This is a genomic window from Pseudocolwellia antarctica, assembly GCF_049933045.1.
In the GTDB taxonomy this organism is placed as follows: Bacteria; Pseudomonadota; Gammaproteobacteria; order Enterobacterales; family Alteromonadaceae; genus Pseudocolwellia.
The window spans coordinates 1441785-1499455 of record NZ_CP187926.1 but is presented as its reverse complement, the minus strand read 5'-3'; the positions used below and the strand labels follow the sequence as shown (position 1 = coordinate 1499455).

52 protein-coding genes and 1 riboswitch (2 of these 53 cut by a window edge) are annotated in these 57671 nt (G+C 35.5%); of the genes, 11 read left to right on the top strand and 41 right to left on the bottom strand.

All coding sequences use genetic code 11. The features are described 5' to 3' along the window. Positions 1-1218, bottom strand: the 5' portion of a protein-coding gene (gene lysC, locus ACPUVN_RS06570; protein WP_426357336.1) for a lysine-sensitive aspartokinase 3. The gene continues 141 nt to the left of window position 1, outside the view; only the first 1218 of its 1359 coding nucleotides appear in the window; the start codon lies at positions 1216-1218; the stop codon falls past the left edge of the window. 156 nt (positions 1219-1374) lie between these two features. Continuing rightward, positions 1375-1547, bottom strand: a riboswitch (Lysine riboswitch). Positions 1548-1856: 309 nt separating this feature from the next. Here lysC and ACPUVN_RS06565 point away from each other — a divergent pair. Then, positions 1857-2516, top strand: coding sequence for an ElyC/SanA/YdcF family protein (locus ACPUVN_RS06565; protein ID WP_426357335.1), 660 nt, complete (start codon positions 1857-1859; stop codon positions 2514-2516). Between the two features lie 14 nt (positions 2517-2530). On the opposite strand, the gene ACPUVN_RS06560 is transcribed toward ACPUVN_RS06565, so the two are convergent. Together ACPUVN_RS06560 and ACPUVN_RS06555 are read right to left on the bottom strand one after the other, a co-directional pair. Beyond that, positions 2531-3304 carry a Nif3-like dinuclear metal center hexameric protein gene (locus ACPUVN_RS06560; protein WP_426370248.1) on the bottom strand — a complete coding sequence of 258 codons (774 nt, stop codon included), beginning with the start codon at positions 3302-3304 and terminating at the stop codon, positions 2531-2533. Between the two features lie 97 nt (positions 3305-3401). Then, positions 3402-4187 (bottom strand): class I SAM-dependent methyltransferase, encoded by a 786-nt coding sequence (locus tag ACPUVN_RS06555; RefSeq protein WP_426370247.1) that lies wholly within the window; start codon positions 4185-4187, stop codon positions 3402-3404. A 305-nt stretch (positions 4188-4492) separates the two neighbouring features. Here ACPUVN_RS06555 and gloB point away from each other — a divergent pair, with 305 nt between their 5' ends. Then, positions 4493-5302, top strand: coding sequence for a hydroxyacylglutathione hydrolase (gene gloB, locus ACPUVN_RS06550; protein ID WP_426370246.1), 810 nt, complete (start codon positions 4493-4495; stop codon positions 5300-5302). 113 nt (positions 5303-5415) lie between these two features. Then, positions 5416-6990: a LysM peptidoglycan-binding domain-containing protein gene (locus ACPUVN_RS06545; protein ID WP_426357331.1), complete on the top strand. Its 1575-nt coding sequence runs from the start codon at positions 5416-5418 to the stop codon at positions 6988-6990. 115 nt (positions 6991-7105) lie between these two features. Here the strand turns inward: ACPUVN_RS06545 and ACPUVN_RS06540 are convergent, their stop codons facing one another. Then, entirely contained in the window at positions 7106-8263 is a 1158-nt protein-coding gene (locus tag ACPUVN_RS06540) for a hypothetical protein (protein WP_426370245.1), read from the bottom strand. Between the two features lie 255 nt (positions 8264-8518). Here ACPUVN_RS06540 and asnB point away from each other — a divergent pair, with 255 nt between their 5' ends. From asnB to ACPUVN_RS06525, 3 genes are all read left to right on the top strand, one after another. Beyond that, positions 8519-10189 carry an asparagine synthase B gene (asnB, locus tag ACPUVN_RS06535; RefSeq protein WP_426357328.1) on the top strand — a complete coding sequence of 557 codons (1671 nt, stop codon included), beginning with the start codon at positions 8519-8521 and terminating at the stop codon, positions 10187-10189. 170 nt (positions 10190-10359) lie between these two features. Beyond that, positions 10360-11247: a LysR family transcriptional regulator gene (locus ACPUVN_RS06530; RefSeq protein WP_426370244.1), complete on the top strand. Its 888-nt coding sequence runs from the start codon at positions 10360-10362 to the stop codon at positions 11245-11247. A 167-nt stretch (positions 11248-11414) separates the two neighbouring features. Next, entirely contained in the window at positions 11415-11771 is a 357-nt protein-coding gene (locus ACPUVN_RS06525) for a VOC family protein (protein ID WP_426370243.1), read from the top strand. Between the two features lie 154 nt (positions 11772-11925). Here ACPUVN_RS06525 and ACPUVN_RS06520 read toward each other — a convergent pair whose 3' ends face one another. The 6 genes from ACPUVN_RS06520 to recC all read right to left on the bottom strand — a co-directional run bounded on the left by ACPUVN_RS06520 (position 11926) and on the right by recC (position 22504). Continuing rightward, positions 11926-12102, bottom strand: a complete 177-nt coding sequence (locus ACPUVN_RS06520) for a DUF2986 domain-containing protein (RefSeq protein WP_426357324.1) — start codon at positions 12100-12102, stop codon at positions 11926-11928. Positions 12103-12117: 15 nt separating this feature from the next. Next, positions 12118-12378 carry a DUF5062 family protein gene (locus ACPUVN_RS06515; protein WP_426357323.1) on the bottom strand — a complete coding sequence of 87 codons (261 nt, stop codon included), beginning with the start codon at positions 12376-12378 and terminating at the stop codon, positions 12118-12120. A 42-nt stretch (positions 12379-12420) separates the two neighbouring features. After that, positions 12421-12972, bottom strand: a complete 552-nt coding sequence (locus ACPUVN_RS06510; RefSeq protein ID WP_426357322.1) for a DUF3087 family protein — start codon at positions 12970-12972, stop codon at positions 12421-12423. A 73-nt stretch (positions 12973-13045) separates the two neighbouring features. After that, the gene (gene recD, locus ACPUVN_RS06505; protein WP_426370242.1) at positions 13046-15040 is read right to left on the bottom strand and encodes an exodeoxyribonuclease V subunit alpha; all 1995 of its coding nucleotides are present in this window, start codon (positions 15038-15040) and stop codon (positions 13046-13048) included. Then, positions 15033-18893 carry a UvrD-helicase domain-containing protein gene (locus ACPUVN_RS06500; RefSeq protein WP_426370241.1) on the bottom strand — a complete coding sequence of 1287 codons (3861 nt, stop codon included), beginning with the start codon at positions 18891-18893 and terminating at the stop codon, positions 15033-15035. The genes recD and ACPUVN_RS06500 overlap by 8 nt, the downstream gene beginning before the upstream one ends. Next, positions 18890-22504 carry an exodeoxyribonuclease V subunit gamma gene (gene recC / locus ACPUVN_RS06495; RefSeq protein ID WP_426370240.1) on the bottom strand — a complete coding sequence of 1205 codons (3615 nt, stop codon included), beginning with the start codon at positions 22502-22504 and terminating at the stop codon, positions 18890-18892. Before recC ends, ACPUVN_RS06500 begins: the two co-directional genes overlap by 4 nt. Before the next feature lie 139 nt (positions 22505-22643). Between recC and ACPUVN_RS06490 the strand changes: the two genes are divergently transcribed. Continuing rightward, complete coding sequence (locus ACPUVN_RS06490) at positions 22644-22841, top strand: type II toxin-antitoxin system CcdA family antitoxin (protein WP_426357318.1); 198 nt, start codon at positions 22644-22646, stop codon at positions 22839-22841. A gap of 42 nt (positions 22842-22883) precedes the next feature. Here the strand turns inward: ACPUVN_RS06490 and ACPUVN_RS06485 are convergent, their stop codons facing one another. The 18 genes from ACPUVN_RS06485 to ACPUVN_RS06400 form a co-directional block, all read right to left on the bottom strand. After that, positions 22884-23984 (bottom strand): hypothetical protein, encoded by a 1101-nt coding sequence (locus tag ACPUVN_RS06485; RefSeq protein WP_426370239.1) that lies wholly within the window; start codon positions 23982-23984, stop codon positions 22884-22886. A 358-nt stretch (positions 23985-24342) separates the two neighbouring features. Then, positions 24343-24576, bottom strand: a complete 234-nt coding sequence (locus ACPUVN_RS06480) for a hypothetical protein (RefSeq protein WP_426357316.1) — start codon at positions 24574-24576, stop codon at positions 24343-24345. Further along, entirely contained in the window at positions 24573-26183 is a 1611-nt protein-coding gene (locus ACPUVN_RS06475; RefSeq protein WP_426370238.1) for a PepSY-associated TM helix domain-containing protein, read from the bottom strand. Before ACPUVN_RS06475 ends, ACPUVN_RS06480 begins: the two co-directional genes overlap by 4 nt. Beyond that, entirely contained in the window at positions 26180-26467 is a 288-nt protein-coding gene (locus ACPUVN_RS06470; protein WP_426357314.1) for a hypothetical protein, read from the bottom strand. Before ACPUVN_RS06470 ends, ACPUVN_RS06475 begins: the two co-directional genes overlap by 4 nt. 443 nt (positions 26468-26910) lie before the next feature. Beyond that, positions 26911-27330: a GNAT family N-acetyltransferase gene (locus ACPUVN_RS06465; RefSeq protein ID WP_426357313.1), complete on the bottom strand. Its 420-nt coding sequence runs from the start codon at positions 27328-27330 to the stop codon at positions 26911-26913. Positions 27331-27368: 38 nt separating this feature from the next. Then, on the bottom strand, positions 27369-29480 hold the full coding sequence (locus ACPUVN_RS06460; RefSeq protein WP_426370237.1) for a transglutaminaseTgpA domain-containing protein: 2112 nt from the start codon (positions 29478-29480) through the stop codon (positions 27369-27371). Further along, a complete protein-coding gene (locus ACPUVN_RS06455) occupies positions 29480-30493 on the bottom strand; it encodes a DUF58 domain-containing protein (RefSeq protein WP_426370236.1) in 1014 nt (337 codons plus the stop codon). The genes ACPUVN_RS06460 and ACPUVN_RS06455 overlap by 1 nt, the downstream gene beginning before the upstream one ends. Further along, positions 30490-31416, bottom strand: a complete 927-nt coding sequence (locus ACPUVN_RS06450; protein ID WP_426370235.1) for an AAA family ATPase — start codon at positions 31414-31416, stop codon at positions 30490-30492. Before ACPUVN_RS06450 ends, ACPUVN_RS06455 begins: the two co-directional genes overlap by 4 nt. Positions 31417-31708: 292 nt before the next feature. Further along, entirely contained in the window at positions 31709-32041 is a 333-nt protein-coding gene (locus ACPUVN_RS06445; RefSeq protein WP_426357309.1) for a YkgJ family cysteine cluster protein, read from the bottom strand. Between the two features lie 235 nt (positions 32042-32276). Next, positions 32277-32942, bottom strand: a complete 666-nt coding sequence (locus tag ACPUVN_RS06440) for a DUF642 domain-containing protein (RefSeq protein ID WP_426357308.1) — start codon at positions 32940-32942, stop codon at positions 32277-32279. Positions 32943-33195: 253 nt separating this feature from the next. Then, complete coding sequence (locus tag ACPUVN_RS06435; protein WP_426357307.1) at positions 33196-33597, bottom strand: MAPEG family protein; 402 nt, start codon at positions 33595-33597, stop codon at positions 33196-33198. 198 nt (positions 33598-33795) lie between these two features. Further along, positions 33796-34326, bottom strand: a complete 531-nt coding sequence (locus ACPUVN_RS06430; protein WP_426357306.1) for a M23 family metallopeptidase — start codon at positions 34324-34326, stop codon at positions 33796-33798. A 199-nt stretch (positions 34327-34525) separates the two neighbouring features. Further along, positions 34526-34834 carry a hypothetical protein gene (locus tag ACPUVN_RS06425; RefSeq protein ID WP_426357305.1) on the bottom strand — a complete coding sequence of 103 codons (309 nt, stop codon included), beginning with the start codon at positions 34832-34834 and terminating at the stop codon, positions 34526-34528. A 75-nt stretch (positions 34835-34909) separates the two neighbouring features. Continuing rightward, positions 34910-35125, bottom strand: coding sequence for a hypothetical protein (locus ACPUVN_RS06420; protein ID WP_426357304.1), 216 nt, complete (start codon positions 35123-35125; stop codon positions 34910-34912). A gap of 140 nt (positions 35126-35265) precedes the next feature. Further along, complete coding sequence (locus tag ACPUVN_RS06415; protein WP_426357303.1) at positions 35266-35742, bottom strand: hypothetical protein; 477 nt, start codon at positions 35740-35742, stop codon at positions 35266-35268. A gap of 68 nt (positions 35743-35810) precedes the next feature. Beyond that, positions 35811-36890, bottom strand: coding sequence for a YHYH protein (locus ACPUVN_RS06410; protein ID WP_426357302.1), 1080 nt, complete (start codon positions 36888-36890; stop codon positions 35811-35813). A 228-nt stretch (positions 36891-37118) separates the two neighbouring features. After that, complete coding sequence (locus ACPUVN_RS06405; protein WP_426357301.1) at positions 37119-37538, bottom strand: hypothetical protein; 420 nt, start codon at positions 37536-37538, stop codon at positions 37119-37121. Between the two features lie 68 nt (positions 37539-37606). Beyond that, positions 37607-37903, bottom strand: coding sequence for a YceK/YidQ family lipoprotein (locus ACPUVN_RS06400; RefSeq protein WP_426357300.1), 297 nt, complete (start codon positions 37901-37903; stop codon positions 37607-37609). 223 nt (positions 37904-38126) lie between these two features. Between ACPUVN_RS06400 and ACPUVN_RS06395 the strand changes: the two genes are divergently transcribed. Further along, the gene (locus ACPUVN_RS06395; RefSeq protein ID WP_426370234.1) at positions 38127-38303 is read left to right on the top strand and encodes a DUF6435 family protein; all 177 of its coding nucleotides are present in this window, start codon (positions 38127-38129) and stop codon (positions 38301-38303) included. Positions 38304-38476: 173 nt separating this feature from the next. On the opposite strand, the gene ACPUVN_RS06390 is transcribed toward ACPUVN_RS06395, so the two are convergent. Further along, the gene (locus ACPUVN_RS06390; RefSeq protein WP_426357298.1) at positions 38477-38962 is read right to left on the bottom strand and encodes a mechanosensitive ion channel family protein; all 486 of its coding nucleotides are present in this window, start codon (positions 38960-38962) and stop codon (positions 38477-38479) included. A 499-nt stretch (positions 38963-39461) separates the two neighbouring features. Between ACPUVN_RS06390 and ACPUVN_RS06385 the strand changes: the two genes are divergently transcribed. Then, entirely contained in the window at positions 39462-41513 is a 2052-nt protein-coding gene (locus tag ACPUVN_RS06385) for an alkaline phosphatase PhoX (RefSeq protein WP_426370233.1), read from the top strand. A gap of 81 nt (positions 41514-41594) precedes the next feature. After that, on the top strand, positions 41595-43307 hold the full coding sequence (locus tag ACPUVN_RS06380; protein ID WP_426370232.1) for a hypothetical protein: 1713 nt from the start codon (positions 41595-41597) through the stop codon (positions 43305-43307). A 100-nt stretch (positions 43308-43407) separates the two neighbouring features. Here the strand turns inward: ACPUVN_RS06380 and ACPUVN_RS06375 are convergent, their stop codons facing one another. Next, on the bottom strand, positions 43408-44340 hold the full coding sequence (locus ACPUVN_RS06375; protein WP_426370231.1) for a TIGR01777 family oxidoreductase: 933 nt from the start codon (positions 44338-44340) through the stop codon (positions 43408-43410). 60 nt (positions 44341-44400) lie between these two features. Next, on the bottom strand, positions 44401-44928 hold the full coding sequence (gene speG, locus ACPUVN_RS06370) for a spermidine N1-acetyltransferase (protein WP_426357293.1): 528 nt from the start codon (positions 44926-44928) through the stop codon (positions 44401-44403). Between the two features lie 666 nt (positions 44929-45594). Here speG and argJ point away from each other — a divergent pair. After that, positions 45595-46854 carry a bifunctional glutamate N-acetyltransferase/amino-acid acetyltransferase ArgJ gene (argJ, locus tag ACPUVN_RS06365; protein ID WP_426370230.1) on the top strand — a complete coding sequence of 420 codons (1260 nt, stop codon included), beginning with the start codon at positions 45595-45597 and terminating at the stop codon, positions 46852-46854. A gap of 123 nt (positions 46855-46977) precedes the next feature. On the opposite strand, the gene ACPUVN_RS06360 is transcribed toward argJ, so the two are convergent. The 10 genes from ACPUVN_RS06360 to ACPUVN_RS06315 form a co-directional block, all read right to left on the bottom strand. Then, positions 46978-47427: an SMI1/KNR4 family protein gene (locus tag ACPUVN_RS06360; RefSeq protein ID WP_426357291.1), complete on the bottom strand. Its 450-nt coding sequence runs from the start codon at positions 47425-47427 to the stop codon at positions 46978-46980. 54 nt (positions 47428-47481) lie between these two features. Next, positions 47482-48729, bottom strand: a complete 1248-nt coding sequence (locus ACPUVN_RS06355) for an MFS transporter (protein WP_426370229.1) — start codon at positions 48727-48729, stop codon at positions 47482-47484. 350 nt (positions 48730-49079) lie between these two features. Next, positions 49080-49655: a hypothetical protein gene (locus tag ACPUVN_RS06350; RefSeq protein ID WP_426357289.1), complete on the bottom strand. Its 576-nt coding sequence runs from the start codon at positions 49653-49655 to the stop codon at positions 49080-49082. A gap of 123 nt (positions 49656-49778) precedes the next feature. After that, positions 49779-50585: a sterol desaturase family protein gene (locus tag ACPUVN_RS06345; protein WP_426370228.1), complete on the bottom strand. Its 807-nt coding sequence runs from the start codon at positions 50583-50585 to the stop codon at positions 49779-49781. After that, entirely contained in the window at positions 50578-51282 is a 705-nt protein-coding gene (locus ACPUVN_RS06340) for a CDP-alcohol phosphatidyltransferase family protein (protein WP_426370227.1), read from the bottom strand. The genes ACPUVN_RS06345 and ACPUVN_RS06340 overlap by 8 nt, the downstream gene beginning before the upstream one ends. 63 nt (positions 51283-51345) lie before the next feature. Further along, positions 51346-51984: an ATP-binding cassette domain-containing protein gene (locus tag ACPUVN_RS06335; protein ID WP_426370226.1), complete on the bottom strand. Its 639-nt coding sequence runs from the start codon at positions 51982-51984 to the stop codon at positions 51346-51348. Positions 51985-51993: 9 nt separating this feature from the next. After that, positions 51994-53682, bottom strand: coding sequence for an ABC transporter permease (locus ACPUVN_RS06330; RefSeq protein WP_426370553.1), 1689 nt, complete (start codon positions 53680-53682; stop codon positions 51994-51996). Positions 53683-53759: 77 nt separating this feature from the next. Continuing rightward, a complete protein-coding gene (locus ACPUVN_RS06325; protein WP_426370225.1) occupies positions 53760-55088 on the bottom strand; it encodes an ABC transporter substrate-binding protein in 1329 nt (442 codons plus the stop codon). Then, positions 55075-55959: a DUF547 domain-containing protein gene (locus tag ACPUVN_RS06320; RefSeq protein WP_426370224.1), complete on the bottom strand. Its 885-nt coding sequence runs from the start codon at positions 55957-55959 to the stop codon at positions 55075-55077. Before ACPUVN_RS06320 ends, ACPUVN_RS06325 begins: the two co-directional genes overlap by 14 nt. 1 nt (position 55960) lies before the next feature. Further along, a protein-coding gene (locus ACPUVN_RS06315; protein ID WP_426370223.1) for an FAD-dependent oxidoreductase crosses the window boundary here: on the bottom strand, positions 55961-57671 show its 3' portion. The gene runs 455 nt beyond the window's last position; the window shows 1711 of its 2166 coding nt (coding positions 456-2166); the start codon falls outside the window, past its right edge; it ends in the stop codon at positions 55961-55963.

Here is a 57671-nt window from a genome sequence, read left to right as displayed (position 1 = left end):
ATTACCAATACCACTGCTTGAATGCATATTATTGCCAATTACAGCAACTAAAGATAAACCATCTTCCACTTTTACATCACATAGGTTTTCTAAATCTTGAACAACAGCCTTAGTAATTACGGCTTGAGTTGAACCTACTGGATTATCGAAAGTAAGTGCTACACTAATTTCACTGGTTGTGATCAGATCAACACTGAGTTCGTGTTTAGCCAAAATAGCAAAAACTTTAGCTAAAAATCCGCTCGCATGTAACATTTCAGGACTTTTAACCGTCACTAAAGTTTGCTCACGTCTTAACGCAATTGATCTATAGGTTGGACAAGAATCGACAACTTTCTGAATACGTGTACCACCTTGCTCTGGTGCTTTACTACTACCAACAAATACTGGAATGTTTTGACGCATTGCTGGAATAAGAGTTGCTGGATGTAGAATTTTAGCGCCGAATGTTGCCATTTCTGCCGCTTCACCAAAACTAATTTCTTTAATTGCACGAGCTTTATCAGTAATACGAGGATCTGTTGTAAATATTCCTACAACGTCTGTCCAAATAGCTAAGTCATCAGCATTTAGTGCTTCAGCTAAAAGTGCAGCACTGTAATCAGAGCCACCTCGACCTAAAGTCGTTGTTTGTCCTGCTTCATTTTGACCAATAAAACCTTGTGTAACAATAATATGTTCTTCGAGTTCAGGTTTTAAAATAGCTAAAGCATTTTCTTTGAGTAATTCAAGATCAACAACCGCTTTACCGAATAAGCTGTTTGTTTTCATAATTTGACGAATATCAAACGCTTTACCATTAACACCAATAGTTTGTAAAACTTCAGCAAATATAATTGAGCTAAATTGTTCACCGTACGAAAGTATTGCATCGGCAGTACGTAAACTATGATTGAGAGATTGCTCTTTAGCGTACTGCGTTAATTCTGCTAATAGTTTCTCTACCGTTTCATTTAGTTCAGCTTGTTTGCTCAAATGTTGAGTAATATTTAATTGAATAGCTTTAATACTATTTATAATTTCTACTTGTTCATCTTCGCTAATTTGAGGTTGGCCTAAACGAACAAGATGATTTGTTACGCCTGAACTAGCAGACACAACAGCAACTTTATTTGATGGATCGTTTTGGATGATTTTTGCGCATCTAACCATTGCTTCATAATCGGCAACGCTAGTTCCACCAAATTTAGATATAGTTAAATTTTTAAGTGTAGACATTATAAACTCGCTCTTATTAATTGAGGCAATTGAACGGCATTTGTGTGTGTGATTTTTAACATTATACTTTCCTTTAAATTCGTTTTAGAACGATTAATACTTAAGGAAGAGCATGACTGATTGGATTAGTGTGCAGACGAACTTAAAACTAAACATTCAGCCAGAAGCTCTCCACCAACATGGTGACAGCCCTAAGGATTCAACCTTAGCGACCGAATATTATGTGCCATTAACAACAATATTCTCGGCGATAGTCCCCCTCAATAATAGTCATAGGAATATTGGCTTCCTCGTATTATTTACCTGGCTATCGCACCTCTTCTGGTATTAAAAATGGATAAAATATACAAGTTATTTTAGATAGATAAACCTATAAAATATTTACTTGTAGACAATTAAATTATTTTCAATGGCGCTTATTAAACACTAGTTAAAATTAAATTGCAATAGACTTTTAGACGGCTATTTACAAAAATTCCAATGAATAATATATTTGGAATCGTTATACTGAGGCAAGACTCTTATTAATTAATAATAAACTGATAAACATGCTTTTATTTTCTCTGAAAAAACTAATAGGTATATTATTAACACCATTAAATATAACGCTTTTACTTATACTCATTAGTATTATTCTTTTGAAATATAAGCCTAAGCTTGGGCAACGTTTCTTGGTTGCTGGTTTTTTTGTACTCTTATTAAGTTCGACTCCTATCGTTTCTAACCAATTAGTTAAATCGATTGATGAAGAAATTCCTATGTTTGAAAAGTTGCAAGAAAGTGTCGATTATATTGTTGTACTCGGTTGTAGCCATACTACCAATAATAGATTACCTGTTATTGCTCAACTCAAGACCTGCTCTTTAGAGCGCTTAATGGAAGCCCATCGTATTTTTGTGCTTCACCCTGAAGCAATATTAATTACATCTGGTCATGCGTTTACTGATGAAGTATCTAACGCCAAAAAGGTTAAAGAAGCTGCGATAAGTATTGGCATTCCCGCTGATAAAATTATTATAGAAGAGCGACCTAAAGACACTAAAGAAGAAGCTGAGCTACTGTCTCCTTTATTAAAGAATAAGAATTTTGTTTTAGTCACCAATGCCATACATATGCCAAGAGCTTATCGCTACTTTAAAATGCAAAACTTGTCACCACTTCTAGCACCTACAGATTTATTGTATAAAGGTGAGTCTTCAGAAATACTGTTAAATCTACCTAATGTGTCAACTCTGGAAAAAACAACACGTACTTTATATGAGTTACTCGGGCGTATTGCTCAATGGTTCACAAGCTAGTTTGCAATGGAGCGTTAAACTGGATTATCGATATCTATAAATATCACTTCAACACCTAATTCAGCTTGTAAATGTTCACCTAAAGCCTTTGCTCCATAACGCTCTGTTGCATGATGACCTGCAGCGAAAAAGTGAATATCCATTTCATTTACCATATGTGTAGTTTGCTCTGATACTTCACCTGAAATGAAGGCGTCAATGCCTTGTTCTGCGGCTAATTCAATATAGTTTTGTCCGCCACCTGTACACCAAGCAATGGTTTTAATTGGTTTGTTTGATGGTGGTTGTAGATGTAAGCATTCTCTATTTAAACGTGTTGATATTATTGATTTTAATTCATCACCTGTTTTATCCTGAGAAAACTCACCTTGTATAGCTACACTGTATTCATTACCTAGCTCTAAAGGTCCTGTCACGTTAATGTCTAATAATTTAGCAAGCTGTGCATTGTTTCCTAAAACAGGATGAATATCTAAAGGTAAATGATAAGCGAATAAGTTAATGTCGTTTACTAATAATGATTTTATTCGTTGATGTTTCATACCTTTAATTAAGTAAGATTCATTTTTCCAAAAATAACCGTGATGAACAAGAAGTGCATCAGCTTTTAAACGTATCGCTTCATTAATTAATGCCTGAGACGCCGTAACACCTGTCACTATTTTTTGTATGACTTCTGCACCTTGAACTTGTAAACCATTAGGACAAAAGTCTCTAATTTTAGAAGGCTTTAAAAGTGTAGTTAGGTGATTTTCTAGTTCTAAGTTTGTAATGGTTTTGAATGTCATAATATAGGTATCAAATATCTTATTTAGTTAATTTTTATGTTGTTAATGACTATGGGTATTAATTTTTGATCTTACGTGCGGATCTGACTGTTTAATATTATTTTCTACCCGTAGTGTTTGTATTGAGTACATTTCTTTTCGGAGATTTGTGGCTAGAGCTCATCCCTGCGACTTTAACAGGTGAAAACTTAGGGCTTAATTTCCATTTTGGCTTAATAGGCGTTAGCGGTAAAACGCGTTTTTTTGCCACTATAACGTAAACCGAAGCTAATTGAGGTAAAAAAGCTTTAGCAAACTTATTCCAATAGTCGATCAATTTACCTTGTCCGATCTCTCCAACGAGTGATGAATGTAATAAGTGTTCATCTGCAAGAATTTCATAGCCCATAAGGTGTAACCAATCTTTAACGCGCATAGCAGAGAAAAAACGTTCATTCCAAGGGAAATGTTGGCGTCTGTAAGGTATAAATCGATTAAGGCCAGCTAAACTAAAAGGATTAAAACCTGTTATGACTAAGTAGCCATTAGGAATAAGCACCCTATTGGCTTCTCTCACAACGTGATGGGGATCCCCTGTAAATTCTAATACATTACTCAATACACAAACATCTATGCTGTGTTCTAAAAAAGGTAAATCATCTATATCGGCAACCACTGAAGCATTTTCAACGTCTTCTGAAACGGTTATATGATGGTTAATTGGCGAGTCATCACAATTCACTTCTCCACTTAACGCACCAATTTTAAGTAGATGATAACCAAAAAACTTTGGACACCATTTAGCGACAACGTCATTAATTTCATTAAGAATAATATCGCCGTTAGGTATTTGTAGCCAACTTTTAGGATGACGTTGTTTTCTAAAAGCTAAAGCGGGTTTCATATACTTTATATTCCTAAGGTTTTATGATCTTTTAGGTTTCAATTTCATTCGATTTAAAACAGGTACAAAGCTAGCATAAACTCTATCTAATAGATTTTCTAAACGAACATGGGTTAGATGTTCGAGTAGCAAGCGGCACGTTATATATTTGCCTTATTAAATATTCAAAAGCTTACTGTGAAAATAATATCTTAGGCACAAACGACCTTAAGAAAAATCCAGAAACAAAAGGTTTATACCGAATTCTACACAGACAGTTTATAATAGCTACATCACACTAATTATATAGTAAATTTAAACTTCTTATGCAATCAATTCAATCTGATAACCCTCTCGTAATTAAAGCGATTAAAGCATTTAACGATAACTATATTTGGTGTATTCATTCAAAAATAAGTCAACATGTTGGATTAGTTGATCCTGGTGATGCAGACGTATGTATCCAATATATAGAAGAAAATAACCTACAACTTTCTACTATATATATTACCCATCGTCATAGTGATCATGTGGGCGGTGTAGAAAAGCTTGTAGCATTCTGTAACGAAAAATCTTGGCCTGTAACAACCTATGGTCCAACAAAAGAAGCACAAAAATACAGTAACATAAAAGTGAAAGATGGTGATGTCATTCATGACGAATCGTTAAATATTAGCTGTCAGGTTATCGATATACCTGGGCATACATTAGGGCATGTTGCATATTTGATGGAAGATAACTTATTTTGTGGTGATACATTATTTTCAGCCGGTTGTGGACGTGTTTTTGATGGCACCAGTGAAGAACTGTATCATTCATTAAATTCCTTATCGGCACTACCTGAAAAAACCCGTGTATATTGCGCCCATGAATATACTATGGCTAATTTAGCTTTTGCGTTAACGGTTGATCCAACAAATGAAGAGCTGGTTAACTATTATAACTATGTCAGCAAGTTACGAGAGAAAGGTCAAAGTAGCATCCCTACTTCTATTTGTATTGAAAAGAAAGTGAATCCTTTTTTAAGATGTTTCGACAATAATATAAAGCAAAGTGTAGAAGTGTTTAGTGACAAAAACTTAGCTTCGGATTTAGAAACATTTATTCAATTAAGATTATGGAAAAATGAGTTTTAATGGAGTTTAGTCTGTAATAGCAAAAAAGAGTTTACAGTAAGTTACAGACTCTTTATTGAATATATATTCTAAATAAGTAACACTGGCGCCACTTTTAACGAATCGAAATTTTCATGAAGTATATTTCTTTATCATTAGCATTATCTATCGCCTTAGCTGGGTGTCAAAGCACCGCTTTATATCAGCAAGACGAACAAGAAGATAATCAACAAATTAAGCCAGAAAATGCAGCTAAACCGTCAGACATACATCGTATGTTGGTTCAAGGTATTCAGCAAGAAACACCAAATACAACTTCAGCTGAAGTTATTAAAGTGGCTGAACTAGTCGAATATTCCAATGTTTGGGATCGTATAAAAAATAATTTAGTGTTAGATATTCCGATTAATGAAAGTGTTATAAAACACAGGAATAATTATTTAAAACATCCCACTGCATTGAATAACCTTCTTAAACGCTCAGAACCTTTCCTATTTTATATTATAGAAGAACTTGAAAAAAACAATATTCCTATTGAAATTGCCCTTTTACCTTTAGTGGAAAGTGCATTTAACCCTTACGCACGTTCAAGTGTCGACGCTTCAGGATTGTGGCAATTTATTCCAAGTACAGGTAAACACTTTGGTTTACAGCAAAACTGGTGGTATGACGGTAGACGTGATGTAGTTGCTTCAACCCAAAGTGCTATTCAATACTTAAATTACTTGAACAAGTTTTTCGATGGTGATTGGATGTTAGCTCTAGCTGCATACAACTCTGGTGAAGGTCGAGTTCAACGTGCTATGCGTAAGAATGCACGTAAAAAGAGACCTACTCATTACTGGGAATTAGAGCTTCCAAAAGAAACGAGAGATTATGTGCCTAAGTTACTGGCAATTATTGATATTATCGAACGTTCTCATGAATTTGATATTGAGCTCTACCCTATTGATAATAAAAAAGTTGTTGGCTCTGTTCCTGTTAATTCACAAATTGACTTAACGGTAGCTGCTTCTTTGGCTGAATTATCGTTAGAAGAGTTTCAAGACCTCAACCCTGGTTTTAACCAATGGGCAACAGATCCTAATCACAAAACTAGCTTTCTTTTACCTGAAGAAAATATCGTGAAATTTAATGAAAAAATCGCGTTACTCTCTAAAAAAGATAGAATGGTGTGGCAGCGTTATCAAATAAAGTCTGGTGACAGCTTAGGTAAAATAGCTCAGAAATTTCATATTGATATAGATTCAATTAAAACCATTAATAAAATATCAGGTACTAATATACGTGCAGGTAAACATCTATTGATACCTGTCGCGCCTAAAGATGGAAGCTATGTTTTGCCTGAACACTTAGCGCTTGCTTCTAGTAAGGTAGCCCCAAGTAAACCGAGTCAAACCAAGCAAACACATATTGTTAAATCAGGTGATACTTTGTGGGATATTAGTAAAGCTCATAATGTATCAACTAAAAACATTGTTAAGTGGAATAACATTTCTGCTAAATCAACATTAAAGTTAGGTCAAAAGCTCGTGATTTTTAAAGGATCACAATCTAATACGATAACTTATAGTGTGAAACGTGGAGATTCATTTGCGCGAATTGCGAATAAGTTTAAAGTGAAGATCAAAGATTTAGAGGTTTGGAATAACTTAACAAGGAATGAATATTTACAACCAGGTCAAAAACTTAAAATAGCGGTAATGTAATAATTAATAATTATTGTGAAGTTTTTTTAAAGACAGGATTAAATAAAAACGCCCTTTTGTAAATTACTAAAGGGCGTTTTTTTATGCGTTATATTTGTTAGTAATCATAAATGTATTAAAGGGTTTTTGATGCTTGGGTCAACATACCTTTTAATTGAGATAAAATTAACTTTATCTTACCTTCATCATATCCTTTAATACTTGGTGTGTGGATATGGCCAACAGGTAAAACTGGGTTATATAAATCTCGTAATAATAAGCTTCTATACGATAGTTCATTTGATATATAACCACCGCCAGTGCCTTCTACTGATATTTCATTTATTAATTCAGTTAAAGCGGTTATCCTCAATATTTCGTTCTTAGTACTTACTACTCGGTTATCTTTTATTGGATAAAAACCACTTGCTGTTTTCATCTCATCAACAGGTAAAGTGAATTCTAAAAATTCAGGTCCTTTTAATGGGATGTCATGTAACGTAGGGACAAGAGGGTTATTTCGACTAGCTCCTGTCATCACATTTGCATTATCAGGTAAAAGTGCACTTCGTCTTAATCCTGTAAAACGTTCTAATTCGAAGCTGCTTCTTCCCATTCCTGTTGTAATAATCATATCAACAGGGTTTTCTCTAAAATACGGTGTTAATAATTCTTCAACCATACCTTGATCAAAGTCTGCATATCGAACAGGCAAAATTAACGTTTCAATTTCTGCACTCTGACCTTCAACGCTAATAACCAAATTATCTAAAACAATAGCGGCAACGCCCGACGGATTACTTTGTTTTATGTTTCTATCTAATAAAAAAGGGTCAAAGCCTGTAACTAGAATTCTTTTAGTTGTGTATTGATCGAATTTAACGTCAGTTTGGCCACGAGAATATATTTCGAACTGCCAAAGTAACTTACTTTGTTGATCAGGTAATGATTCTTTAAAAGCTTTAGTCTGTTTTAAAGCTTTAGACATTTGAAGTCGAGCCCAATATAAAGGTCGATCATCATAATGATTAGTATTTTTAAAATATAATTTGGCATCTGTCCATATGCCCTTTCCATGTCTAATGGATAATTGACTCAACACAGTTAAATTATTTGCTTTGTTAATTTGTTCAATAAAGAGATTAACGCGATCAGAAAGCGCTGATGTAATAGCGGGTATTACTTTAGTGGCTTTATCTAGTCGTTGTTCTTCTATAGTGAACGATTGAGCGTTAATACTTAATGTAGAAAATGCTAAGGCGATACAGCACGCCAACTTCTTCGTAATTAACATGAATAAAACATACCTGTTTTGAATTGTTATCTTAATAAATCATAGTATACACAAAAGAAAATGAGATCATTAGCCATATTTATATTGATTTTTTCTGCAAAAATGGCAAAGTGGCAACTCTGACTACTTGTTCAATGTTTCTTTTCTTTTAAACCTGAAAAATACACCTCAAGACACTGTCAAAAAAATTGTTCAAACAATAAACGATTGTATAATCTAGCAATTATAATTTAACTATAAAGGAGTAGCGCTTCAATGTGTTCGATCTTTGGTATATTAGATATAAAAAACGGGGCTGAAGAATTACGCCCAAAAGCAATAGAACTTTCTCGCCTTTTACGTCATCGCGGACCAGATTGGTCAGGTGTTTACAGCAATGACAACGCCATCTTAGTTCATGAACGTCTTTCAATTGTAGATACTGAAAACGGCGCTCAACCACTATACAATCAAGACAAAACAAACGTTTTAGCGGTTAATGGTGAAATTTATAACCATAAAGAACTCGCTAAAAACTTAAACGTTGATTACACCTTTAAAACAGGTTCTGACTGTGAAGTTATTCTTCCTTTATATGAAGAGTTTGGTGTTGAGTTTGTTGATAAGCTTCAAGGTATGTTTGCATTTTGTTTATATAACGAAACAGACAACTCTTACCTAATCGCACGTGATCATATGGGTATTATTCCACTTTACACGGGCTACGATGCTGACGGTAACTTTTACGTTGCTTCAGAAATGAAAGCATTAATGCCGATTTGTAAAACAGTGAGCGAATTCCCTCCAGGACATATTTTAGATAGTCGTGTAGGTGAAGTACAAAAGTACTACAACCGTAACTGGCACAAATACGATGCGATTAAAGACAACACAACAAGCACTACCAAGATTCGCGAAGCATTAGAAGAATCGGTTAAAAGTCATTTAATGACTGATGTGCCTTATGGTGTATTACTTTCAGGTGGTTTAGATTCTTCACTTATTTCTGCTATCACGCAAAAATTTGCGGCTCGCCGTATTGAAGAAAATGACTTATCTGAAGCTTGGTGGCCTAAAGTTCACTCGTTCGCGTGTGGCTTAGAAGGTTCTCCAGATTTAATTGCAGCACAAACCGTTGCAGACAGTATTGGTACAATTCATCACTCAGTTATCTTTACTGAGCAAGAAGGTATCGATGCACTTAAGGAAGTTATCTATCATTTAGAAACTTACGATGTAACGACTATTCGTGCATCTACCCCTATGTATTTAATGGCACGTAAAATTAAAGCTATGGGTATTAAGATGGTTCTTTCTGGTGAAGGTGCTGATGAAATTTTCGGTGGTTACTTATACTTCCATAAAGCGCCAAACGCTAAAGAATTTCATGAAGAGCTTAACCGTAAGCTTGACCGTTTACATAAATTTGATTGTCTTCGTGCAAACAAATCTATGTCGGCTTGGGGAATTGAAGCACGCGTACCATTCCTAGACAAAAACTTTATGGATGTTGCAATGCGCATCAACCCAGAAGATAAGTTGTGTGGGAACGGTAAAATGGAAAAAGCCATTTTACGTGAATCTTTTGAAGGTTATTTACCAAAAGAAATTTTGTGGCGTCAAAAAGAGCAATTCTCTGATGGTGTAGGTTATTCTTGGATCGATAGCTTGAAAGAGTTTATTGAAACACAAGTAACTGACCATGAACTTGAAAGTGCTGAATACAGATTTCCTGTAAACACACCTGATAGCAAAGAAGGCTATTACTACCGTTGTATCTTTGAAGATAAATACCCACTACCATCTGCTGCAGACTGTATAATTGGTGGCAAGTCTGTTGCTTGTAGTACTGAAGAAGCATTAGCTTGGGATGAAAGCTTTCAAAACAACGCTGATCCATCGGGTCGTGCTGTTTTAAGTGTACATAACGAAAGTTACAAAAAATAAGATTTGAAGCTTTGCTTTAAACAAAAAAAACCAGTCAAATGACTGGTTTTTTTATGTCTACATTTTGTTTTTCCTCCTTTACATTTTTATAGTAGAAGTCGTTTCTTTATAAACTTGTTGCTAATATAGATACTTCTACAACACTAATATATATGGGATATACATATTTTATGGATAGACGCTCCATTAAGTTTGATTGGAATAGAGCTCGTGCATTTCTTGTTACTGCAGAGGAAGGTTCCCTATCCGCAGCTGCTCGATCACTAGGGATGACGCAACCAACCATTGGCAAACAAATTTCTGCATTAGAAAAAGAACTAGGTGTTTCATTGTTTGAAAGAACAAACTCAGGGCTAGTGCTTACACAAAGTGGAACTGACTTGATGGCACAAGTTAAAGTAATGAGAGATGCCGCTAATAATTTATCACTCATGGCGTCGGGTCATGCTGAAACAGTAGAAGGAAGTGTTTGTATAAGTGCTACAGAAATTATTTCGGCTTTTATTCTTCCACCTATAATAGAAAAATTACGGAATCAATGGCCAAAAATTGAGATAGAAATAATTGCTTCAACCGATACTAGCGATCTATCTCGCCGCGAGGCTGATATTGCTATCCGCAATTATCGACCAACCCAACAAGAACTTATTGCAAAGCGTGTTAAAAAAGTCAAAGGGCATTTATACGCTTCTAAAAGTTATGTACAAAATTTGAAACATAGAAAATCACCACAAGATTTAAAAGAATCTGTATTCCTAGGCGTTGATCATTCAAATAGTATTATTTCATACCTAAAAAAATTTGGTTTTGACTTAAGTTTAAATAACTTCCCTATCATTGTAGCTAATCACCTCGTTCAATGGGAAATGGTAAAACATGTTGCTGGTATTGGCTTCATGATGGAAAGTATTGGCGATGCCGAACATTTAGTTGAAAGAGTTTTACCATCATTTCCTGCTTTTGAAAAAGATACATGGCTCGTTAGCCATAGAGAATTAAAAACTAGCCGTAAGTTACGAGTTATATTTGATTATTTAGCCTCTGAACTTAGTAAATAAAGATACACCTGAGCTCTAAAATTCACAGTTCGTTCCATACAAATATGCATATCCATTATACAGTCACAGGTATTGTTCGTGAATATTTGCATGGGTATACTTTGGTTTGTAAAACCTGAACAACACAAACTTTACTAAAACCATATTAAACGATGAGATATTAAATTATGAAAATGGACTATTGCGTTCTTGGAACAAATAACCTGGATGCTGCGATTAAATTTTATGATTCACTTTTTGAAAAAACAGAAGTTAACCAAGTTTTATCAACTGACAGAATGACCTTTTGGCAGTGTGAATACTTCGCATTTGCTGTAGCCATCCCTTTTAATGAAGAACCAGCAAGTAATGGAAATGGGACAATGATTGGTTTTAATGTTGGTACTACTGAAGAAGTAAAGAGACTTTATAGTAAGGTTATTGAATTAGGCGGAACTTGTGAAGGAGAGCCGCAGCAACGAGGTCCTAAGTTTTCTGCATATGCGAGAGATTTAGATAAAAATAAAATAGTCTTTTCCGAGTAACCCACTAAATAGTAAACCTTATAGAACAGCGTTTTAAGTGGATTGTTCCGACCATAAGCATTATTAATTTAACATCATCCTATAGAGCATATGTCTATAGGATGTAATATTCGTCTAATTATATTGGTGTTAAACATATTGCCTGAACTATAACCTACTCTTCAGAAGTGACTTCGTTAGTACTATTATCATTCTGCGCTGCTTCTTCTAAAGCAATTCTTTCTCTTTCTGCTTTAGATACATACTTAGGCTTGTTAGTTTTTTGAAGCTTAGCATTCATCTTCTTAACTTTGCTTTTTAATACTTGGTTGATTTTCTTTTTACGATTCATTTAATAATGTCTTATTTATTGATTTAAAGGATGATCTGCAGGTAACTGCTTAGATATCCATAAAGCTAATTTATGTTTCATGTGTGGTTGATCTTCATCGCTAACGGCTAATGGTTGAACTAATTTGTCGCTCACTAATAAACGGTAAAGCGCTTCTATCTTATCTTTAGCTGAATTGGTAGCAGCAAAGCCTTTATAGCCACGGTTTTTAGCGTATTTCTCACCAACATCGATAGCTTTTTTTAATAGTTCTGCTTCATTTTTATGTTTTTTCATATTTATATTTTCCGTTTCTTACCACTAAAATTTATAAAAAGTTTAACGATACTCAATAAGTAAAACACGACTAAATTCATGTACAGATATATCTATATTTAACTCTGCCATTTTTTCTTCTAAGCTTACTAGGTCTTGCTTAACTGTTGAAATAGTCAATGTATTGTTATCTAACATATAAACTTGTATTAAACTTTTGTAGTAAAAACTTAATACAACAAAAGCATTGATATCTGGTTCTGTTTCATAATTCTTTACAGCTGCTTTAATATTTTTCAAACGTCTGTAAATAATATTTTGAATTTGCTTAAGTACCCAAACATAATGGATCTCTTTACAGAACGGATGATTTTTTAATTGTTGCAGAATGCTGATACACACTAAAAGTGCTAAAATCACACCAACAAAATTGAATCTAAAATTACTGAGGGCTTCACCTGTATCAGGATCTATTGCAGGTAATGCATCACCGAAGAGTTGAATAAGGATTGCGCCGAAACCAATAGATATAAGGGTTAAACAGGCGACAAATATTGCTATAACTATATTTAATCGTTTACGATAAATTGATTTATTGATGTCTACTAATTGCATTAAAAACTACTTTATTTTTCAGATTGTTATTATAAATATTATGATTTAACTTTGTTTATTATACGCATTTGTTTCATGCGTTGTTATTAGAATGACTCGAATAACGTTTGATTTGTGTCTCTACACCTTGCCTCCACACTCTGGCATTTGAAGCAATACTAATATGATCTTTTGCTCTAGTGATGCCAGTATATAACAATTCTCGCGATAATAGTCGATTGTCTTTTTGATTGGGTAAAATCATAGCAACGTGCGAAAACTCACTGCCTTGGGTTTTATGAATGGTCATGGCAAATACCGTTTCAAAATGTGGTAATTTACTTGTCATTATCCAACGAAAAACGCTCTCCTCATTATTATCTTCAAATACAGCCATTAAATGTCCCGCTTCATTTTTCCATAAAAAACCAATATCACCATTATATAAACCTTGGTGATAATTATTTTCTGAAATAATAATGGGACGACCATGATAAAGCTCTTGGTGCTCGCCTTTTTTTACTATTAAAGAAGTGATCAGTTCATTTAAATAATCAACACCTTGCTCACCTACTCGAGTAGCGCATAACACGCGAAACTTAGAAAATAACGTGAAAGCTTCAGCAATATTTTCACATGCAGATATAGGCAAATAATATTTTTTAATGAGAGGTAATAGCCAAGTGATTAAATCTCCTTTTAAATGGGTGATTTGATCGGAAGTATTACGTTCGCTTGATGCATTATTATTCAGTAAAGCCCAGCTTTGGTCGTAATTACCAGCAATGACGGCTTGTGCAATCAGACCAATCCCACCTTCTCCATCAAAACGTCGGCTTTTTGTTAAAAAAGTGACACTGTCGCGTGTATGATCAAGTGCATTATTATGCGAATTAGCCGAAGGACTATTTGATAACTGCTTTGCTTTAGCTGATTTGTTAATACTTGGTATTTCAAACCCTGTTAATTGTTTTAAATAAGCAGCATTATCTGTGCTATAACCTAAAAACGGTCTAGGAGCTAAATCACTCAATACGCTACCTGCAGCTACTGAAGGAAGTTGGTCAGCATCTCCGAGTAAAATAACTTTACACTGTTTTGGCAAAGCTCTAAAAACACGGGTCATTAAAGCTAAATCAACCATAGACACTTCATCAATCAGTAATACATCAATATTTAATTTGTTATTTTCATTAAATCTAAAGTTTGGGCTATTCGGTATAACTCTTAATAGTCTATGTATAGTGTGAGTATCATTAGGTATTTGATTAAGTATTTCATCACCTATAACTCTTCTAAAACCATTGACCGCATTAACGATCGACTCTGATAAACGCTGCGCCGCTTTACCTGTAGGTGCTACAAGTGCCATTTTTAATGGCAGCTGAGTATTATCTACAGATTGTTGCTGATGTAAATAAACTAACGCAGCAAGTAGCTTTGTTACTGTGTAGGTTTTACCCGTACCAGGACCACCAGCAATAACACTAAAGTTTTTATTTAAAGCGTTAGTTATTGCTACCTTTTGCCAATCAATATCTGTAGTGGTATTTGATTCATCAGGGAAAAGCATATCGATACAAGTTTGATAAAGCCTTGTCTGTATTGTTTCAGGTTCTGACACGTTAGCTTTTAGTTGTATTTCGTTAAACAAATCTTGTTCAAATTGAAAGTAACGACGTAAATATAAACGCTCATCATCAAATACAATAGGATGTTTGGCTTCAACAGAAACATTGATAGCCGTGAATAAATCATTAAGCTTGGTTAAATCAGAAAAAACAAAACCGTGATTCACAACAACGCCTGTTTCATCACTTAAATATCCGTATTGTGTATTGGCGATAACGTGAAGAGGTAAACACGTATGTCCTTCTCTTAAGCTTTGACTAAGAGCCATAAATAAGTGAAAAAGCTCAACACGTTGAGGTTGGCTTACGCTAAAAGCGGTAATTAAGTCTTGTGCGAAAAAATAATCTATAGGTTCTATGCTAGCGATTTCTTTACGTGCTAATGCGTAGTTTGGATAAACTCTTTCATTAATAATCTGGCTTGATGAGTTTAAGTTGCTCGAGTCTAGATTACTCATCACTTACTCCTGTAAAAATGCTATCGAGGGATTCTAACTCGCTCACCGTTATTGAACGCTGATAAACTCCTGCACCTGAATACGCGAGATCATTAGTTACACCACGTAAATACAGATAATAAATACCACCAAAATGCGTTTGTGGATCGTAATCAGGTAAAGCGAACGACAAATAACGATGTAAAGCTAGCGAGTATATTAAATACTGTAAATCGTAATGGTTGTGTTCAATATCAGCTCTCATAGCTTCTTTTGTATAAAAACTAAAATCTTCACCTAAAAAGGTAGATTTATAATCGCAAACATAAAACTTTCCATCTTGTTCAAATATCAAATCGATAAAACCGTGCATCATACCTTTTAATTTATGGTAATGAGGTAATTGTACTTCTTGAATTTGTGCAATGAGCTGTGCGTTCAACATACTGTTTTCAGGTGAGATCATTTGCTCTTTGCGATGCTGCGTTAACAAGGAGGTAAGATCACTGGTGTTTGATGCATTCATTGGGAAATAAAATTCACTTTCAACAATACAGCGATCTTTCGATAGATCTTGTAAGCTGAATTGTTGCTCTACATCATTCAAAGAAGACGCTTTCTCAATGTTTTCGGCACTTTCAATGCCTTCAACCTCTTGAGCTACTAATGAAGGTACAGATGAAGTTAAAGGTGCGGCTAACACTTGCTCAAACCAATGTTGTAAATCTAATTCAGAATAACCAGCGGGTAATTCACCGTATTTGCTTAATGGCCACTCAAAAGCTTCAGGCCAGTTGGGTTGATCAAATTCTAACTTTTCAAATATGTTATGTAATAAGTTACCCGTATGAGCGCCCTTTTCTATTACAAAGCGTAATTGACTGGATTGATTGAAATCTGCAGCTTGTTCAGTATCACTATTGACTAGATTTGAAAGAACAGACGACAGCAATAAATTGTCTTGTTCATCAAGCTCATTATCCCTATCAGGTCTTGAAATACCTTTATGTTTTAGGTTTCTACTTAAAGCAGTAAATGAGCTTAACCACCAATCGCGCTCAATTTTTCCTGAGAATTTCTCAGCTGATAAAGTTTCTATATTTGCAGCATTCGATGAGTCAGCTAAATAGCAATCAGCTACATCTTCATTATCATCGATTAAAGTTAAACCAATATCGTTAGGGTTATCATTAACGAGTTGTTGAAGACTTTGCTGTACATCTGTATCTTTTTGCCATTGTAAGGTTTGACCTAATGGAGAGTTTTCGCATTTATCAAACTCTACTGTTAATAAATAACAGCGTTGCTCTGCACGTGTAACTGCTACATATAAAAGTCTAACAGCTTCTGCGTAAGCTTCATCAGCCATGGCTTGTTTAGCTTTATCTGTACCGTCTAAACTAAGGGCTAAGTTACCTTGGTCGTCATGATATTCAATAAAAGTAACAGCTTTAGCACCAAATTTAAGAGGATCTTTAAAACGTGTTGAAAAAGGAACGAATACAATGGGATATTCTAAGCCTTTAGCGCCATGTTGCGTAACAATACGGATAAGGTCGTCATCACTTTCTAAACGCAGTTCGGCTTCAATATCAGGATTGTCTTGTTGAGCTTGTTGCTCAAACCAATAAAGTAATTCTTGTGGTTGTTTATGACGCTGACTTGCCGATTGCAGTAATTCAAACAAATGCAGCAAGTTAGTTAATACACGGTCTTTATCTTGGCTAAAGCCTATAAAGTGCTCATGCATTAACTTTAACGCCATACCAATAAAGCCTTTCGATTCCCACTCTTGTTTTAAAGATAAGAACGCGAGCTTCAAATTTTGCCATGCTAATTCATCGTGTTGTAACACATAAAGCTTATTAGCGTTAAAACCGAGTAAATCTGATGCTAACGCCGCTGAGAAGTAACGATCGTTTTCAACAAACAAAATCCCCTTAAGCACTTGAACGAGTTGTTTAGTTTGCTCACTCTTTAATAAGTTTGAGCGGTTACTCATAAATACTGACGCTAAACCTGCGTTATCTAAAGCTTCTTTAATCACTCTAGCTTCAGCACCGTCACGCACAAGAATGGCTATATTTTGAGGTCGAATAGTCGTATAAGTATTATGACTAGCAGATAAACTCAATAGGCGAACAATTTCATTTGCACACCATTTAGCCATAGTCGGTCTAAATGATTGTGGAACAGAACCGCGTGATTTCTCAGGAGTAAAATGAATGAATTGCAATGCGTTATAGCTAGCATCAGCTAATTGTTTTTCTTTTGCTTTTGGTGAGGCCTTAACGGGAGAGTAATCGATAGAATATTTAAATACATCACGAGCTGGTTCAGATAATTTATTACCATAAAAAAGGCGATTATAACCTTGGATCATCGCTTCACTAGAGCGCCAATTAGTATCCATAATCCATTGGTAATCACAGCCAGAACGCGCAGCTAAATAAGCAAATACATCACCGCCCCTAAAGCCATAGATAGCCTGTTTAGGATCACCTATCATGTAAAGTGCGGCGGTTGGTTGCTGGTAATAAATAGCCTGTAAAATAGTAAATTGCTGTGGATCGGTATCTTGAAATTCATCAACTAAAGCGACAGGGAATTGCTTAAACAATAACTCTGCTAGCAAATTATCTTTCTGTGATTCAGAAGATATAAGTAAGTCATCGCTTATATCGCCACTTAATTCACTCGGCTCATTTAATTCTTTTAAATCAGCGCCTTTATCGTAACCCGTAACTATTAATTGATTAGCCAGACGAGTAATTAAGTCATCGAAACTGACTAAATCTCGACTTAACTTTTTATCGTTCACATCTTTTCTGATGTTATAAATACCTTCACGTACAATCGTTAATGCGCGTGCTCTATTAATACTTTTACTGAGTTTTTTAGCTAAGGTTTTAACTTCTTTTACGGGTTCGAAAATCTCAAGTAACTCTGCTTTATATTGAGAACGGGAATAACGTTTTCCATCAATAAATGCATCAGCCATTTTGCCATTAGCTAACTCAAGTGCTGATGGCAAATCTGTTCTTAATAGGTTTTCTAATAAGGTTAGCCAATCAACTAATTGCTGAAGCTCTAGCTCGCGTAATTCTCTGTCTTTACCCTTTTTAACATCGACTAAATAAGTGACTAATTGTGCATGGTTATTTTCTATGGATGCTATTGATTGTTTAACTAAATCAACAAAGTTATTAATGACTGACGCTTCATCAATTAAATCTAAACTGTTGTTTCTACCAATCGCTTTTGCAAATTGATTTACAAATGCATGAGGTGTTGCCCAAAATTCAGATATAAGCAAAAACTCTGATGGTGATACTCGAGCTAATACCCGATACCAATCTTGAGTGCTTTCTAAAAGAACATCGTTACAGTCAGACTCCATAGCCAAATTGAATGATTGACCACTAGTAAAAGCATGTTGGGTAAGCACTCTTTTACAAAAACCATGAATGGTAAAAATAGACGCTTCATCTAAATATAATAGCGCTTGCTTTAAACGTATTTTGGCATCATCAGCATTTACATGTTGGGCTATGGCAATAAAGTATTCGTCTTCTACTGACAAAGTATCCCAATTGTTTAACGCGTCACGAATAAAAGCATCGATACGACCTCGCAATTCCTCGGTGGCATCTTTGGTAAAGGTCATTACCAGTATTTGTTCAACCGTTAGGTTTTTCTCTAATAACAAGCGTAAATAAATACGTGTTATGTTAAAAGTTTTACCCGTACCTGCACTAGCTTCAATTAAATGCTTACCTTGTAATGGAATGGTATGCGCAACAAGGTTATTCGCTGTAACTGTACTGGTTTGCTTAGAATTAGGAACACTTTGATCATCAATAGTATTGATCATTTTATTTGCTCCCTAGCGTTGAACATATCAAGGTATAGGTATTCAAGTTCAGGAAGTACCTCGTCAATTGATGGGCAAGTCGGCCAAAAGTAATGAACATAAGGATCATTACCAATCGACATCATAGCGTTAGGATCATCCCAAAACAGTTCAAATTGTTCTTGTTCAAACACTTTAGCGCTAAAAGCTTTTTCAGCTAATTCGCCATTCACTAAAACTGCTTGTTGTGAGCCTTTTGCAAAATAACAAATAAATTTAATTAATTGAGCTTTAGCATCAGCAATTTCAGCATACTTATACTGAATTACTTTCTGGCTTTTAGTATCAAAATAAAAGCCATGCGTCGCGTTAATAGTGTCTAAAGATAATTGATCAGGCGTTTGTTGCAGCTTGGCTAACGACAAAATACATTGATGAAAGTATAAAATGATAAAGTCTTTAAACTTAGGTGTACTACTACGATAAAAAGCCAGTTTGTTATCACTAATGGGCAGCCTAGTTGAAATATTTACATTAATATTTTTAGATATATTCGCTTCAGGCGATAATGTTTGAAGGTCTACTCCTAACTCTTCTGTAGTTAAGATTAATGAGATAGTACAATTTTCATGTGCTTGAACTAAAGCATTATGCTCTTGAATTATTTGGCTAAATTGCTCTGTGTCTTGCTTCCAATTTTCAAACGTTTTATCACGAATAATCGTTTCAGGAAACTTACCCGATAAAGCGGCTGCTTTTAATGTTTGCTCTACAACTAACTCTCTTTGCTCATCTGACAATATTTCATCTGTATTACTAATATCAGGTAAATAGCTCTTTATCAGTTGTTCTCGTAATAAATAACTTTGTAGGCGATCGAATTCAAACGGCTCAACATCGTCTAACTCTAAGGCACGAATATTAAGATCTAAATTAAGCTGACTTTGTGCAAAGCTTCTTGATGGATGTTGAAAGAAAGAAATCAGTTTGGAAAGCTCTAGATTAAGAACATAAGTACCGTCTGACTCTTGCTCTAACATTTCACTCAATGAGTTGGCTAACTTGTTCACCGACGTTTCAGTACTTAAATTGCCCGTAGCGTTATGGTCAAAAGTCTGGCTCAGCTTTAACCAGTGATTATCGAAGCTTTTGAGTGAGCCTCGGTAATTTTTCTCACTAAATGGCTGCATAGGTAAATGTCTTAACTTACCGTGTATTTCTGATTTTACGTATTCTTCTTCTATTTCAGAGCTATTCTCTTCATTTAAAAGTGACCAACCATATCCGAGTTCTAAATATTCCATTAACTCTTTCAAAACCAGCGAAGCCTGTTTAGGTGAGTTATTTTTGATATTTTTACCTTGATAGCTTAAGTATAAAGATCGACGAGCGGAAATTATCGCTTCTAAAAATAGGTATCTATCATCGCCTCGTCGCGATCTATCACCTAACATAGCAGGTGTAACCGACATTAAATCAAAGCTAAGCGGTTGGCGTTGACGCGGGAATAAACCGTCATTCAGCCCTAATATGGCTATCACTTTAAAAGGAATGCTACGCATAGGTAACATTGAGCAGAAAGTAACTTGACCAACAATAAATTGTCTACCAGGATCAGGTTCACTAAAATGTTGATTTAAAAAGTCTCGAACTATCAGTAAATCAATTTTCTCTTCAAATTTTGCGTGCATGCAGTATTCGATTAACGACTCTATGGCTTGGTCTACAATAATAAAACCATCGTCGTTAGTGGTATCGAATAACTCAACGATTAATTCGTTTAAGAATTTCTTCCATTGCTCTGCGGTACGCGCTTTACTCATACTTAATGAGTACATTTGTAACTGCTCTAAAATCAACATTAATTGACCAAGCAGCTCTCCGTCATTACCTTCTATACTTGGTAGTAACAACTGATCGTTATAAATAGTTTCATAATCACCATACGCAAAACCGCGTAATAAACGTGATAAACCTTGTTGCCATGTAAAACTATTAGTTACAGCATCAGATTTTAGCGTGTGTTGTTTATGTTGCTGATCGAGTCCCCAATGTATTGAGGCATGATCTAACCACACCGATATTTTATCAATGTCTTCAACACTTAAATCAAACTTGGTTTGCATCGCAGGAATACGCAAAAATGATAAAAGCTGCGACACTTGAAAGCGGCTATCGGGCAAAGTTAATAAATCAGAAAAAGCAGCAACTACAGGTTCAGAGTCTTTACTAACCCTATCCGCTATAGAACAAGGTAATGGTGGTACTTTATCGTCGAATTCTTGCCAACCTCTAGCGAATACCGCGTTTACGTAAGGAGCATATTCCTCAACTTGAGGGCACATCACTAAAATGTCTTTTGGTGTAAGAGTGCTATCGTTATTAAATTGGTGAAGCAACCAATCATGTAAACCTTGTACTTCTCTTAAAGCACTATGAGCACTGGTGAAAACGATTGAATCATCTAATTTTTTAACAGGTTCAATACGCGCATCTGACAAGGTTAAAATATCATGTTGAACTTGTTGTAAAACACTGATGTTATTTACTGAATTAGCACCGTTTGTATTACTTGGGTTATTGTCATCAAAGTTAGTAAGCTCACTGTCATGAATATCCTCAAATGCATCAATATTTATCGTACTGTAACCATGTAACAACGCCATAAACTCACGGCCTTGCTGACCTAAGTTTGCTAGCAATGGATTTCCCACCGATGCTGTAATATCGTTGTATCCGTCCACCCATTTTTGAATGGACTTAATAGCTTGTTTCTCAGTGATAACATCACCCCAATAGGAATAACATGGGTTTAGATGAAAGAAATGCACATCAACGTATTCGCTCAGTTCATTAACAAACGACAACCACATAGGTGCCATAATATTAATTCCAAAGAATGAAATGCGTTTAGGTAAACTGTTTTTAAGGTGTTGTTGGTCGAAGCGCCCTTCTTTTAATTGATTGATCGCCTGTTCAATTAAATTAATCGGATTGTAAGATTGTTCACGAGTTAATAAATACCATAGCTTACCTTGCCACTTGGCAATATCTGCGACGTCTGACTCTTCATCTTTTACAAAGCCCGCAGTAAAGTTGCCGTTTTCCCAGTTATCAATCCATATTGGTCTAAATATTAAATACTGCTCAAATAAATCCGCCATTTGGCAAGCTAACTGATAACGTTTTAAGTCTTCTTCACTAGCAAATTCGGTGTTGAAACTTCTATGAGAAAAGCTATCTGATTCACTCGATATTTGAGTGTTAGTTTGAGTATTCCAATAACGAGTTGCGGTAGTGAAATCGGCGTCATCCATCACCTCTTTATTAGCTAATAAAGTAAATATTCGCCATGCAAGTACTTCTCTTGAGAATGGAGACTGATCTGGTACATCTTCTTCGCTAGCTATTGTTCTAACTAACTTCCAAAGAAACTGAGAAGGTAACGCGTAATCAATATTCATACTGATACCACGTTGTTTAGCTAAAGACATGTTAAGCCAATGCTGCATGCCAGCATTTTGTACAATAACAACATCTTTTGAAAAAATAGGCAGTGGTGAAACCTGTTGGATTTTATCTAACAGAACTAATAAGTTTTCCATTTTATTAGCAGGATAAAGATAGATCACACATAGCCTTTTTTATCGATTTTAATTAGTTAAATTTAAACATAAGCATTTGTATAATACGAGTTAAATCATGTATTTTTATCGATTAAATTAACTGGATAAATAATACTAAAAAGGTATGTGATTAAACGTTCAATATATGATTGTATTTCACTCGATATTGCAAACGCTATACAATTTAGATTCAGATAACTCCAGTCAGTCCGAAGCTTCAAAACAAACTATTGAAGCTAAAGAATGGGTAACTGAAAATAAAAAAGCGATAAAATCATACAATGATTTTATCGCTGAACATGGATGTTTTTCTGCTGAATATAGAGAATACGATGATAATTAGATAACTTTGAACGTTAAGCTTGCCCCTAAATTACCAGTGAATTCAAACCCCATTACCGTTATCTAAAAAAATAGAACAAACATCAATCACACGTAACTTTTGATTTGTTACATAAGCAACTTTACAACCATCTGGAGATACTTCGGTGTGACGTACAGTTCCTCTAGTAATTTGATACGCTGTTCCATCATGAATAAGCCGAAGTCCATCAATACTACCTTTATTATTGACTGCACCAATAATACCTACTTTTGTTGGTTTCACATGTTGAAGTGCTGGACTAATATCAATTAACTCAAACTTTCCATTTACATGTAAAACTCTAACTGTTGCTGTAGTTTCTATGGTAGGGAATCTATTTTCTATCACATAAGCCTTTAACCAACTAATCCATTTGAAATCTGGAACGAATGCACTTGACGAAGTCATCAGTTCAAGAGCTTGACCATTAGCTTGATAATAAATCCACCTTTTATCTTTTCCATATTTTTTTGGAATTCGTACGCATCCATGTTCTGAGCTTAACCTCCATGCGTCATAGGCCTCACCGCTAGTGTTATCAGGAGGGCATTTATCTAAAGGAGGTAAGTATTGGAAAGGCTTTCTTTTAGCTTGATCATATTCTTCCTGAGTTTCCGAGCCTAAGTTACCATATAACAACTTAGGTTTAGACGTATGTAGGTTGTTTTTAGGATCATATCCACCCATGGCTGAACGGATAAGTATTTTACCATTTTTATGCCCTATCAACTGCCCTTTTTTATATAGAATAGTTTTTTGGGTTGTAATATCTAGAATATTTACTTGTTTTGACGATTCAAGATCAGAATATTCTACACCAGAAAAGCTATTCTTTGTTTTCGTGGAATTAACACCATAAATAACTTTATTAAAAGACAACCAGCTAACTACAGAGCCTCTTCCCATTCTGTCGACATAACCACTCCCTTCAACATATGCATATGGCTCAGATTGCGCAACAGAGAGTCTAAGCGCATCAGCGTATGCACGTTGCTCACCCAATGGAAGGTCTTCTATTCGATTCTTTTTATCAGGAGAGCACCCTTGTACTATTAGAATAAAAATTATTAGAAAAAAAGCATTTAGCCAGTTTTTTAGATCTAGTTTAGCAATGTCATTCATTTATAATTATCCATTTACTAGTTATCCATTTAGTGAACTCTAATTATGTAGATGTACCAGCAATAAAACCACTTTTCTATTTAATAATTTACCAAGCGTGAGATGAAACTCAGTTTGTTGCATTAAAAATACTATGTGATTTTTTAGGAACCCATGAACTCAATCTCGAAAAATTTATGTCGCTTGTTCATCTTCAATAAATGAACCTAAAGACGGTAACGTTATACAAGTTAATATCTATCTCTCTGATTTATAAATAAACCAACTTAAAAAGACATGGTTTTATCCTGTCGCTCTCAAAATTAAAGCAGTGGAGTTAAATTTAAGAAACGATGTTTTATCAAAGGATAAGTCAGAGTTAATCTCTTTGTTTACCAAGGAAGAAGGCAATAAGTAAACCACAAGCTAATGATGTTGGAATACCGATAAAAAACCCGCCAATAGTGCCATGAATTTTAATAAATAGAGCAATGGCTACACAATACAAAACGATAGCAATCCACCTATAAGCTTTATTCTTTGCACGAATTCTAAATAAACCGATACTGATCACAAAGGAAATGAGCGCTGCTAAAAGCATTATTATATTCATGCTACTTGTCCTTCAGCCATAATCACGTTTTTAGCTTTAAGTCTTCTATTAATACCTTTTGTTCCCCACCATAAGCTTGTAAAACCAAGGATAAGGAAAGTTAGGTCGACCAAAGTGATAAATAAATTGTTTGCCGCAAATGCATGGCTATCACTTAGCAATATATTTAAAGGTAATACCGAGATACAAGCAGCTGAAAAGGCAAGTACCATTAACTGTAGATATCTGTGATAGTTAATAGGAAATACCGCTAGAGCGAACCAAGCCAACCAGGTATAGAAAAACAGCGGTCCAAAATAGTTGTTATGTAAGTTCCCTGCTACCGCATAATTTAAAATGAGTTGTGCTGGAAATAAAATAGCACACGCTAAAACTAATCCGCCACAACTACCAATAATGACACGATTCCAGCGCTGATAAGCCACCATTGAAAGACTAGGGTTACTTCCACGAGTACGTTTACTTAACCACATCATCATGCCTGAAAGCGGTAATAATGCTGTTGCTAAACCTAGAAACGTCCAAAGTAACTTAACAAATATTCCACCAAAGTTACCAAAATGTAGAGGGAAAAGTAGATTAAGCACTTGTATAGAAACCCCAGGTATATCGCCTAAAGTACTCATCGACTTAACAAATTCACCATTGCCTTTAAATTGTATTAACTGTGTTTGAACCGCTTCACCGCCTAATATACTTAAATACACTTCTGCGTTGGCGTCGTTATGAGCCATAACCGTTATATTGCGAATTGTCGCTTTAGGGTAACGCTGCTCTGTTTCAACGATTATGGTATCAAGTGTAGTAGGTAAAAACTCATGACTGATTTCAGGCTCAGGTATTACTGTAAACGTTGCGACAAGCTTGTCTTGGTCACCACCAAAACTAACAAAAGCTGCGGCAGGTAATAAAATAACACTGGCTAAACCTAAAAATGCACCTGTAAAACCAATAACGCCATAGAATAAGCTACCCCAAATCCCCATAATTTTATGAGCATCACTTACAAGAACATCAAGGCCCTTTTTACGACGAAAGGTGAATAACTCTTTTAAATACTGACGATGAATAAACAAACCTGTAATAGTAGATACCAGTAAAGTTAATCCTAAAAATCCAGTTAAAATAAGTCCTATCGGTCGCCCTAAATGTAGATCTGCATGAAAATGACCTATAAATGAAGGCGCATCAGTTTTCCTATTGTCGTAATAAGCCTGAGCAAGACCATAGTATTCATTCACTAATTCAAAAGTGACTGGATCAAATTCGTACGCATAAGCGGCTTCATCTTCATAGTTTTCATCACCATCATGAGACTCGAACAATATGGTGAGTAGATGTGTTTGGTAACCGTTTGGCATATATATATGAATATTTTCGCCAAACTGTTCAGGAACTTTCTTATGGTATTGATTTACTAACTCTGTAACTTTAACGGCTGGAACACTTTGCAGTTGGTGAATCTCTGGGTTAGCCCATATCTTTAGTTCTGGTCGACAAAGCACAGCAATCGCACCTGTAAACGCAACAATAAATAATAAGATGGCCGTTACTATTCCAACCCAGCTGTGGATCATAAATAATTTTTTTAAATTGATAGGCTTCATGTTGAACTCCCTGTTAACGCAAAGTAGCTAAAAAGTGCGTGCGTTATGATCAGTAGCATCATTAGCGCAAATGGCTGCCATGCTTTATCAGCCATATAAGAGTAAATGAAGAATATTGGCCAAATGATTGGGAATAACATGATAGGTAAAACTATCTGTTCACTCTCCTGAAAAGGAATATAAGTCGTCATGCCGGGTATCATCACAACCGCAGTGATTAAAGCTAAAATACAGGCGTTAAAGTGACGCCATCGTGTTGATGTAAAGGTTTTCTTTATATTCATGATTCAAGGGGTCTTTTTATTTTTAATGTTAATTTTGAATAACTTTATTCAATAAGCAGCTGTTCATAGGCTTTAATTTACATAGCCCATAGCAATTATCGACATTTTAATAATGGTTATGAATGGCTTAAATAATAAATATTCAGCTCAACTTACATATAAGATCAACACAAGTACGTCAACGCTAATAAAAACGATTCGTATTATAGTTAGTTTTTGTGTGTTATATCAATGAGAATGTTATAAATAAATCAGATGATCCAACGTAAATGATCACGTCATGATTGACTAAAAACAGTAAGTTGCTTTAAATACGAAGACATTAGAGTAATGTTCAGGAGTGAACAAACATAAGAAATAGAGTGTATTTATCGAGATTTATTGGGTATAACTCGATAGTTATTAAATGATTTAGTGATGAATGGTGATTTCATATAACGCAGTTAAATAAAGCGACACATACCATGACCTAAAGAGTCGCTAGGTCTTAATAAGTAATGATATTTACTATAAAAACCTTCTTTCCCTTTAGCTGATAAAAGACCAATCGTTGCACCCTTTTGTGCTGTTGACGTTAAATAACCTTCAATTTCCAGCATTATAAGTGAACCTATTCCCTGCTTTTGATACTGAGGATCTACAACCACATCCTGAATATAAAAATACATTGCTCCGTCACCAACAACACGCCCCATAGCAATTAGCGTCGCGCTATCGTATACAGTAACGTGGAATAAGGATTGCTCTAAGCTTTTGTTAGCTAGGTTTTTATCAAGATCGCCCCAACCTATTTTACTTCTCAGGTAGATAAAATTATCAGCTGTAGGTTTTTCAAGTTTAACTGTGTATTTATCTTTGAGCATAAAGTCTCTTTGCTGAATTTAGAAAAGTTAAATTTTGACTACAACTTACCTTGAATACGTTTATAGCTTTGTTTGAATGCTTTAGTTGTTGTGATCTTTTGCTTATAGTCTAACGCTTGATATTCTAACGAGCTATATAACTGACTAAATTTCGCGAATTCAAAAGCAATTTCAGGTAGCTCTTTTTTGATCACCAAAACAAAGTCTTTAGGCGTCATAGCTAAAGGTTTATCTATACCCTGTTTGCTAAGCTTTAATAACACAAGTTGATAAAAGTGAGTATTAGAACGTGGTTGCCTTGCTGCATTAATTTGTCTTACTACCCACCATAAAATTAAAGCACCGATAAGTAATAAAGCGTTTTTAACAACAGTTATAAATTCAATATCTTTTAATGATTTAAACGCTAAAGCGAGCTGCGCTAAAAATTGATTTTGTTTTTCCGCAGTATAGCCAACAACCCAACGTGTCCAGTTGTAATCTAATGCCGCAAGTTGTAGTCGAATAGCGTTAATAAAAGCGTTATTGTTACTGTAACGTAGTAATGAGAATGCCTCGTTAGATGATGCCGCTTGCTCTCGTAATAACTGCTCTGAAAAACCACTCTCAACACGTTCAGGATTAATAGCAGCGGTTGGATCAACTCTTACCCAGCCTTTATCTTTAAGCCACACTTCACTCCAAGCATGAGCATCTCGTTGATAAACACTAAAGTAACTACCTTGCGCATTATATTCGCCCCCCATGTATCCAGTAACCAAACGTGATGGAATACCCGCTGCACGCATTAAAAAGGTAAAGCTACTTGCGAAATGTTCACAAAATCCAGCCTTAGTCTCAAAATAAAATTGGTCGAGACTGTTGTTATCTAACCTCGGCGGATTAAGTGTGTATCGGTAAACATCTTGATTAAAGGTAGTTAATACCTCTTGGATAAGAGCAGCATTACCTTGTTCATCGTTAGTATACTTAGCTCGTAAACCTTGTGCTTTTTCAACTAATCTAGGGTTACTACTCTCTGGAATATCTAAATTACGCTCATAAGAATAATCATTTATATCAATAGCTAAAGGCATATCAACGTAACTCGTTACGTAATAGCTGGTGTTTTGTGTAATGGGTTTTTTATTATATAAGGAATAATCTTGGCGATGATAAATTTCATTGCTCTGCGTTCTTGTTGTATCGACTCGAGCTAAGTCTAAAGCGTATAACCAGTTTTGATAAGTTGGTGAAGTGATCACTTGATAATCGAACTGCTTACCCATAGTTTTATCTTCATCAAAATCGTATTGATAAACAACATTTCTACCTGAATGGTTACCTAGTCGGTCATTAAAAATGCCACCTAACCCCGTTTCCCATGATTGACCATCAAATCTTTCCATTACAATGGTTCGCCAATACATTTGTGAGTATGCGGGTACTTGATTATCAAACTTAATTCGAAAAGCCAGTTCATCAGACAAAGCAAGATTAGCTATATCACCAACTTTAACGGAATCAGACAAACCTGTTTTAGCAATTTTTGCTGTTGGTACTGCCCATAAAGGAGCAAGTTTTGGAAATACAAAAAATAAACATATTGCTAACGGCGCACTTTGGAGAAATACTTTTGCAGCCATATTTAAGTTAGCCGAATATTTTTTAGATGGAGCAAAGTAACCAATAATTAACGTGAAGTTAAAAATAATAATAAGTGAAATAATAATGGCAAAATATAAAGATTGTTGAAAAATTAATGACGCAATTAATACAAATAATCCAAGTAGGATCATTTGATAAAAGTCGCTTCTTTTGTTTAACTCAAAGCTTTTTAAAACGTACGATAAGCACAACAAATGTAACATGGTGGATAACAGCCCCAAAGCTTGAGACGTTAAGGCGAGCAAAATACAACCTGTGATAGATAAGATGGCAATGAGTACTTTATTAGGTTTTTGAGTAAGCTTTTTAACAATAGATAACTGCCAACCTAAACATATCGCAATGATTGATAACATCCACCACGACAATTCAAACGATAACGTTAATAAATTAACAAACTGACAAGTGATAAGTAAGAATATATTTTGCTTACTTAAGCTAAAGTTCTTATTAAAAACGGCTGTTTTTTTATTAGCTTTTTTTCTACGTTTTTTAAATAACATTAGTATTCAGCCTCTACATTTGACGAGGAGTAAGCTTTACCTTTTCCATATAAGGCTAAAGCTTGTAAACAGTTTTTTATATGTAAACTGCCTGTAGAGGGCTCTATTTTCAAATTATCAAGTTCTAAACCAAACGGAACATTACTTTTATGATGATCGAGCACTAAAAAGCACAACATCTGTAACTTAGTCTCTATAGGGGATGAAGGTAATTGTTGTAATGTAAGCCAAATCGTACTGCCAAGTTCTTGTTGTGTTGTTTTTGTTAACCAACCTTGGCCTCGTGCCAACTGCTTCCACGCAATTTTAGCATTAGATTCGCCCTGCTTGTATTGTCTAAGTTCACCAAAGTCATCGCCACCTTCAGATACGGTATTACCAATCAATTCTTCATGAAGATCTGCTGCCTCATGTTTTATATGATTAAACACTTTTTTCTCTGGATAGGTTAAAACTTCACAAGAGAAATCTAAATGAGTCCAACAAACAAATAAACCAAAAGCATATTCGCTCGATATCTTTAATCGCCCTGGGTTATTAACTCCGCGAGTTACCGCTTGAAAAGGAACATTAATATCTGATTCCCCGGAGTTAATAACCGCAGCATACGCTTTATCGTTATTCTCAAAGACAAAATTGATATCGAAGCGTTGTTTTTTACTCAAAATGGCGAGAGGAATGCTAACAGTTTGAGTAGCATAAGCCGTTACATTGCTATTAAAAAAAAACTTCAAACGCGACAAGTTAAAAAAGCTGTACATCATCGACGTTAAAAATACACTAGCAAACAAATAACTCATTAATATAATAAGGTTATTTTGATAGTTAGTACCTAGGAGAAAAAGGATCAAAACAGAAAAAACATAGGCATAGCCAAACTTAGTCGGCACAATAAATATATTTCTATTACCTAAGCTTTGTTCATTAGCTGCAGGTATTCTCTGGTTTAGCCACTTATTGAAGCGCTTTTTAAACCATTGTTTAATGCCTGATAATCCGCGCTTAGCAATCATAGAGGATTCGTTGGATCTACTTGTTGTAAAATATTTTTAGCAGCACTCATTTCATTACTCGTTGAAATAGTACCTGTCGTATCTAACCTGTGCTCACAAACAGCTTCAAAAACAGCTTGAATGTCTTGAGGTAAAACATGATCTCTATCATCCATAAACGCCCAAGCTTTTGCAGAAGCTAATAAAGCCTTACCTGCTCTTGGTGATAAAGGATTAACGTTACCTATGTTTTTACGAGAAATCTGACACAGCGCAATAACATATTCTAGAATTGATTCTGATACGTGAGTACCTTCAATCAACTTTTGAATATCCATTAATTGTTCAACAGTAATACAAGCCGCTAAGTTATTAATATCTTCTCGGTTATTACTATTAGCCAATATGCGCTTTTCAGCTTCTACACTCGGAAAACCTAAAGTAATACGCATAGTAAAGCGATCTAATTGAGACTCGGGTAACGGATAAGTACCTGAATGAAACAGCGGGTTTTGTGTGGCAATAACAAAGAACGGTTCAGGTAAAGCATAAGTTTTACCATCAATACTCACATGCGCACTTTCCATTGCTTCAAGTAAAGCACTTTGAGTTTTAGGGCTAGCTCTATTAATTTCGTCTGCTAACACAACTTGGTTAAAGATAGGTCCTTTGTGCAAGGTGAAAGCATTTTTATCTGTATCGAAAATAGAAATACCCACAACATCTGACGGTAGCATGTCACTGGTAAATTGAGTACGTTGATACGATAAGCCCAAGGTTTTTGAAAGTACCTGAGCTAAAGTTGTTTTACCCATACCAGGTAAATCTTCAATAAGAATATGACCTTTAGCAAATAAACACGCTAACGAAAGTCGAATTTCAGGCTCTTTACCGATAACAATAGAACCTACTTGTTGAACAATATTAGCGATTAAATGATGCATAATTCCTACTACAGGCTATTGAAAGCCAAATAAAAAACAAACAGACTAAGATATTAAACTGTTTAGTATTTGAATCTTAAACTTACCGTATAAATGTTTATAGCTCAATTGAAATAAAGATAAACTTGTTTTAAATACATTAGCTTGTATAAGAAATTGACAGAGTAATGAGTGTGATATTGAATTGAGTATAGGTAATATTCTGATCAATAGTATGGATAAGTAGTAAAATAGGTATTAATAAAGTAACAGAGAAGTTAAGCAAATAGCTAAGTTTGTTTACTAAAACAACTTAGCCAACATAAACAACAGGAATAGCGCGTTCATTCTCACATTCGTACGACCCCATTTCAAATTCACGACAAGTCCACGGTCTATTTTCATAAATAGTACACATTGATGTTTCACGATCTAATGCTGAGCAGTAACCATCATCTAAACGAAGCATAGTCTCACCGCCCCACTCATCATGTGCTATGTGTTCTTCAGGAACGCCTGTGTCAGAAATGATCATCACTTCTAACCGACAGCAACAAGCCTGACAAGTCGCGCAAGTAATATCGGGGTTAAGATCTTCATTGCTACTAAGCTCTGAGTGAGTTATTTCTATATTTGATTCAGACATGTTTTACATCAATCATGATTAATGGCGCATGTTAACTTACCTGAATTCGTTAGACTAACAATTTTCGTAATAAGTTGAGATTCTGTCAGTTATCAAAATAGAAGAAATGAGTCTTTTATAGTTAACCATATTGCTAGATAACGCTAATGGGGAAAACAAAACAAAAAGTTTAGCTTTAGAATGCAAAAAGGCTGATCAACAGATCAGCCTTTAATAGATTAACGAAGAGTTTTCGTTATTTCATTTTTCTTCTAGTGGCAACTAAACCAAATACACTTAAAGCAAATAAAGCTAATGTTTCTGGTTCAGGTACTGATGTAGCAGCGGGTCCGAAATTAGAAACAGCTACTACGCTAATATCATCTAAGAAATTACCATAAGTATATTTAGCGTAATCAATAATTGTGAAAGTTAATGTCGCAGAATCACTATCAGCAACAAAACTGTTAGTGAATATACTCCATTCGCCAACAATATGATCATCAAGTACAGCAGAAAAATCATCTACGGTTACGCTAAAGCTTTCGTCACTTTCAGTACTAGAACCAAGTCGTGCACTGTAAGCAAAAAACAATTCGTAAGTTTGACCTATTTCAGTAGCAAATGTTTGAGAGATAGACCAAGAATCACCACCATTACCACCTGCAGCATTTAATTCTGCATGGTTATCACCATCGAAAGAGTCAATACCTAACGTGCTCCATAATTCAATGTTACTTCCATCCCAGCCATTTATATCTGCCGAATCATAGAAATTCCAACCATTACCTCCACCTAAAGCAGAACCAGTTGCAGCTTCTTCAAAACTTCCATTTACAATCAAGTTAGCATTGGCTGAAGCAGCACAAAATACAGATAAAATAGAACTAAAAACAATATTTCTTAAAACTTTATTACTCATAAAATTCACCTTTATAGGTTGATACAACAATATGGTATACAACAATACGATATACAATAACCTTACTAGGCATTAATAATGCCATAAATTATACAGCATTGATTTTAAAGCATTATTGTCAAATAAAAATTAAAACCTAATACAAAGTGTAAATTTTATTGACGTAAACAAGTTTTAAAAATCAAGCGTGAACACTAATAATAGTACAATTTTAAGATAATGCTCAATTATCATCCATAAAAAAGTCACTAATTTATATTTGATGAATGAATAAAGTAATCCATAACCCCAAAACAAACATCAAACCAGCCCAAAATGACAGCATGCGATGAATTATATAATTATAAGTAAGATGAATATAAGAATGAACAATACGAGACACAACAAACAACCAAGCAAAAATAACGGCTATTTCACTTTCAATCTGTAAACTAATAAATAAACAACACACAACATAAAATAAAACAGGCACTTCAAATTGATTATTAAAATTACGCGAAGTTTTCGTTACTATCTTAGGAACATTCTCACCATCCATTAGCTTAAAGTATTTGGCACTTACATCACCTTTTTTCACGCTAGCAAAACGAACTTTAACCGTTATAAAACCTACAACAAAGGTTAATAGCACCATTAAAAATACTGGGTATAACAAACACCTCTCCTTAAAAAAACAAAAAATCGTGATAGATAATATGTGATTCAACTTACAGGTATAAGCTATAAATAACCATTAACTTATTTAATATGGAATAAACATGTGATGTATAGGAGTAAAAGCTTTTTTGATAAATACATAAGGTATCAACAAGCAGTATTAGTGAAAATCAAAGTATTTAAAATTATCCTCTTATTACTTTATATTTATTAACTTTTCATGAGGACTTAATAAGAACATTTTTTTCCAACCTTGGTTCTCCATAGTTGCAAGCCAAGGAACAGGAATGATAGACAATATAGAATAATGCACATGAGGTTGTTTACCTCCAGCGTTACCTGTATCACCAAGCGTACCTATTTCTTTATTGATATTAACAAAGTCACCCAACTCTACGCTGTAACTATTTAAGTGAGCAAAGTAATGTACTCGCCATTTTGGACCCAAAATAGCAACGGCATTCCCACCTTTCCCTAATATGCCAGAAAATATCACAACGCCACTTGTTGAAGCTGCAACTGGTGTCCCTTTTTTTCCAAAAATATCTATTCCTTTATGTACACCAGATGTTCCCCATGGTTCATACCAGAATGTTTCATGATTCCAGTCACTTTCTGTAGCTCCCTGAACAGGGTTTATTATTTCTTCAGGTATAAGAAAACCAATAAGTAGAACTAACCCTAAACTATACATACAATATTTAAGGGTTTTTAAGAATTTTTTCATTATATATAACACCTAGAAGATAATTAAATATTGATTTATTGAAAGGTTAAATAGACTTCACTAACTAAAAAATTACGTTTATTAGATTACATAATTAATGGTACTTTGTTAATGATTTCATCGTTAAATTTACTTGTGATATAACAAGTATTGACTAATATCACATTGGATTAATTAAAAAGGTTTTAACCGATGCAGGTTAACGACTTAATATGTATAAGTAGCCAATAAGAACAACTGAAACGTATAAAAACAACTTAATTGAATCTAAAAAATTTTGTTTAAAGTTAATCAAAGATAAGACTACTAAAGATATAAGCGCAGTACACCAAATACCAATAACGACGAAAACGAACAGTAAATCAATTAAATCTCCTAAGCCATAAGGCTCGCCTGACGCTAAGGCTATTGATTTATAGAAATAAAATTTATATATAAACCCTGAGAAGGCAACAATATAAATAAGCCAGCGACTAGAGCCTAATAATACTTTAAATAATTTTTCCATTGTCTAAACCGCTCCAATGCGAAATAGGTAAAAGTGAAACCTTGCTCGCAAATTGATAAAAACTAACATGATTAGCTATAAGCTAGATACAAGAACAAAGAAGTAACTATTTTTTAAATCATCAATGAAATCTTTAGATTCGATAACAACCTGTGGTGTATGAACCTTAACACCTTTACCTACGTCATTTCGGTTAAATGTAATGGTACATCCATCACTGCTCTTGGCTTCAACCTGAGCTAAATTCTCATCTAAACTACTGATAGTTGATGAAATTACTGATATGTTCATACATCGGTTTTATTTGATTCTATAGTATGAAGATCTAGCACCTGAATGCCATATTCATTTACCAAAGTAACCTTGAACAGATAATGTAATTCTATCAACTAAACAATTAATATTAGGGCATGATAAAACGAAAACAGATTTTATATATCCGCAGTAAAGCCATTCGCCTTGTTTAAAATGTATGACTTTTTGTCTTTACCTAATCGATGAACAAATAACTTTGTTGTGTGTCTGTAAATATCTTTTACTGCTCCATTAATGAGTTGAACAGTTTTGGCTGTATTCAGAACATGTATTTGTTTGAAAGCAATAGATGTTTCGTGACCTAAAGTTACCTTTCCATCACCTAAACTAATACTTTTACCTTCTACCATTATTTTTAATGTACTGCCTATGTGCTTGAGTAATTGTTGATTAAACTCCTCAGGCGAAGTGTACGGGGTGTCAGCAAAGTGTATTTTTACTTCTTTTCTAAAAGCATCAAGTGATGAAGTCAGTTGCAAATTCCACGTATTATTTTCTTTTTCTGTTAGCACAATCACTGAATAGTCAAAACCATGGGCATTAACGCCTGACGAAAACCATAATAAAACAAACAACAAAAAAGCATTTTTCATAAAAAAATCCCCATAAATTTTGGATAAATAAAAAGCCAGCATTCATAAATACTGGCTTTAACTATATTCTACTGTGGAGGACCACCGCCTCCTGGGCCGCCCTGCTCATCACTATCATCTTCAGCCCAAGCACCGTAAAAACAATCTAAGAACTCGTTACTCTCTAAAGACAACACGTGATAATGATAACCTCGAGTTTCATCTTCATGTCCTCTACAAGTATCAAGATCTGTAGCTTCATTACCATCAGCATCCAATTTAGCGAAAAGCCCATGACCATCTAATGCGTAGCCAATCATGGCTGAATGTCCATCCGTCTGCTCAATACGATTAACCATTCCAGTATCACCATGATAGTGATAACCCAAACTGTTATTTACATGCCCTCCCGCATCATCTACTGGTGCAATTTGATATCCAGCAAGAATAATATCGATGTCTGCAGGGTGATCAAACCTAACGCCGTTAAATGCTAACCCTCGAACAGATGGACCATATTCCACACCTTGAACTTCTAACGTAGGTCCATCACTTAATTCAACAGGTTCAGCTTGTTTAACAGGAGTAATAGGGATCAAATATGACACTTCAGTACTAACCCACTCAGGTAAACATTGTGCACACATATTGGTAAATTCATCTTCAATATTTGGATCTGCACCTAGTTCACATTGTTCAGCAGTTTCCATTCGTCGAACACTACCGTCGTCCTCATACATTTTAAAACCAGGATCATCATAAAATACGGCTAAATTTTGGATAAATGGCCCATCTAAATCATGTATTTCGCCTTTATCAAACCAAAGACCGCCCTTTTCTGCCGTATCGTAAATAGTTTCAGGACACCAAGGTCCCATATCATGTTCAGTGGCTATATGTTTTGACGTAATTTGATAACACAAAGTTTCGCTGCCATCGGTTAATGTACAAGAAACTGTATCAACACTTACATTATCACTGTTTAAAAATAGCGTTGCATCAACGTCTAACACGACAGGTGTTGTATCGTCGTCCGTTTCTTCTGTTGTAGTTTCTTCAGTAATCGTTTCATCAGCTGCAGTAGCATCATCATCACTCGTACTAGAACCACAAGCACCTAAAATTAAACTAAATGAAATAGCCGCTACTTTTATGATTGTGTTATTCACACAACTCTCCTCAATCAAAATGGGTTATGCATAAATGAATGTTCAACAGACTCAATTACACTTTGCTCAAACAACTAAGACATTTGTTAGTTTTATTAACGCCTAGTCACCACAGCAATATACCGTAACGCATTGAAAAGAATGTGCAGGAAATGAGGAAACAATAAGGAAATTAAGGAGTTTAGAGAAATAGGTATGAAGTAATTAAATTTAAATAAATGGAAGTCTTTATAAGTTTGCCCATTGTTGTCTCAAACCAATCAAATGAATAATGCCAAATATTAAACAAATAATTGAACTCCAAACCCAAAATTCAGGTGTGCGTCCCATAGGCGATTTTATTAAAAACAAACCAAGGAGTCCACGCGCTAAGTAAATGAAGGTAATTAAAGAAAGTGCCACACGAATGAATGGAAGTTTCGTGATAACACCAGCACCAGAAAAAGCATAAAGTGACCACAAAGAAAGAACCAAAATAATGAAACTCGTGATTATTGTTGGTTGAATACTACCTTTTTCGGCCAATATAGCCATCCCTTCACCCGCACCAAAAAAACGATACCAATGAGCGCCAAAATATATACAACCTAAGTGCAACACAGCAACAATTGCACTTAATGTACCAGCAATAATTAAATAAATATTCATACAACAACTTTTGAGTGGAATAATGTTAAAGGGTTGCTCTAACTAATCATTATGTAAACCTTATGTGGTTAAACGCATTCATTATCATGAAATGTCGTAAACTTTCGTTCTACTTTAGGTGTAACGATAAGATCTACGGGTAATAAAACGGTATCTAATAAGAATGAAAATGGCATATCAAGCACAACAAATGGAAAATTCATCATTGCATAATTCATTGAATTAACGGTACGGCATGGAAAGTTTTTAACTGCATCCTCAGTACCACTATATGGGTGACCAAATGTAATGTGATGAGTTGTTACAGTAGAGCAAGAAAACGTGAATAAACACATTATTGAGATAATTGATTTTTTATATTTCATTGGATTCCTGTAAGAATTAAACCCGCCTTCCAATAGCGTGAGGTATCTTCCTGATAACTTTAATAAATCAAGATTACTCGATTAATGATTAAATTACAAAGCGTTGTTATAACATTTTTAAATCACCTCCTATCTAATCTCAGTAAAAACACAAATAAAGTAATCCTTTATCTCGCCAGCTACGTATAATTAAATAACTAAAGAAAGAACCCAGAGAGATCTTATGTTTTCAATTTTCAAATCAGACCCAACCAAAAAGCTTAACAAAAGCTACGAAGCTAAATTAGAGCAAGCTATGCAGTCGCAACGTAATGGCGATATTAAAACCTATTCAGAATTAACTTATGAAGCTGAAGAAATACTGAAAAAGATTAAAGAGATTGAGAGCAAGCAAAGCTAATAGAGCGAGCTATAAGAATAACGTCGATTAAATAGCCAGTTTAACGTGAGTTAAAACAAGTCAGATTTTAATTTTGATTCTCTCTCGTATTGATCTTGAATAAGCTTTGCAAACTGTTTGAAAAGATAAAGCTCTAGCGAGTACCAGAGCTTTATAAAATTTTGATATGAGCTTTAAGCTTTTTCTGTTACTACTTCTGGGTCTACAATCGAAACTTTGTTGTTCAGCAGTATTGAATTGGGTACTAAGTGCGTAACACCGTCACTTTTTACAGTAATGTAACGTAAGTTCAAATCAACTACTGTACCTTTCGATCCTGTAATTTCAATTTTATTCCCTATTTTTATTGGCTTATAAATAACGATCATAATACCTGACACTAAGTTAGATATTGCGTCCTTTAAAGCTAAACCTAAAGCAAAGCCTGTTAAACCTAATCCTGCGACTAATGCCGCAACATCAAATCCCAATTTAGAAAGTGCTAAAACAACGCCGATAAAGATCAAAATTGCACGTTGTGAATTTGATATTAAACGAAACGATTCTCGTACGCTTGCATCAAACTTTGATTCAATTCTTTTTAGTATTTTATCGATGATCATTGCCGCAATAAAAAACACAGCAAATATTAATACGGCTTCAACTATATTTTCATTCATTTGTAAAACTCACATAAAAAAACAGCGCCAGCAAGTGGCATAATTAAAGGTAAATTAGCTATTTTGAGGTGATCTTATTTACTCATTTTTAAGCGTTAAATAACCTTTATTTTGTTCGCCTTAATTATTCTTAATATCATGAATATATTAATGGCGCGTACATATACGCCAGCTTTAATTAAAAGACAAGAAATAACGTTAATACCTCTGTAAATAGTCGTTATGTAATTACCCTACTTTCCTTTTTAATTATCACTATAAATAGCGCCATCAATCACTACTTTTTAATAGTCATCTTTTACCTAAAAATAAGTCTATTAATACAAGGTTCAAATTTCTGTAACAGAAACATCACATTAGCACTCTAGTCTATGTGCAAATTTATGACTTACCCGTAACTACTACCTCCTGTGGTATCAGCTACTTAAGGTTTTTCATAAGCACTGCAGACAAAAATGATAAATAACAATAATTCAATTTTACGAGAGGACACACACTAATGATGACTGAATCAAAATTATCTAAATCAATAAGAGCGGTACTAATCAGCGCACCAATTATATTACTTGCAGCTTGTGGTGATGACGGAAAAGATGGTGTTGCTGGAACAGACGGTTTATCTGCAGTAACAAAAGTAGAAACAATTGCAGCAACAGATGCTTGTCCTAATGGCGCAACAACATTACATGCAGGGACAGATACAAACGCTAACGGTGAATTAGACGATTCAGAAATTCAATCATCATCTACTTTATGTTCAGCTGAAGATGCAACATCACAAATGATTTCAGCTACAGCAAAAATTAAGTTTGAAAGTGTTGAAGCACCTTCTACTAACTACGACAAGCGTCAAATATTAGTAGGCAATGCAAAAGTGGTAGACGGAACAACTGAAACATCACTTAACGTTAGCTACCATACACTGGCTCGTTCTGGCGATATGTTTGACGATGTAGCTTTTGGTCAGTTAATTAACAGCGAAGGCCAGCCGTTATACTCAGAAGATGGTGCTCGTAAAATCTCTAACTCAAACGAATTTACCTCATTACTACCTGTTGGCGACCGTTTGTTCTCAGTATCACAAATCGAATCTCGCCCTGGTGCTATGTTCATGATGGAACTAGACCAAAACAAAAGTAACGGTGAGTTAAACGTTAAGAAAATGTGGCAACTTGATATGTCTGGTGTAGACGGTGGTTGGGTACATTGTGCAGGCTCTGTAACACCTTGGAACACACATTTAGCTTCTGAGGAGTATGAACCAAATGCTCGCTCTTTAGTTACTGGTGCTGATGCATTAGCAAATAGTGGAACTGCAGCATTCTTAGAATATTTTGATAACGACGAATCAAAATGGAATGCTTACCAATTAGGTTGGCCTATCGAGGTTGCTGTAGATGGTTCTGAAGCAACACCAGAAGCAACATTAACTAAACACTATTCGGTTGGCCGTATGGCATTCGAATTAGCCTATGTAATGCCAGATCAAAAAACTATGTACATGACAGATGACGGTACGAACGTTGGTTTATACATGTACATTGCTGATACAGCTGGAGATTTAACAGCTGGTACTCTGTATGCAATGAAATGGAATCAAACAAGTGGTGAAGGTCAAGGTGCTGCTGATTTAACTTGGATTGATTTAGGTCATGCAACTGATGCAGATATCAAACCTTATGTTTCTGGTGATAGCCAAGTTGCTTTTACCGACATTTTTGAAACAGCAGACGTAACTGATGGTGTTTGTCCTGACGGTTTCACCTCAATTAACCAAGGCGGTATTGGTCAAGAGTGTTTGAAAGTTAAAATAGGCATGGAAAAAATAGCCTCACGTCTAGAAACACGTCGCTATGCAGCAATAATGGGCGCTACAACAGAGCTACGTAAAGAAGAAGGTATTACATTTGACGTAACGCGTAACAAATTATACTTAGCTATGTCCGAAATTGGACGTGGAATGGAAGACTTTAAGAGTAAAGGAAGCGCAAGTAATTCTTACGACTTAGGTGGCAGTAACGACATTCAACTTTCAGGCTTTAATACCTGTGGCGGTGTTTATCAGTTAGACGTTGCAGGTAACACAACTATGGGTTCTGATTACGTAGCTACAAATATCTCAGGCTTAATTCAAGGTATTCCTGCTGTTGATAGTTGGGGGAATACTATAGATGTAGTTGCCAATGCTGACGTGTTCAACAACGGCATGAACAACTGTAATATTGATGGTATCGCTAACCCTGACAATGTCACTTACATGAGTGGTCACGACCAATTAATTATTGGTGAAGATACTGGTAGCGGACATCAAAACGATGTTATCTGGGCCTTAGACCTAAGTGATAACACTATGGCGCGAATTCAAACTACGCCATACGGTTCAGAAACTACATCTCCTTACTGGTACCCGAACATTAATGGTTGGGCATATCTAACAAGTGTTGTGCAACATCCATACGGCGAGTCTGATGGTGATAAGAGCACAGATACTGGTGAAGATCGTGCTTACACTGGTTATGTTGGTCCTTTCCCTGCTCAAAAATCAGAATAAATGACCATTCATTTAAATCAATAAGTTGAAATACCAAGGGGACTATTTGTCCCCTTTATTGCGTTACCGGAGATGTAAATCATGTTTTTTTCTACTCGACACCTTTTAGAGCATAAACGTTCGCTGCTCACTTTATCTTTAATAAGCTTATGTTTCTCTGCTCATGCCGAGCACCTTGATTTGAACAAAGATATGTTCGTAAATAGATTGAGTCACCCTACTCCTTATATTCCAGCACAATGCTATGTAAATCCAGTGGTGAGTAAAGGTGAAAATGGACAAAGTAATGAAGTAGCCAATGCTTGTTATGCATGTCATACCAACAGTAAAGGTCCGAATGTACTTAACGATATTGACTCACAAGTTGAATATAACTTCCCTGAAGCTGGCATGCATAATCCTTGGGATAACCTATTTTCTGATAATCGTGAAAAAGTAAAACAGATATCTGATGAAGATATTATGGCGTATGTAAAACAAGATAACTACTTTGATGCCGACGGTAACATTATCCTCAATGAACGCTTAAAAAGCCAAGCAAGTACCTTTGACTCGAACGGCAATGATCAATGGGATGGTTACAAAGCCGATATTTACTTTAATTTTGACAACAAAGGTTTTGATCATAAACCTGATGGCAGCTTTACTGGATGGCGTAGTTACGCTTACTACCCATTAGTTGGAGGTTTTATGCCAACAAACGGCGCAACCGATGATGTAAGTATTCGTTTAGCCGATTCTTTACGTAAGAATAAACAAGGTGAGTTCGACCAAGAGATTTACACCATTAACTTAGCAATTGTCGAAGCGCTAATCTTAGAGAAAGATATTCCTATAAGCTCAGCTGACGAAGCTAAGCTAGGTGTAGATTTAGATAAAGATGGTGAATTAGCTATTGCCAGCCTAGTTAAATATGATTGGGCGCCTTTAGAGCAACGTTTTATGAGTTACGTTGGTGAAGCCGCTGATTTACTGAAACAAGGCAAGTTACACCTTGCGGCTAAAATGTTTCCTGAGGGTACAGAGTTTGTTCACTCTGTTCGTTATCTCGATATAAACGAGAATGACCAAGTAACTATGGCTCCTCGAATGAAAGAGTTACGTTATGCTAAAAAACGTGCCTGGAAAACTTACTACGATTTTGAAGTGATCAGTGAAGACGAAATTAAAGAACGTCATGACTTCCCCGATCGTACTAAACAAATAAGAGGCTCAGCTGAAGAAGGTGTTCGCGTACTTCAAGGTTGGACATACCAAGGTTTTATTGAAGATAAGCAAGGCGATTTACGTCCTCAAACTTATGAAGAACAAGCATCATGTACGGGTTGCCATAGCGCAACAGGTATATTGATGGATACAAATATTTCATTCTATCGCAAATTGCCGCCTAGCAGCTTTCAACAAGGTTGGTACCATTGGGATCAACGTTCTATGCATGGCACACCAGAACCTAAGCGTGAAAGTGATGGCGAATACGAATACTCTTATTATTTGAAAAACAATCCAACAGGTGATGAATTTAGATCGAATCAAGAAGTAAAAGAACGATTTTTTGATAAAAAAGGTCAGCCAAGAGCTGAAATGTTTGAACGTTTACATAACGATATTTCATTACTCATGATGCCATCTAAAGAACGTGCCATCGCGTTAAACAAAGCTTATAAAGTTATTGTAGAAGCGCAAAGTTATATCAAAGGTAAAACGCCGTTACTTGAACCATTAACTGATGAAGTGTTTAAAGACATTAAACCAGGACAAGAAACTGGCATAACAAATCCTCTAAGTGCTTTCTAGAGTTTTAAATGGTTAAGTAACCTGAGCTCGGCTTAACGAATAAATAACAAAGCCACTCAAATGAGTGGCTTTTTGTTTGCCTAATCGATACGCGCCATAATTAATTCAGAATCTCAATCAAAGCAGTTTCAAGCTCAGGATATTTAAAAATATAGCCAGTTGCTAAAGCTTTTGCAGGAACTATCTTCTTACCCGCTAATAACAACTCTTCGCCCATATCTCCCATTAATAACTTTATTACAAAAGCAGGCATCGGCAACACGGTAGGACGACCAAGTACCTTTCCTAATGCTTGAGTGAAATCTGTGTTCGTTTTAGGTTCAGGTGCAGTCCCATTAATCGCGCCTTTAACTTCTTCATTAACAATACAATGTAAAATGATCCCCACTAAATCATCAAGATGGATCCAAGACATCCACTGTTTACCTGAACCCATTTTCCCACCTAAGCCAAGCTTAAACGGCGGCAGCATTTTACTTAACGCCCCACCATTTTTACCTAATACAACTCCCGTACGTAGCAAGCAAGTTCTAATGCCTAATGTTTCAGCTTCTACAGCCAAAGCTTCCCATTGTTGACATAGCTCGCTAGAAAAACTGTTATCACCTGAGCCATACTCATCAATACTTTCATTACTTTCTGTTATGCCGTAATAACCAATAGCTGAACCACTAATAAAGAGTTTGGGCTTATGTTGTGTTGTATTAAAATATTCAATGAGGCTTGTTGTTGTATCTAACCGACTATCAACAATCTTTTGTTTCTGGACATTATTCCAACGTTTATTGGCAATAGGCTCACCAGCTAGATTAATAACAAGATCAAACACTTCTGATTTCTTTACTTTATGCAGAGAAGATATAAATTTAACACAGCCTTTAGACTCTTCATCAATGCTCGCTTTAGCTTTAGCGGTACTTTTTACTTTTTCAGGATAACGAGTTACAACTACCAATCTATGATGTTGTTTTAATAAAACGCTACAAAGTTTTGTACCAACAAAGCCTGTTCCGCCTGTAATTAAAATATTCATATGTTCCCTTTTATTGAGCTTCTATCAACTAGCAATAAGCACCATTCAAATTAAACAAACCTACAGAGCTTTATGTTTCTCAAAATATTCATTCTGTAAAATATACATACGCTTAGCGTCTTTATATTCACCGTTGATGAAAAACTCTTTAACAAAGTGCCCTTCTTCAATAAAGCCACAATCCTTATATAAATGAATCGCTTTTTCATTGTCTATAGCCACTAATAAGTAAACCTTAAACAAATTCAAGATAGAAAAAGAATAATCTAGTGCTTTATAAATTAAGCTTCTTGCGTAACCTTTACCTTGATGTTCAGTATTAATAATAATTTGAAACTCAGCTCGACTATGTATGTAATCAATTTCAATTAACTCAACCAAACCAATAAGATCTTTTTTATGGTTTTCTACAATAAATCGACGTTCAGCGTTGTCATGTATATGTCGGTTGTAGAGTTCTTCTAATTCATCAAACGATTCATAAGGTTCTTCAAACCAATAAGACATGATTTTACGGTTGTTATTCAAGTTATGAATAAAGCGTAAATCACTGCGTTCAAGTGCTCTTAAAAATAATTGATCTTGCATACTTAACTAACCTTATAAAAAGCTTACAAACTAACATCGCGTAATAAACCGCTTTAAGCTCGGTTCTTTAGTAACTTGGCTTTGCGGTAACATTCAAAACACTTATCAAAAATCTAAAACACCATTAAACAAGCGACTTTTACTTAACGTACTAACTTATAAATAGCGTATATATCAGCTGGGCTAAATGGCGCGACAATATAATCCTAAAATTATTCTTGCGCTACTTATTTTATTGCCTAAATATCAATTAGTTTCTGGCTGTTTTATAAGCGTATAAATTTAGTTGTTTTTCTTATCTTCACTAGTGTTTTACTAAGGCAGCTAGGTTAAAGCTTATATCAAGTATAGGTGATTATTGTCAGTATGAAGATCACTATAATAGACTCCACATTCCTAGTTATACATCTGGCTATAAAGCTTTCTTATTATTAGAGACTTCAAGATGGTTTATTGTTATTTAATTCAATACGGCTTAGATGAAATTTTAGATCAGTTTATGATTATTATGGATTTATGTTCATTTAACGCTCAAGTTAAACATTCCTAATACAACTCAGTGCCTTAGTATTGATTTAATAAAATATGTTTAGAATAGCTTTTGCATAGAAACCCATAAAAGCGTAATATTTACCTACTTTATCTCCTCTATTATTAAAATTTTTTATGCCTGTAAATTTACCTGAAATTAACCCTGCTTTACTTACTCCTATTCAAGGCATACGCCTAGGCTGGGCTGAATCGAATATAAAAACACTAAACCGTAAAGATTTATTGGTTATTGAAATTGCCGAAGGCAGTTCAGTATCGGGTGTTTTTACTCAGAATCGCTTTTGTGCTGCACCAGTGACTTTATGTAAAAAACATTTAGCTGCAGTAAAAAACAAAAACATTTCGGGTATAAAAGCTTTAGTCGTAAATACAGGTAACGCCAATGCGGGTACAGGTGAACAAGGCATGTTAGATGCGTTAACTACGTGTGCAACCTTAGCTGAAATTATGGCTATTACAGCAGAGTCTATATTACCGTTTTCAACAGGCGTAATTTTAGAACATCTACCTATGGATAAACTACTAGCGGGTTTACCGCATGCGGTTACGAATTTAACATTAGATAATTGGGCTGATGCCGCCACTGCAATTATGACAACAGATGTTGCACCAAAAGCTTATTCTACAAAAGTTGCTTTGGGTACTGATGAAGTTGTTATAACAGGTATTTCCAAAGGGGCAGGCATGATCCATCCTAATATGGCAACCATGTTGGGTTACGTAGCTACAGACGCAAATATTTCACAATCATTATTAGATGAAATGACAAAAGAAATTGCTGATTTGTCTTTCAACTGTATTTCTGTAGATGGCGACACGTCAACAAACGACTCGTTTATCATTATCGCTACAGGTAAAAGTTCGGCACCTGCTATTACAAGTCGACATGATGCAGGCTTTAAAGAAGTATTTACTGCCATGCTTGAAACATCTCAATATTTAGCGAAAGCCATCATTCGTGATGGTGAAGGTGCAACAAAATTTATTACAGTAAATGTTAATGGCGCTTTAAGTCTTGATGAAGCTAAAACTATAGGTTTTTCTATTGGTAAAAGCCCATTAGTTAAAACCGCAATGTTTGCTTCAGATCCTAACTTAGGTCGTGTACTTGCTGCTATCGGTTATGCATCAAGAGAATGTAAATCGTTAGAAGATTTAGATACAACCGACTTAGAACTCTATTTTGGTGACGTCTTAGTGGCTGAAAAAGGCGGACGAGCTGAAAGTTATCAAGAAGAGCAAGGTCAGGCGATAATGAATGAAGCTGAGATAGAAATAACCGTGCAACTTCATCGTGGTAAAGCAGACGCTACTATTTGGACCTGTGATTTTAGTTACGACTACGTGAAAATTAACGCTGAGTATAGAACCTAGCTTTACGAAAATGTTTTGCTAGTTCAACTTAAACTTAATTTTTAACAGAAATGGTATTTAATAGTAAATACCATTTCTATGTTTTACTGACTTGAAATTAAAAGATATTTAAAAGTAAACACCTTAGCTTTTATTAAAAGCTTCTAACCACTGTATAAATGAATCTGATACTTTTTCAACACTAAACGCCGAACGATCAAAAAACCAGACAGCAACATCTTCTTGTTCAACTAAACAATCTGTTAGCTTAAAACAAAACATATTACCGCTCGCATCAGAAGCAAACAAAATATGCCCTTTCTCCATACCACTCATTTCATAAAGAGAAGATAAAGAAGATACATCATCTAAACTTAAAAAATCATGTACCTGACCTAGCTTAGTATCTAAATCAATAACTTTACTCATTACATTGAGCGAACGAACTAATCCATAAGTACTCAATAAATATTTATAAGCATTAGGTAATACACAGCCCATCTGTGACTCAAGTTCAGCAATATCATCTGCACTTTGTGGCGACATAGCATTCTTGCCAGCCCAAGCTTCTATAAAAGCATCTATGTTCTTCACGGGTAAATTCCTAAGTTATAAAAAGTAAGGGGTAATAAGGTAAACAAAAAAACCTTATTTTATCTGATCAGCACGGGTATAAAATCGAAGTGTCGCTAATAAGCATAACGCACAAACTGCGGTAATAGCTGAAACAATTGGAAAACCAAAAGCTTGAGCCAAAGCACCCACCGCAATAGCACTAACCGCTGGAACACCCATTGCCATCATAGACCAAAAACTTAACACTCGTCCTCTGTAAGCATCATCAACCATTAACTGTGCTAACGCTTGTGCGCCAGTACCTGCAACTGTTGTCATTAAACTCAAGATAAAAATTAAAGCACAAAATTGGTACAAGCCACTGAGAAATTGAATTGAAATTAACGTTAACGCTGCAAACATTAAGCAATAGTTCACCAGTTTAATTAATCGTTTAGGCGCACCACTTTGTCGGCTAACTAATAAGCCGCCAGCAATTGATCCTGCACCAGCAATAGCACTTAAGGTTGCTAATGTTTCTGCAGTTCCTTGCAGTAATTGCCCAGAAAATGCAGGTAATAATTCCATAATAGTTCGACCTAACAAACCATTGATAAAAGTAAAACAAAGGATCAAACGAATAATAGGATGAGCTGCTGCGTAAACGAAACCTTCCTTTAACTCATTAAAAAAGCTTGAGGTACGTTCGCGTTTTAATGGTTTAACGCCCTTAATACTGATCAACGAAGGTATTGAGGCTAAACAAAAACAGCTTGCCACATAAAATGCGATAGATTCAGAATATGAAGCAACTAACCACGCGCCAATGGCAGGACCAATAATACGCGATGTGTTAAACAGCATAGCACCGTAACCTATAGCACTAGGTAAAGCATCACGTGGAATTAAACGAGGAACTAACGCTAAACGTATCGGTTGATGCGCTGATGTAACAACACCAAGTAAGACGGCTATAACCATCAACAAAGGTAAATTAAGAATCCCTAAGCCATGAGAAATTCCCGCTAACGATGCAATAACACCTTGCGAGAGCACAGTAACAATTAAACCATTTCGGGGATTAATACGGTCAGATACGATACCAAATACAGGAGAGAACAAAAAAGTGGGTAGTAACATGGCTGCGGCAACGACCCCAACCCAAAATGCAGAATGTGTGAGTTGCCATGCTGTCCAACCAACCAAAAAGCGAACAATCCAAACAGCTAAGGTTGCAAAACAACTTGCTGGAAAGTAACGACGGTACATAGGCTCTGAAAAAGCAGAACGATGCTGACCTACGTTATTCTCTGTATTGTCTTTATTTTGACTTGATGACAATGCCTAAACCTTAAAGTTGGAAGTGATGTGTTTATTGTTTTAAATGACTTTACGTACAGTAAGATCATTTACTTACATACTAATTTTTTCGACAGATAGAAATACATTCGAATTTAACACTCTTTGCGGTAAAGCGTTATGACGAAAATCAATAGAAAGAAATGGGCGTGGCCCATTTTATGGAGGCAGATTATACATTGAATATATGGCAAAAGCTTAGTTCTAATAAGCTTTTGGGTAACATAATATGAAATAAGAAAGTTTATAGCCGTATTTTCAAGCCAACTATGTTCTTGGATTTCCAAAAGGACTAATGTTAAAGATATGGATAGTTGAGTATCAGTGAAAAATCATCTTTCCACTTGAATAGTCACATCAGCTATTCCTTGATCATCTAAAATACTAACAAGCTTGTTTATTCCGTCTTCTTCGTAAGTGAACATAATCGTATCTCTAATATTTATTTTATTATGTTCGGCAGGAATTTGATTTTGGTAATACTTCACCATCGCTTTACTAGAGATAGTTGAGATATAGCGTAATGTAATAACACCAAGAGAAGCCGTATCTGTTATTTCTTTTGTTAACGCTGTTGGATGTATAGGCATACCGTAAAAGTCGTCAATATTTGCTTTCATACCTGTCTTGCTTAATGCATTCTTATTTGTACTTACGTTGGTATCTTCAATAATGGCGACTGGAGATTGGCTCACCTTAGTTGTCGTATTTTGTGCAGATGTTGTGATGGGAATGAGTACATCTTGCACTTTTAGCGTAATGCCTTTACAAGCAAAATCTTGGATCTCTAGTCGACCATCTGCCGTTTTACAGTGATATATTTTTGCTGCAGATACTTTCGAAGACACGAGTAAAGGTAAGGATATTATTAATAAAGAGAGAGTTAATGAAAGTCCATTTTTATACATTAAAGTAACCTTTAAATTACGGTGTTTAGAAGCTTTAGACCTTAAATCTAAAATTCACTTCCTTTTGATAGGCGTAAATTAACCTAAAGAGACTAACTTTCAAAGGTCTATATGTGTCTAAAGCTATTTATTTTTAAATGGCATAGCTAACAGAGCCAAAATTGAAGCATTTTGTTTCTCTTCTGGATATTGCACTAAACCAATATCAAGTTCGTTATCACTTTTAATCGCTTCACTTCTGTAACTGCCAAAGAGCTTGTCCCACCAAATCACACTAAAACCGTAGTTAGAATTTGTTTCTTTAACTACTTTGCTGTGATGTATACGGTGTAAGATTTGCGTCATTAATAATAAACGTAAAGGTTTCTCAATAGCTTGAGGTAAACGTATGTTTGCGTGATTAAATAAAGCTAAACCATTTAAGGCGATCTCAAAAATCAATACGGCAATGGCAGGTGCACCTAACGTCGTTACAACAATTAACTTGATCAGAATACTTAATACAATTTCAATAGGATGAAAACGTAACCCTGTACTTGTATCTACATGCGCATCAGCATGATGAACTCTGTGTAAACGCCATAACATAGGCACTAGATGGAACATTCTATGTTGCCAATAAATAACGATGTCTAATATCAATAAACTTAATACGAGGGTTAACCAACTAGGTATGTTTGTATCTATATAGAATAATTGATTGAACAAGCCAATAGTGTTTTCTGTGTTATAAAGCGCAACCGCTGTTAAACCAACAGGAATAGTTAATCGCGCTAGAACAGAAGAAGCAAATACTAATCCGAAATTAGCTGTCCAACGTTTAGCTTTTGCCACAGGCGATCTTCGGGCAGGCTTTTGCCATTCAAGCAGCATCATAATAATGAGCACACTAAAAAAACACCCAAGACGCCACCAAACTTCGTTAGTCATGTTTAATCTCGGTATCTTCAACAGTATTCGTGTTTGAATTAGAGTTGCTTTCTAATACAACTTGGCTTTCTTTTAATGACGCTTCTTGATCTTTAAGGGTGTTATATCCACCGTGTATACGGGTAAAGATGGTGATCATACAAGCAAGCGAGAATATTAACGCTAACCAATGGAATGATCCTGGCCATATACAAAAAGCAATAAACAAAGCTATGGTTTCAGTCCCTTCAGTTAAACCGTTAAGATAATAAAAACTCTTATATTTGAATTGTGGTTTATCAATTTTGAATTTCTCAGCAGCAATCGCAAAAGCTAAAAAACTTGAACCGGTACCGATAAAAGTCGCGAGTAAGATAGAACCTGCAATACCATTTAATTCTGGATCCGCAAAAATAAAACCTAACGGAATAGCCGCGTAGAAGAGAAAGTCTAAGGTGATATCTAAAAATCCACCTGCACTTGAACTTTGATTAGCATAGCGAGCGAGTGCACCATCTAAACCATCTAGAATACGGTTTACCACAATAGCCGCAAGCGCCCAATACCATAACTGAAAAGCTAATAAAGGTACTGCTAACATGCCTACTAAAAAACCATAAAAAGTGAGTTGATCAGCGGTGATATTGCGTTTGTGTAATAAGCTAACAACAGGTGTTAACAAAGGCTTTATTACGGGAGTGATATATTTGTCTAACATACGACTTACTCTGATTTAGTTTAATTAAGCCAAGCTAAGATTAATAATGAGTGAATAAAATGATTAGCTTAACTTACTTAAGGTGATTATTTTTCCAATAGCTGCTTCTGCGTCACTGTGATCATGAGTCACCATAATTGCAGGCAGTTGATGATATCGAATTTGTTCAAATACCAATTGTCGCGTATCTTCGCGTAATTGTGAATCTAGCTTACTAAAAGGTTCATCAAGTAAAATCGCTTTTGGTTCACTCAGTAATACTCTTAATAAAGCCACGCGTGCCTGTTGTCCGCCAGAAAGGTTATCTGGATGACGATTAGCTAAACCTTGCAAACCTACTTGTTCTAGAGCTGCATCAATTTTTTCAAGACGTTGCTTTTTATTACCAGGAGGCATAGCAAAAGCAATATTACCTGCCACTGATAAATGAGAGAACAGTAACGCATCTTGATACAAAACACCCACATGACGTTGATGTGCGGGAGTAAAGGTAATATTAGAGTCGTTTAACCACACTTCCCCATCGGCATTAAAACCCGATGGCAGAGAACCCGTTAGCCAGTTAAGTAAAGTTGATTTACCACTGCCTGACGGTCCCATTAATGTGAGGATCTCACCACCATTAACTTGCTCGTTCAAACTGAGTAATAACTCGTTTTGACGAAACAATTGTAAATTCTTTATATGTAAAGATGACTGCATTTAATAACCTTAACGATGTGCAACTTTGTAAATAAACTTAGGTAAAACCCACGCCAGTATAAAGCCAATAAGTGGTAGTAACATTTGCATAAGTGCATACACAGCACTAGTACGTCGGCTTGCGCCATTAGCCAAAGTAATAGCTTCAGTCGTAATAGTACTTATACGGCCTCCTCCTGCTAATAATGTTGGCAGGTATTGACCAAAACTTATCGCTAAACCTAATGCCGCAGCAATTAAGATAGGTGCAAATAATTGCGGAAGTTTAACCTTTAAGAACACTTTACAAGGTTTAGTACCTAAACTGGCAGCAACAATAGCGAAACGTGAGTCTAATTGTCTGTAGCTACTCGCTAATGATAAAAACACATAAGGTAAAACAAATAATAAATGCGCTATAACCACATTAATATAACTAATAAAGCTAACTTGTACTGCCATTAATTGCTGTACCCAAACAAGTCCGAATAAAAAGGCAATACTAGGCACAAGTAAAGGAATATAAATAATTAAACTGGTAAAGCGTGACAGCAACTTACCTTTTATTTGCTCTGACTCTAAACACAACAAGGTTAACGAAATAGCGATTAATGTTGTCATTATACCAATAACAAGGGTATTAACTAATGGCTCGCCCATTTGCTTTGCCGCACTTTGCCAATGTAATAAGGTAAACGAATCAGGTAATGCGCTAGGAAAACGCCAAAAACCTGCAATGGACCAAAATACTAATCCCAATAAAGCTAAACCAATAAATACAATAACTAATACAGTAATTACACCTGTAACTTTCTGCCAGTAAGAACCACCGTATTCACGTCTACCATTTGTTAACGATTCACAAAATAAACATTTAACCAGTTTCTCACCTAAAAGCCATAAAACTAACAAGCCACCCGTTAAGGCTAACTGAACTAAAGCCCCTGCTGAAGCTTTGATACGTAGATTTAAATCAACATCGTTGAACCATTGCATAATAGCTACTGCAAGGGTTGGTGGAGTATTAGGTCCCAATATAAGCGGCATTTCGACACTTGAGCTGGCATAAGCTAATACGGCTAAAAGTGGTAAACGTAGTAACGGATATAAGCTAGGCAATATGACTTTGAAAAAGGCTGTCATAGGGCAATAACCTAAGTTAAGTGCCACTTTATGCTGTGAGCGTAACTTTTTACCTAATTCAGGTTGAGCTAAAGCGCCTAAAGCCATTAATAATAAAAATGGTAGTTCTTTAAGAGTTAAGCCTAAAATAATACTAATACCGTAAGGATCATGCGGAAAAATACCATTTGGGGCTAATTCCCAACCACTTAACCAAGGAGAGAGTAATCGTGAAAACATACCAGATGGTGCAATTAAAAATCCAACGGCAATTGCCGCCGCAGCATGAGGAATTACAAGAATAGGACTTAATATCTGTTGAATACGGTCTAACCAAACACTATTAAAAAATGCAGCTAAGATCATTAAGGTAACGACAAAAGCGAGTAAGGTACTCACTAAACCTGTAGCGATACTTAAGCCGATCATTTGACCGAAACCCGATGCTTGCCATAGTGCGTTAAAACCCTGAAAGCCAAAATTATATTGACTCAGTGCTGGCGCCCAACCAAAAGCAGGAAGTAAAACACCAATTAATCCGCCAAATACAGGCACAATTAATAAAAGCAGTAAAAACTTAGGGCTGAATTTTACCATACGAGTAAACCAATCGGTTGAATGGTTTAACTGACTACCGCTTTGAATGTGTTTTTCAGACGTATTGTTTTTCTGGATCATGGAGCAACTCCAAAACGTTGCTGCCAACCTAATGTTATAGCTTCAACCCAGCTTGGATGTGGTTCACTTAATGTGCGCGTAATACTATTGAACGCTAAAGCACTTGGGTGTGGTGTTTGAGTTTTAAATAAGTTTTGTTGTTCTGGCGTTAAAGTAGACGCTATAAGCACGGTTTTATCGCCCCAAATTTCTGCTTGTTGTTTATAAGCTTGAGCTTCTGGACTTAGTAAAAAGTTCGCAACAAGTTGTGCACTTTCAGCATGGCTAGCGTTATATGGAATACCTACAAAATGTGTATTACTTAAGCTGCCGTCTGCCATCGCATAGCTACGAATACTTTTCGGTAAGTCGTAACGTTTAACCGCCGCTGGAATTTCAGGACCTGAAAATGTAAAGGCTAAACTTAACTCGGTATCATCCACTAAACGACGCATTTCCAGGCCTGTTTGCATAAAGTGTTGACCTTTTCGCCACAAGTTAGGATGTAACTCGTTTAAAAAAGCCCATAAAGGCTTTAATACTTCTTCAATATTTTCTGCTGTTGCGGGTGCATAGAGAGGATCTTGATTAAATTCACTATGTTGATCTTTTAATTTAAGATCATTAGAAGCAACAAAGCTTTCTTGATGTAATACCACTAGAGCATACTTTAAAAAGCTTAAGCCTAAAAAGTCAGGTGGTTTAGGATAACTAAAACGTCCTGGGTTTTGTTTTGTCCACGTTAATAACTCGTTTAAGTTTTGCGGTGGTTTTGTGGTAGCTATTTGATCGTAATAAAATGTAAGTGATGCCTGCCCCCACGGAGATTCCATGCCTAACGTTGGTACACCAAAATCTAAAGTAACAGCAGGATTATTTACAGGGTCGGTCAGCATAAAATTAGGTAATTTATCTGCCCAACCTTTTAATAGCAGTGAATGCTGAGCCATAGTCGAAAAGTTAGCACCGTTGATCCAAACTAAATCAACATTGCCTTGAGAATTATTTTTCGCTGATTTTTCAGCTAATACACGACTTACCGCTTCGCTGGTATCGCTAAGTTTTACGTGTTGTAAATTGATTTGATATTTTTCTTTAACTTGCTGTGCAGCCCATTGAATATAAGCATTGATTTGAGCGTCTCCACCCCAAGCATGAAAGTAAACGGCTTGATTACTGCCTTTGGTTTCAATATTTTTCCAATGAGATTTTTGATCAGCACTGTTGGTTGTAGCCGCAAGAGCACTGTTCATTATTAATACATAAAGTGAGCTTATTAAAACGCAAAACGCGACGCAATAAAAATTGCGTCGCGTATTGTGTTGCAAAGATTTAATGCTGTGCATTCAAATCCCAATCGTAATCTAAAAATTCTATATCCATTTTACCACTAGTTAGGGCTTTTTGTTGATCGGGTGACAAATTAAGTTCATCAGGATACTGCAGCATAAACTGCGCTAAAGTATCTGTGTTTTTGTAACCCTTTTCAAAGTCTACTCGGTACCATTTGAAAATAGACGAAACATTTAACGTATTACCTTTAGCAAAATTACGAGTGCTATCAGCAAGAAAACGTACAGTTTGCTCTTCAAGCTGCTGTTCTAACTTATCAGCAGTAAAGGCTTCTTCACGTAATGCAGGACAACCAATGCTTGCACAATTTACAGCAAAGTGAATACGAGGATCGCCATAAACAGCTTTCCCTTCGCTATCTACAGCACCACGAATTAAATCATGCTCTAGATTGTCTAAACTACGTTTTTCACCTAATAAAGAAACAAACTCCTTGCTCCAAGGTGAGCTAAAAAAGCTCCCCAATTCTTTGATGGAATCAATATCAGGATAATTAGTGACAATAAGGTCAACAGTCCACGCATTATAAGCGTTGATTAGAAAAGCTAATTGCTTAGGCTTTTTCCATGAATCAAATTCACTTTGTGTAACAACACTTAAACTGTCTAAATAGACTTTAAGTTCGCTATATTGCTTTTTAATGCCTGCATAGTTAACTGCAGTGCTATGACCATTATTTATAGCAACGACATTACTTTTAAGTAATGTATTCCACGATGTATGCATATTGCCAGCATCGGTTGCTGCCATGCTTTGTGCACTAACAAGTGACGAAGCAAGTAAAGCGGTACTTAACACTAATGTGTTAAGTCCTGATTTTAAACGTGTAGGAGAAAACCGTGTATATGAAAATATAGTTAACATATTAACCTCTGCGCCATGTGTGATATTTTTCAAGCCATTTTAATACAGTTTCCGGCGCATGAGCTCTTTTCCACTCACCAGCTGCATACTTATTACCTTCAGCCCACGTTGGGTAACTATGGATAGTGCCTAAAATTTTGTTAAGACCTAAACCATGTTTCATCGCTAAAACAAATTCAGCAATTAAATCACCCGCATGTTCAGAAACTACCGTTACACCTAATATTTTGTCTTTGCCCTTAGGTGTAATAACTTTTATGAAACCTTTAGTAGCACTATCTGTTATTGCACGATCTAATTCTTCAAATTCAAAGCGTGTAATTTCGTAATCAATGCCTTTATCAATAGCATCTTGTTCGTTAAGTCCAACTCGTGCTACTTCAGGGTCAATAAATGTTGTCCATGGAATTACACGATAATCCACTTTGAACTTTTTAAGATGACCAAATAAACCGTTAACTGCTGCGTACCAACCTTGATGCGCTGCAACATGGGTAAACTGGTATGGACCAACAATGTCGCCTGCTGCAAAAATGTTAGGGTATAAAGTTTCTAAATATTCGTTTGTTACAACGGTACGATTAGTTTCAATACCTAACTCTTCAAGACCATAACCTTTAAGACGAGCGCTTCGACCAACAGCACATAACAACTCGTCGTATTCAATTTCTAATTCTTCTTCTTTGCCTTCGATTAAACGCTTAACAATAATAAACTTCTTACCGTCGCGAGCTTCACAACGAAGTGCTTGATGTGATGTTAAAATGTTAACGCCACTTTCTGTTAACGCTTCGTGTGCAAATGTTGATACCTCAAGATCTTCTTTGATCATGATGCGCTCTGCCATTTCGATTTGTGTAACATTCGAACCCAAACGAGCAAAACTTTGTGCTAACTCACTACCAATTGGACCGCCACCAAGAACCACAAGCTTTTTAGGTGCTTCGTCCATTTCAGCAAACTTGCTCCATAATGTATCACTGGTTACATAACCTGTTTCTTCGATACCTGGTAAAGGCGGAACAAATGGACGTGCGCCTGTAGCAATAACAATAGTACGAGCTGTTAATGTTTGTGTGCCACCATCATTCAATTTAATTTCAACAGTCCACGGGTCAATTAACTTACCGTAACCTTTAACAACTTCTACACCTAAATCTGTGTAACGTTCAACACTATCGTGTGGTGCAACGTCTGCAATAACTTTATGAACACGCGCCATTACTTTTTTGAATGAAAACTGTGGTGTTGCGTTTTCAAGTCCGTAATGTTCACCGTTACGAATTTGTTCTGCTATTTTTGCACTTTTGATAATAGCTTTACTTGGAACACAACCATAATTTAAACAGTCACCACCCATCTCACCAGCTTCAATAAGTGTAACTTTAGCTTTTACCGCTGCAGCAATATAACTTGTTACTAAGCCACCAGCACCGGCACCAATAACAATCATGTTACGGTCGAATTTTTTAGGTTTTGAATAATTTTTGTATACGCGACGTTTTTTAAACACGTTGATGATTCCTTTTGCAATGAGAGGGAAAATACCTAATAAAGCGAATGATAAAATTAAGTTGAAAGATAAAATGCCAGATAAACTTTCTATTTGTGCAAGCTGCGTACCTGCGTTAACAAATACAAATGTACCTGCCAACATACCTATTTGGCTTACCCAGTAGAAGGTCCAAGACTTGATAGACGTTACGCCCATT

Bases quoted from the DNA above. Each gene is read 5' to 3' on its own strand.
- ACPUVN_RS06480 (WP_426357316.1), bottom strand. From the start codon at position 24,576: ATGAATATAATAATGCTTTTAGCAGCGCTCATTTCCTTTGTGATCAGT.
- ACPUVN_RS06470 (WP_426357314.1), bottom strand. From the start codon at position 26,467: ATGAATATAAAGAAAACCTTTACATCAACACGATGGCGTCACTTTAAC.
- ACPUVN_RS06420 (WP_426357304.1), bottom strand. From the start codon at position 35,125: ATGAACATATCAGTAATTTCATCAACTATCAGTAGTTTAGATGAGAAT.
- ACPUVN_RS06400 (WP_426357300.1), bottom strand. From the start codon at position 37,903: ATGAAATATAAAAAATCAATTATCTCAATAATGTGTTTATTCACGTTT.
- ACPUVN_RS06450 (WP_426370235.1), bottom strand. From the start codon at position 31,416: ATGCATCATTTAATCGCTAATATTGTTCAACAAGTAGGTTCTATTGTT.
- ACPUVN_RS06560 (WP_426370248.1), bottom strand. From the start codon at position 3,304: ATGACATTCAAAACCATTACAAACTTAGAACTAGAAAATCACCTAACT.
- ACPUVN_RS06545 (WP_426357331.1), top strand. From the start codon at position 5,416: ATGAAGTATATTTCTTTATCATTAGCATTATCTATCGCCTTAGCTGGG.
- ACPUVN_RS06455 (WP_426370236.1), bottom strand. From the start codon at position 30,493: ATGATTGCTAAGCGCGGATTATCAGGCATTAAACAATGGTTTAAAAAG.
- ACPUVN_RS06430 (WP_426357306.1), bottom strand. From the start codon at position 34,326: ATGAAAAAATTCTTAAAAACCCTTAAATATTGTATGTATAGTTTAGGG.
- ACPUVN_RS06425 (WP_426357305.1), bottom strand. From the start codon at position 34,834: ATGGAAAAATTATTTAAAGTATTATTAGGCTCTAGTCGCTGGCTTATT.
- ACPUVN_RS06465 (WP_426357313.1), bottom strand. From the start codon at position 27,330: ATGCTCAAAGATAAATACACAGTTAAACTTGAAAAACCTACAGCTGAT.
- ACPUVN_RS06375 (WP_426370231.1), bottom strand. From the start codon at position 44,340: ATGAATATTTTAATTACAGGCGGAACAGGCTTTGTTGGTACAAAACTT.
- ACPUVN_RS06525 (WP_426370243.1), top strand. From the start codon at position 11,415: ATGAAAATGGACTATTGCGTTCTTGGAACAAATAACCTGGATGCTGCG.
- ACPUVN_RS06490 (WP_426357318.1), top strand. From the start codon at position 22,644: ATGATTGTATTTCACTCGATATTGCAAACGCTATACAATTTAGATTCA.
- ACPUVN_RS06445 (WP_426357309.1), bottom strand. From the start codon at position 32,041: ATGTCTGAATCAAATATAGAAATAACTCACTCAGAGCTTAGTAGCAAT.
- ACPUVN_RS06320 (WP_426370224.1), bottom strand. From the start codon at position 55,959: ATGTTAACTATATTTTCATATACACGGTTTTCTCCTACACGTTTAAAA.
- ACPUVN_RS06345 (WP_426370228.1), bottom strand. From the start codon at position 50,585: ATGACTAACGAAGTTTGGTGGCGTCTTGGGTGTTTTTTTAGTGTGCTC.
- ACPUVN_RS06500 (WP_426370241.1), bottom strand. From the start codon at position 18,893: ATGATCAATACTATTGATGATCAAAGTGTTCCTAATTCTAAGCAAACC.
- ACPUVN_RS06380 (WP_426370232.1), top strand. From the start codon at position 41,595: ATGTTTTTTTCTACTCGACACCTTTTAGAGCATAAACGTTCGCTGCTC.
- ACPUVN_RS06520 (WP_426357324.1), bottom strand. From the start codon at position 12,102: ATGAATCGTAAAAAGAAAATCAACCAAGTATTAAAAAGCAAAGTTAAG.
- ACPUVN_RS06350 (WP_426357289.1), bottom strand. From the start codon at position 49,655: ATGTATAAAAATGGACTTTCATTAACTCTCTCTTTATTAATAATATCC.
- speG (WP_426357293.1), bottom strand. From the start codon at position 44,928: ATGCAAGATCAATTATTTTTAAGAGCACTTGAACGCAGTGATTTACGC.
- ACPUVN_RS06405 (WP_426357301.1), bottom strand. From the start codon at position 37,538: ATGAATATTTATTTAATTATTGCTGGTACATTAAGTGCAATTGTTGCT.
- ACPUVN_RS06385 (WP_426370233.1), top strand. From the start codon at position 39,462: ATGATGACTGAATCAAAATTATCTAAATCAATAAGAGCGGTACTAATC.
- ACPUVN_RS06540 (WP_426370245.1), bottom strand. From the start codon at position 8,263: ATGTTAATTACGAAGAAGTTGGCGTGCTGTATCGCCTTAGCATTTTCT.
- argJ (WP_426370230.1), top strand. From the start codon at position 45,595: ATGCCTGTAAATTTACCTGAAATTAACCCTGCTTTACTTACTCCTATT.
- gloB (WP_426370246.1), top strand. From the start codon at position 4,493: ATGCAATCAATTCAATCTGATAACCCTCTCGTAATTAAAGCGATTAAA.
- ACPUVN_RS06485 (WP_426370239.1), bottom strand. From the start codon at position 23,984: ATGAATGACATTGCTAAACTAGATCTAAAAAACTGGCTAAATGCTTTT.
- ACPUVN_RS06335 (WP_426370226.1), bottom strand. From the start codon at position 51,984: ATGCAGTCATCTTTACATATAAAGAATTTACAATTGTTTCGTCAAAAC.
- asnB (WP_426357328.1), top strand. From the start codon at position 8,519: ATGTGTTCGATCTTTGGTATATTAGATATAAAAAACGGGGCTGAAGAA.
- ACPUVN_RS06530 (WP_426370244.1), top strand. From the start codon at position 10,360: ATGGATAGACGCTCCATTAAGTTTGATTGGAATAGAGCTCGTGCATTT.
- ACPUVN_RS06390 (WP_426357298.1), bottom strand. From the start codon at position 38,962: ATGAATGAAAATATAGTTGAAGCCGTATTAATATTTGCTGTGTTTTTT.
- ACPUVN_RS06395 (WP_426370234.1), top strand. From the start codon at position 38,127: ATGTTTTCAATTTTCAAATCAGACCCAACCAAAAAGCTTAACAAAAGC.
- ACPUVN_RS06340 (WP_426370227.1), bottom strand. From the start codon at position 51,282: ATGTTAGACAAATATATCACTCCCGTAATAAAGCCTTTGTTAACACCT.
- ACPUVN_RS06510 (WP_426357322.1), bottom strand. From the start codon at position 12,972: ATGCAATTAGTAGACATCAATAAATCAATTTATCGTAAACGATTAAAT.
- ACPUVN_RS06440 (WP_426357308.1), bottom strand. From the start codon at position 32,942: ATGAGTAATAAAGTTTTAAGAAATATTGTTTTTAGTTCTATTTTATCT.
- ACPUVN_RS06555 (WP_426370247.1), bottom strand. From the start codon at position 4,187: ATGAAACCCGCTTTAGCTTTTAGAAAACAACGTCATCCTAAAAGTTGG.
- ACPUVN_RS06325 (WP_426370225.1), bottom strand. From the start codon at position 55,088: ATGCACAGCATTAAATCTTTGCAACACAATACGCGACGCAATTTTTAT.
- ACPUVN_RS06475 (WP_426370238.1), bottom strand. From the start codon at position 26,183: ATGAAGCCTATCAATTTAAAAAAATTATTTATGATCCACAGCTGGGTT.
- ACPUVN_RS06460 (WP_426370237.1), bottom strand. From the start codon at position 29,480: ATGTTATTTAAAAAACGTAGAAAAAAAGCTAATAAAAAAACAGCCGTT.
- ACPUVN_RS06515 (WP_426357323.1), bottom strand. From the start codon at position 12,378: ATGAAAAAACATAAAAATGAAGCAGAACTATTAAAAAAAGCTATCGAT.
- ACPUVN_RS06415 (WP_426357303.1), bottom strand. From the start codon at position 35,742: ATGAAAAATGCTTTTTTGTTGTTTGTTTTATTATGGTTTTCGTCAGGC.
- recD (WP_426370242.1), bottom strand. From the start codon at position 15,040: ATGAGTAATCTAGACTCGAGCAACTTAAACTCATCAAGCCAGATTATT.
- ACPUVN_RS06330 (WP_426370553.1), bottom strand. From the start codon at position 53,682: ATGGTAAAATTCAGCCCTAAGTTTTTACTGCTTTTATTAATTGTGCCT.